The sequence below is a fragment of the Cohnella silvisoli genome, assembly GCF_021190915.1.
Lineage (GTDB): Bacteria > Bacillota > Bacilli > Paenibacillales > Paenibacillaceae > Cohnella > Cohnella silvisoli.
Genome location: NZ_JAIOAP010000004.1, coordinates 288358 through 346028 on the forward strand (window position 1 = coordinate 288358; position 57671 = coordinate 346028).

A 57671-nucleotide genomic window follows, 5' to 3' on the forward strand; every position below is an offset into this window, starting at 1 on the left:
AATTTCTATCCGCACACCCATCTGATTCTGACGGACTCCGGGGGTCTTCAAGAGGAAGCGCCTTCCTATGGCGTTCCGGTACTGGTCCTGCGCGATACGACGGAACGGCCGGAAGGAATCGATGCGGGAACGCTCGAGTTGGTCGGCACGGATGAGGATGTTGTCTACGACCGTACCCGAGCTCTGCTTACAGATAAGGATCTTTATGCGAAAATGAGCCAATCGGCTAATCCATACGGGGACGGACAAGCCTCCAAGAGAATCGTCGGCGCGATCCTACATTATTTTGGCAAATCAGATCGACCTGAACCGTTTCGGCATTAAGCCGAACGGTTTTTTAACATAGCGGAAAGTATAAAATCTCAAGGTGGCAACGCCGCCTGGGTAGTTTATTGGCCTTGGCGAAGACGCGATGCTGCGGTTCAAGTGGTGAAGGCAGTTTTTTGACCTTGGCGAAGGCGCGACGCTGCGGCTCAGGGTGATGAGGGCAGTTTTTTGGCCTTGGCGAAGGCGCGACGCTGCGGCTCAGGGTGATGAGGGCAGTTTTTTGGCCTTGGTGAAGACGCGACGCTGCGGTTCAAGGTGGTGAAGGCAGTTTTTTTGGTCTTTGCAACATACTGCAGTGGCGGAAGGGCCGATAACGGAGTAAAAGGATAGCGCATTCCTTCCCGAAAACGGCAGAGACGGGATTCATGGAATCGGTTCCCTTCCCGCACTTTATTTTGCCAATTTTCGCAAATTCCATCCAGAGCGATCGGGAATGTTGGAAGAGTATGTCTGCTTGTCTTGAAAAAACGTACAGCATACAGCGGAACTGTATGGTTTAAACAGCCGGGAACTCCTGATTTGACGGGATTTGCGCGATTGTTGTTCACATAAAGTTTGAATTTCGATCAATTGACAAACGTTGTCGCCGAACGATACAATAAAACGTGAACATGGGGAAGAAAGGGCTTACTTAGGCTTTTCCGGACCCTTGCAGCGTCAAAGGAGCGACAAATCCATGGCGGAGTCTCCCCGCAAGCCTAATCTACCGAAAGACGAGAATCCTTGGCGGGCCGCTGGCCTCGTTGCGGGTTTGGGTGTGGAGTTGGCCGTCTGCGTCGGGCTCGGCTGGTGGCTGGGAACCGTGTATGACGACCGGAACGGTACCACTTACGGGTATTTAACCGGCGTGGTGATCGGACTGGTAGCGGGTATTGGATCGGCCGTGGCGCTGATCCGGAAATATACGGGAGCTGAAAGACCGTGATGTACGATTTGCCCGCTTTGATAAGACGCACGACCCGCATTACATTCTTTTTTTTGTCCTTAGGTTGCATAGGCTTGGCAATATGGCCTGATTACAAGCCATATTTCGGCGGATTTATGATCGGTACCATCGGGAGTTTACTGGGCTCTTTTCACTTGGCCTGGAAGACGACCCGTATCGCTGATCTTGCAGTGACCGGCCGTAAGAGCAGATCGGGATTCGGTTATCTATCCCGCGCAGCTATCGGAGTGCTTGCCGCGGTTGTTTCCGTGCAGGTGCTGCATTTCAATCTCGCAGCGACTGCGGCAGGAATATTAGCTTCACCGTTGGTGACACTGTTATTGGGATTATTCACCATTCGCCGTCTGAAAGATGGACAGTCCAATGACGAAAGGGGTGAAAAATGACAACATGGAACATTTAGCACCGCTTATTGAGATCGGCGGAATCGAGTTCGACTTGGCCGCGATTATGATGGTCGTCATTTCAAGTCTTGTCGTGTTCATCATTGCCCGGCTTGCCGTTCGCAACCTGTCGGTGGAAAACCCCGGCAAGCTGCAGAACTTCATTGAATGGGTCGTTGAATTCGTCCAAGGGATTATCGGACAGACGATGGACTACAAGAAGGGCAGACCTTATCTCGCGCTCGGATTGACGCTTATTCTGTACATTTTCGTTTCCAACATGTTAGGCCTTCCGTTCAGTATCATTACGGAAGCACATGGCTCTCATATCCCGACCGTGTTCGGTCAGGAGCTAATCGTGAAGGGCGAGCATGAGCACTTGGCGTGGGCCTGGTGGAAATCGCCTACAGCCGACGCGGCCATGACGATGGCGCTGGCGTTGATCGTCATCGTACTGTCCCATATTCAGGGCTTGCGGCATAACACCAAGCATTATCTCAAGCACTACACCCACAATCCGAATCTGGTCTTCTTGCCGATTCATCTAATCGAGATTGTGTCCAAGCCTTTAACGCTCGGCTTGCGGCTTTTCGGTAACATCTTTGCCGGCGAAGTTATGATAGGCGTCATCCTCGGCATGGGCTGGGTAGGTATTCCGGCGATGCTCGTGTGGCAAGGTTTCAGTATTTTCGTAGGTGCGATTCAATCGTTTGTATTCACGATGCTGACTATGGTTTACATTTCACAGTCCATCGTTCATGAAGAAGATCACTAATAAACAAAACCCAATTATTTGAGGAGGATTTACACAATGGATTTGAATACTTACGGATATGTAGCAGCAGGTATCGTATTTGGTCTTGGAGCGCTTGGCGCAGGTATTGGTAACGGTTTGATTTTCAGCAAAACGGTAGAAGGAATTTCCCGTCAACCGGAACTTCGCGGTACCCTTACGGCTACTGCATTCATCGGGGTTGGTCTCGTTGAGGCTATGCCGATCATCTCCCTCGTTCTTGCCTTTATGTGGGCTAAGTAATCAATTTAATCGAAACGTAAGGCGCGGAGTCGGAATTCCCTCCACGCCTTCCTTTTGCAGTTAATGCACGTAGCTTCAATTGAGCCGTGTGAAAGGAGTGAAGTTCGGTGTCAATCGTTTGGTCCAACTTTTTTGTCCAATTAGTATCCTTTGCCATTCTGTTCTGGCTCTTGTCGCGCTTTGCGTTCAAACCGTTGTTCAGCGTTATGGAGAAGCGCCGCCAGCTCGTTCAAGAGCAGATGGAGAGCGCCCAGAATAACCGCACGGACGCAGAACGCTTGATTGAAGAGCAGAAGCAGGCGCTGCAACAAGCGCGCAAAGAAGCTTACGATATTATCGAGCAAGCGAAAACGACGGGCTCCAAGCAAGCGGATGAAATCGTTCTGGCTGCTCGCAACGAATCGAACCGCATCAAAGAAGACGCGATACGCGATATCGAAACTGAGAAGAACAAAGCGGTTGCAGCATTGAAAGCCCAGGTTAGCGGATTGTCCGTACTGATCGCTTCCAAAATCATTGAGAAACAAGTTGACGAGCAATCGCAGAAGCAGCTTGTCGATCAATATTTGCAAGACGTAGGGAACAAGTCATGAGCCGCGGTACGGTAGTGGCCAAGCGTTACGCCAAGGCGCTGTTCCAACTGGCACAGCAACAAGGGCGCATAGCGGAAACGGAAACCCAACTCAAATTAATCGTTGACGTCGTAGAAAGCAACGCCGATGTTCGCGCGTTCCTCACGGCGCCTAACATTACTCTCGACACCAAGAAACAAACGCTTACCCAAGCCTTCGGAGCGGAGGCTTCCCCAATCGTCCTCAATCTAGTCGGCTTGCTGATTGAACGCGGGCGCGAAGGGGAATTGGCCGCTGTACTGGCTGCCTACCTTCAGGTAGCGGGCGACGTTCTGAGTCGCGCCGACGCGCACGTCATTTCTTTCCAACCGATGACCGACGGCGAGCAATCCAAGCTGGCGGAGAAGTTCGGAGCTTTACTTGGCAAGACCATTCGGGTGACAAACTCTGTAAACCCGGAATTGCTCGGAGGACTTACCGTCCGCATCGGCGATACGCTGTATGACGGAAGCCTTCGCGGCAAACTTGACCGTTTGGATAAAGCGCTGCAATCGGCAGCGATTTAATTTTACAATACCATTTGTTAGCAATGGAGACAGGGGTGAACGAATTGAGCATTAGGCCCGAAGAAATCAGCACGCTGATTAAGCAACAGATCGAGCAGTATCAATCCGATATTCAAGTCGTTGACGTAGGTACCGTCATCCAGGTCGGAGACGGAATCGCGCGCGTTCACGGCTTGGAGAAATGTATGGCCGGCGAATTGCTCGAGTTTTCCAACGGAGTAGTGGGCATGGCCCTCAACCTGGAAGAAGACAATGTCGGTGTCGTCATCATGGGTCCTTTTACAGGTATCCGCGAAGGAGACCAAGTTAAGAAAACCGGCCGTATTATGGAAGTTCCGGTTGGTGAGGAAATGCTCGGCCGCGTAGTAAACGCGCTGGGACAACCGGTTGACGGCAACGGTCCGATCAACACGACGAAATTCCGTCCGGTTGAATCTCCGGCTCCAGGCGTTATGGCACGGAAATCCGTACATGAGCCTATGCAAACCGGTATCAAAGCTATCGATGCCATGATTCCAATCGGACGCGGCCAACGGGAGCTCATCATCGGTGACCGTCAGACCGGTAAAACGCAGATTGCTATCGATACGATCGTTAACCAAAAAGGTAACGGCGTTATCTGTATCTACGTCGCTATCGGACAGAAACAATCGACCGTTCGCGGCGTTGTTGAAAGCCTTCGTAAACAAGGTGCTTTGGATTACACGATTGTCGTATCCGCAAGCGCATCCGAGCCTGCTCCGCTCTTATATCTTGCACCGTACACGGGTTGCTCGATGGGCGAGTACTTCATGTACAACGGTAAGCACGTTCTGATCATCTATGATGACTTGACCAAGCAAGCTGCCGCATACCGCGAGCTTTCCTTGCTGCTCCGTCGTCCTCCGGGCCGCGAAGCGTATCCGGGCGACGTTTTCTATCTCCACTCCCGTCTGTTAGAGCGCGCTGCTAAGCTGAATGACGAACTGGGCGGCGGTTCTTTGACCGCGCTGCCGTTCATCGAGACGCAAGCGGGCGACGTCTCAGCGTATATTCCGACCAACGTTATTTCCATTACCGATGGTCAAATTTTTCTAGAAGCCGATCTATTCTACTCCGGTCAACGTCCGGCGGTTAACGTCGGTATCTCCGTATCCCGGGTAGGTAGCTCCGCGCAAATCAAAGCGATGAAGAAGGTCGCGGGTACTCTTAAAACCGACCTTGCCCAATATCGCGAGCTGGCGGCTTTCGCGCAATTCGGCTCCGACCTTGATAAGGTTACGAAGTCCCGTCTTGATCGCGGTATCCGTACCCTTGAAATTCTTAAGCAAGGCGTTAACCAGCCGTTGTCGGTTGAGCGCCAAGTCGTTTCCCTTTACATCGTGACCAGAGGTCATGTAGATACGATTCCTGTGCAGGACGTTCGCCGCTTCGAAGGGGAATTCTTGTCCTATGTGGACGCGAACCGTCCGGAAATTTTCAGCTCTATCCGCGACACGAAAGACTTGACTCCGGAAACGGACAAAGCTTTGGTTGATGCGATCGCAGCGTTCAAGAAGGGCTTTGCCGTAACGGCATAAGCTAATCTTCATGGCTCGGATTGTAACATAAAGCTTGAGCCGGGTTTGCCGAAGGCAGGCCCTGGCAATAAGGTGGTGACAACGATTGGCTAAAGGCATGCGCGAAATTAAGCGCTCGATTAAGAGTAAGCAGAATATGAAGCAAATCACGAAAGCGATGGAAATGGTTGCAGCCGCGAAGCTTAGAAAAGCTCAGGAGGCTGCGGTCGCATCTCGCCCTTATGCGGACAAGATGAAGGAAGTCGTATCCAGCATCGCTTCCGGTGCCGGCGGCAGCAAGCATCCGATGCTGCAAAGCCGTCCGATTAAGAGAACGGCATACCTGGTCATTACTTCGGACCGTGGACTTGCCGGCGGGTACAATGCCAACATCCTTCGTAAGGTCTTGCTTACGATTAAAGAAAACCATCATTCTCCGGATGAGTATGCCGTATTCGTCATTGGGCGGAAAGGCCGCGACTTCTTCAAGCGTCGGAATATCGCGCTAGTTGATGAAATTACCGGGATATCCGATACGCCGAAGTTCTCGGATATTAAAGAAATCGCGGCAAAGGCCGTTCAAGGCTATGAAGCTGGAACTTTCGATGAGCTTTATCTAGCGTATAACGAGTTCTATAACGCGATTACCCAGGTACCAAAGCTTAAACGGCTGCTTCCGCTTGATCAGATGCAAGCGGGCGGAGACAAAGCGGACTACGAATACGAGCCTTCCGCGGAAGAGGTGCTTAACGTTCTCCTGCCGAAGTATGCGGAGACACTCGTATTCAGCGCGGTGCTCGAAGGCAAAGCCAGCGAGTTCGGAGCAAGAATGACGGCAATGGGCAGCGCAACGAAGAACGCGACGAAAATGATCTCGCAACTGACGCTCACTTACAACCGCGCGCGGCAAGCGGCAATCACCCAAGAAATCGCGGAAATCGTCGGCGGAGCGAATGCACAGCAATAAAATTTGTGACGGTTGATCTCAAGCCCCGACGGGGAGAGAGTTTAATTGCACTTCAGGAGGTAAAACCATGAGCAAAGGGCGCGTTGTTCAGGTATTGGGACCGGTTGTCGATATCGAATTCGACCACGGCCATCTGCCTGACATACTCAATGCGATCAAAATTGAAGCAAAAGCGGATAGCGCTGGCGCTCGCGAAATTAGCCTTACGGTTGAAGTCGCGCAGCATCTTGGCGACAACCTGGTCCGCGCGGTAGCGATGTCCTCCACTGACGGTCTCGTCAGAGGCACGGAAGCGGTTGACCTTGGCATACCGATTACGATTCCGGTCGGACCTGCAACGTTAGGCCGCGTATTTAACGTGCTGGGCGATTCGATTGACGGCAAAGGCGTAGTAGACCGTACGCATGTGAACCCGATTCACCGTGCGGCTCCTCCGTTCGAAGAACTCACGACCCAGACGGAAATGCTGGAGACGGGCATTAAAGTCGTCGACCTTCTCGCGCCTTATACCAAAGGCGGTAAAATCGGTCTGTTCGGCGGTGCCGGCGTAGGTAAAACGGTTCTCATGCAAGAGCTCATTCACAACATCGCTTCCGAGCATGGCGGGATTTCCGTATTCGCCGGCGTTGGCGAGCGTACTCGCGAAGGAAACGACTTGTATCACGAGATGACGGAATCCGGCGTAATCGCGAAGCTGGCCATGGTGTTCGGCCAGATGAACGAACCTCCGGGAGCGCGTATGCGCGTTGCGTTAACAGGTCTGACAATGGCGGAATATTTCCGCGATGAAGAAGGCCGCGACGTGCTTCTGTTCGTCGACAACATCTTCCGGTTCACGCAAGCGGGCTCCGAGGTTTCCGCATTGCTAGGCCGTATGCCTTCCGCGGTTGGTTACCAACCTACGCTGGCAACCGAGATGGGTCAGCTTCAAGAGCGTATCACTTCTACGAAAAAAGGTTCCGTAACGTCGATTCAAGCGATCTACGTACCTGCCGATGACTATACCGATCCAGCTCCGGCTACGGCGTTCGCGCATCTTGACGCGACGACGAACTTGGACCGTAACATCGCTGCGATGGGGATTTTCCCAGCCGTAGATCCGCTGGCATCCTCTTCTCGGATTCTAGCTCCGGAAATCGTAGGCGAAGAGCATTACCACGTCGCGCAAGGCGTAAAAAAATTGCTTCAGCGCTACAAAGAGCTTCAAGATATTATCGCGATTCTCGGTATGGATGAGCTGTCGGAGGAAGACAAGCAGGTCGTTCTTCGTGCACGTCGCGTGCAATTATTCCTGTCTCAGCCGCTTCACGTTGCCGAGGCGTTCAACGGGATTCCGGGCGTTTACGCTCCAATCAAAGATACGATTCGCAGCTTTAAGGAGATCCTCGAAGGGAAACATGACGATCTTCCGGAACCGGCATTCCACAATGTCGGATCGATTGAGGATGCCGTCGAGAAAGCGAAGAAACTCGCTGCTGCGGTTTAATCAACCGCCGGTTTGGAGGAAACGATATGAGTACCTTTCGGTTAGAGATCGTCACTCCGGAGCGCAAGGTTTACGAGAAAGACGTGAACATGGTCGTCGTCAAAGGCGTTGCCGGTGAGCTAGGTATACTTCCTCACCATATTCCTTTGGTAACTCCATTGAAGGTTGCTCCGGTTAAAGCCAAGATCGACAATAAGGAAGAATTTATTGCCGTTCACGGCGGTTTCATGGAAGTGCGCAAAGACAAGGTGGTTATTCTGGCGGAAGCCGCTGAGCTGGGAGCGGACATCGATGTGTCCCGGGCCCGCTTGGCGAAAGAACGCGCGGAACGCCGTCTTGCTCAGAAGCAAGCCGATATCAACCACCAACGCGCTGAAATGGCGTTGCAACGCGCGATCAGCCGCTTGGAGTCTGTCGGCGACAACAAAGAATAAATAAGTATACCAACAACCTTTCGCGGAATCCTAGGATGCTGCGAGGGGTTGTTTCTTTATATGCGTCTTTAGCATGAATTAGGGGTAACTTATAAGGGAGATACAATAGCGATTGCTGGAGGGATTCCTATGACTAAGTTGCATGACTCATTAAATGTCCAGTTATCGAATTGGTCGGTACTGTACATTAAGCTCCATCATTTTCATTGGTACGTGAAGGGACCCCACTTTCCGGTGCTTCATGCCAAATTCGAGGAATTGTACGAGCTTGCCGCGTTAAAACTGGACGAATTGGCGGAACGGATATTGGCGATCGAGGGTAAACCGGTGTCTACGATGAAAGAATTTTTGTCCTCGGCTACGATTAAGGAAGCGAACAAGGCGAAGACGGAAAATGATATGTTATCCGCTACGATCGCCGATCTTCAGGAGTTAGTTAAAGGTTTGGAAGATGCCGCCACGATAGCGGAGGATGAAGCTGGCGACGATGCGACGGCTGACATTCTCACCTCCCAAGTGGAGGATCTCCAGAAACAAATTTGGATGCTGAAATCCACGCTAGGCTAATAATCGAGTTAAAATTAACCGAATGAAACCGCCGCCTTGGGAAATACGCGGCGGTTTTTTCTGTGGACACTTATAAGCAATTCTGATGAGTTTCCAATGAAAACGCTATTTTCATGGACTTGAATGGGCACGTTTGTTATAATTATGGGGTAAATTTACCTGTTTGCGGAGGCGTTGGAGTGGAGAAATACATCAATTCATACGTCATTGTTACCGTCTTCCTCATCTTGGGTATCGCGTTTCCGATTTTCGTATTATGGCTCGGCTCCTTGCTTCGTCCGAACAAACCGACGCTGCAGAAAGAGACGACTTACGAAAGCGGCAATGAACCTGTAGGAGACAGCCAGATCCGCTTTAACGTTCGGTATTATTTGTACGCGCTTATGTTCGTCGTTTTCGATGTGGAAACCGTGTTTCTTTACCCTTGGGCCGTAGCTTATAAGCAACTCGGTCTCTTTGCGTTGGTCGAGATGGTCATTTTTGCCGGATTACTGCTCATTGGGCTAGTTTATGCTTGGAAGAAGAAGGTGCTGAGATGGAATTCGATTTAGCGAACGTGTCGCCGGAAGACCGGAAAGAAATGGAACGCAACGTATTCTTTGGCACCATCGATCAACTGAAAGGCTGGGCCCGCAGCAACTCCTTATGGCCTCTGACCTTCGGTTTGGCGTGCTGCGCGATCGAGATGATGGCGGCGGGAGGCGCGCACTATGATTTAGACCGTTTCGGCGTCATTTTCAGAACTTCTCCTCGTCAAGCGGACGTCATGATCGTATCCGGTACGGTAACCAAGAAAATGGGACCGCTGCTTAAGCGATTGTACGACCAAATGCCGGAACCGAAATGGGTTATAGCGATGGGATCGTGCGCGACTGCCGGGGGTCCTTACGTGAAATCTTATTCCGTTATTAAAGGCGTCGATCAGATCGTTCCCGTCGACGTGTATATCCCGGGATGTCCGCCCAATCCTGCGGCGCTTATCTACGGAATTAACAAGCTTCAAGAGAAAATTCGTTATGAGGCGAAGACCGGGAAGCAGGTGACGGGCAGATGAGCGAGGAGAATAAACGGGAGCCGGACGAGGCTTCGGCTCCGTCGGAACCTGTAGCGGAAGCCCCATCGGAAGCTCCATCGGAAGCTCCATCGGAACCTGCATCGGAACCTGCAGCGGAACCTGCAGCGGAGTCAACCGCGCCGACGCCGGCTCCGGCTCCGGAAGAAGCTGCCGCTCCGCCGGCTCCTCGCAGGGTTGAAACCGACGAAGAGAAGGCCGCCCGCCGTAAAGCATCTCTAGAAGCGCGCGAAGCAGCGAAAGCTGCCGCTGCGCAAGCCGCGGCCCAGGCCGCGCAAGCGGGTAATGAAGGCCGCGCCGCAGCAAAAGCGCCAGGCGGCGAAGGGGAAGGCGGAGAGGAAGAGCAACCGCCGAAACCGCCGTCGCACAATCAGCCTCGACTCGATCGCGTAGTCGCCCTTCTGCGCGAACTGATAGCGGAAGATGCGGTAGAGGAAGCTTATATTAACGAGCCCAATGACCATCTTCCGACGCTTGTCATAAAGAATGAGCATTGGCTGAAAACCGCGCAATTGTTCCGCAGCCATGCCGAGCTAAGTTGCAGTTATTTACGCAATATATCCGGCGTAGATTATGAGACGCATATGGAAGTCGTCTATTATCCGCTGAACATGGAGAACCACCACTGCTATTGCGTTAAAGTACGCACGGATCGGGAGCAACCGTCGGTTTCGTCCGTTACCCCGATATGGGAGACGGCCAACTGGAACGAACGCGAAATCTATGATTTGCTCGGAATCGATTTTCCTGGGCATCCCGATCTTCGGCGCATTATGATGCCCGACGATTGGGTCGGCCATCCGCTCCGCAAAGACTACGTTCCGCTTGACCCGGAGGTGTAAGCACGCGTGATTCGTACCGAAGAATTGCTGCTCAACGTTGGCCCACAGCATCCCAGCACGCACGGAGTGTTTCGGATCGTCGTCAAATTGGACGGAGAAGTCATTACGGAAGCGACTCCCGTCATGGGTTATTTGCATCGGGGAACCGAGAAGCTCGCCGAAAACTTGAATTTTACGCAAATCATTCCTTATACCGATCGCATGGACTACGTGTCAGCGATGACGAACAATTACGTGCTCTGTCACGCGGTCGAGAAAATGATGGAACTGGAAATTCCGGAACGAGCGGAGTTTATGCGTCTTATCGTGATGGAAATGCAGAGAGTTGCCAGCCATCTCGTCTGGTGGGGCACTTATTTGCTCGACATCGGCGCAATGAGTCCTTTTCTGTATGCCTTTAGCGATCGAGAGCGCATTCTCTCGCTATTTAACGAGCTTTGCGGGGCCCGGCTAACGTACAATTACATGAGGGTCGGCGGAGTCAAGTGGGATGCGCCGGAAGGCTGGATCGCCAAGGTGAAAGTCTTGGTCAAGGATATGTACAACCGTCTCGACGAATATCATAACCTTGTCAGCGGCAATGAAATATTCCTATCCCGAATTAAGGGGATCGGTCAATACGACGCGAAGACGGCCATCGATTATGGCTTGTCCGGAGCGAATCTCCGCAGTACCGGCGTGAAGTGGGATCTGCGCAAAGATGAGCCTTACAGCTTATACGACCGTTTCCAATTCGACGTTCCGGTCGGTAAGAATGGCGATTGCTTCGATCGTTACGAGTGCCGCATGGAAGAGATCGTTCAGAGCTTGCGAATTCTCGAGCAAGCGTTGGAACAATTTCCGGGCGAAGGCGATACGATGGGCAAAGTTCCCCGCGTCATCCGTCCGCCAGCCGGAGAAATCTATGTGCGCATCGAATCGCCGCGCGGCGAAATCGGCTGCCACATCGTTTCCAAAGGCAAAGCGGAGCCATTCCGCTTGAAGTTCCGGCGTCCTTCGTTCGTGAACCTGCAAATTTTGCCCAAGTTGCTCGTCGGGGAAAGCATGACGAACTTGGTTACGATTCTTGGCGGCATCGATATCGTGCTCGGGGAGGTTGACTGCTGATGCAGCACTTCTGGGATCAACCCTTAAGCTGGGGAACCGCAGGTATTTTCGCGGCTGCGGCGATCGGCGTGCTCGCTTTCGTTATCTTTTTCGTAACGTACGCCATTTATTTTGAACGCAAATTCATCGGATGGATGCAGTATCGGCAAGGGCCGAACAGAACAGGCCCCTTAGGGCTGCTGCAATCGGTAGCGGACGTCGCCAAGCTTCTCTTCAAAGAAGACACGATTCCGAAAAAAGCCGACAGAGGGCTATTCATCCTCGCGCCGGTGCTCGCGTTCGTGCCCTCTTTTGCCGTACTGGCTTTCATTCCTTACAGCTTGAATTTGCAATTTGCCGACCTGAATGTCGGTTTTCTGTATTACATCGCGTTATCCGGCATTACGACGATCGCTATTGTGGTTGCCGGCTGGGCATCGAATAATAAGTACTCCCTGCTCGGAGGCATGCGTTCCGCGGCGCAAATGATCAGTTATGAGGTCCCTCTAGTGATGTCCGTCGTTGGCGTAGTCATGATGTCCGGCAGCTTGAACCTGCGGGATATCGTTATCGCTCAGGAAGGTTATTTCTGGCATTGGAACTTCCTGCCCCAGATACTCGGGTTCGGAATATTCCTCATCGCGGCAGTATCCGAGCTTAACCGCACGCCGTTTGACTTGCCGGAAGCGGAATCGGAGCTTGTCGCGGGCTACCATGTGGAATACAGCGGATTTCGGTTCGCGTTCTTCATGCTGACGGAATATATTTACGTCTATGCAATTGCCAGCCTAACAACCATACTGTTTCTAGGGGGATGGAATCCGCCGATTCCGCAGCTCGATTTCATTCCGGGCGTTCTATGGTTTTTCCTGAAGTTCGCGGTTATCGTGTTCTGCTTGTTCTGGATTCGCGCTACTTTCCCGAGGCTCCGCGTCGATCAGTTGATGGGATTGGCCTGGAAAGTATTGCTGCCGCTGGCGATTCTCAATATTTTCTTGACGGCACTAGGCATAGAATTGATCGGATAGGGGGGGCTGACGCCATGAAAGGAATGCTCAAAGGGCTCGGCGTAACATTGAAAACGATGGGTTCCAAAAAAGTGACGATGGCATATCCCGATATTCCAATCGAGATGCCTGACCGGTTTCGCGGAATTCAGTATTTTGAACCGGACAAATGCATCGTATGCAACCAATGCGCGCGAATTTGCCCAACGGATTGCATTACGCTTACGGGTAAAGCCAACCCGGATCCGGAGAAAAAAGGCAAAGTCATCGACACTTTCGATATTAATTTCGAAATTTGTATCCTGTGCGACTTATGCACGGAGGTATGTCCTACGGAAGCCATTGTCATGACGAATAATTTCGAGCTTGCCGCCTACAGCCGAGATGATTTGTATAAGGACAAGGAATGGCTTTACGAGAACAACTCGAACATTCGTGAAGACAACAACAACATCGGCTCTCCGAAAGGAGGCGCCAAATAGACGGTGCTTAACTTCAATATTGATTTTACGGGTGAGTTCGTTGCTTTCTTTGTACTCGCGGTTTGCGCGATCGTAGGCGCGGTCATGGCCATTAATTTCACGAAGGTCGTTCATACCGCGCTATCGATAGCCTTTACGTTTATTGCGCTCGCAGGATTATATGTTCTTCTAGAAGCCGAATTCATCGCATTCGTGCAAGTGCTCTTGTATGTCGGCGCGATTACGATTCTGATGATCTTCGGAATTATGATGACCAAACATGACGGCGAAGGACTCGAACCGCCGCGTCCGCTGCTTGAGACGCTGGCTGCCATCGGCTGCCTTTGCCTGTTCGGCATTTTGTTCTACGGCATTCGCAATGCGAATTTCCCGGCTGAGGCGGCACCGTTCAAGGAAGACAACACGAGGGAAATCGGAATGCAGCTTTTTACGCAGTACGCCATCCCCTTTGAACTTGTTTCGGTTCTCTTGACCGTTGCATTCATCGGCGCGATAGCCCTCGCGAAGAGAGAGGAGGATCCGCAATGAGCATGCTGTCCTCCTATTTAACGCTTGCGGCCGTCCTTTTCTGCATCGGGCTATACGGAGTGTTAACGAAACGCAACGCGATTATCGTGCTGCTGTCGATCGAACTGATGCTCAATGCGGTTAACCTCAACTTGATCGCCTTTTCCAAATACGGGGTCAACCCGTCGCTTGCGGGCCAAATCTTCTCCTTGTTCACCATTACGGTCGCGGCTGCCGAAGCTGCGGTCGGCATTGCGGTATTGATCGTGCTGTATCGCGGCCGCGCAACGGTGAACGTGGACGAATTCGACGAGTTGAGGAGGTAACTTCCATGAGCACCTTCTTTGCAGAACACGCCTGGCTCGTCCCGGTGTTTCCGCTCGCTGCGTTTGCAATTCTGACAGCGATGGGTAGAGGCTTAAAGAAAACCGGAGCTTGGATCGGAACGATCGCCACATTCGTTTCCTTCGTAATGTCGCTCTGTATCGCCATTGAACGTGTTTCCGGCAGCGCCCCCGACTACAGTCGTCAAATCGACTGGCTGCAAATCGGGAACTTGAGGCTGGGAGCGGGATTCGAGGTTACGAATCTTACCGCGCTTATGCTTGTGATCGTAACATTGGTTGGTTTCCTGGTTAACTTGTATTCGCAAGGATACATGAAGGACGATGAAAGAATTTCCACCTTCTTTGCATACGTCGCGCTGTTTACAAGCTCCATGCTCGGGCTAGTGTTGTCCGATAACTTGCTTACCTTCTATATTTTCTGGGAGCTCGTAGGGGTATGCTCCTTCCTGTTGGTCGGATTCTGGTTTCAGAAACCGGAAGCCAAAGCGGCCGCCAAGAAGGCGTTTATCGTAACCCGAATCGGGGATTTAGGGCTATTGATCGCTCTTCTTCTGCTGTTCTGGTACATGCCGGGACACGCGCTCGACTTTACGACTATTCATAATGTATTCGACACGCAAGGTGGGGCTATTTCCACGGGAATCACAACCCTTATCGCGTTGTTGATATTCCTTGGAGCGGTCGGTAAATCCGGTCAATTCCCGCTGCATGTGTGGCTTCCGGACGCGATGGAAGGTCCGACGCCGATCAGCGCTTTGATCCATGCGGCAACGATGGTCGCAGCCGGCGTATTCCTTGTCGCGCGGACATTCGATATTTTCGAAGCATCCCAAGCCGCGATGAATACGGTCGCGATCATAGGAGCGTTCACCGCGATTTTCGCCGCTTCTATCGGATTGGCACAAAATGATATCAAGCGGATATTAGCTTACTCGACCGTCAGCCAACTGGGCTACATGATGCTGGCTCTCGGAGTCGACAACATGCCTGCGGCCATGTTTCACCTGTTCACCCATGCGTTCTTCAAAGCTTTATTATTCCTCGGAGCCGGAAGCGTCATTCATAGCGTGCATACGCAGGACATTCGCGAAATGGGCGGCTTGGGACGCAAAATGAAGATTACCGCATGGACTTTCGGAATTGGAGCGCTAGCATTGTCCGGTATTCCGCCGTTCTCGGGCTTCTGGTCCAAGGACGCGATCCTGACTGCCGCGCTTGATAAGCAACCTATACTATTCGTAGTCGGCGTGGTCGCAGCATTCTTCACTGCCCTGTATATGGCTAGATTGTTTTTCTTGGTGTTCGTGGGCAAGCCTCGCGAAGGTCAACATGCGAAGGAATCCTCTTCGGTCATGACCATTCCGTTAATCGTACTGGCGGTTCTGGCTACCGTTGCGGGATTCGTGGAAACTCCATTTAATGGATGGTTCGGACAATGGCTGACGGGCGACGAAGGGCAGCACCATGTGAGCGGTCTGGTTATGGTCGTATCCGCAGCCGTCGGCTTGCTCGGCTTATATATCGGATGGCTCATGTACGTGAAGGGTACGATTCGCCGCGACGTCGTAACCTCTCGTATGCCGGGACTCGTCCATTTGCTTGAACGTAAATATTATATCGATGAGTTGTATGGGATTTTGTTCGTCAAACCGCTTCAGGGTATCGGTAAAGCGTTGGAGGTTTTCGACGATTACGTCGTCGATGGCATCGTTAGATTGACGGGTTACTCCGTCTCGGCGCTTGGTCGGTTAAATTCGAGGCTGCAGAGCGGTCAAGTACAGGCTTATGCGCTTACGGCCTTGATCGGAATCGTTATTCTGCTTCTCGCGATCGCCGGAAGGAGGTTCTGGTAATGCTGGATAACCTGCCGGTATTGTCGCTTATCGCATTTACCCCGCTGATCGGAGCGCTAATCGTACTGCTGCTTCCAAGCGCGCGCAGCCAGTGGCTGCGGATCGCGGCTATCATCTTTACTTTGATCCCGCTCGTTTTAACCGTATGGTTGTTCGTTTGCTATCAACCATCGATTGGCGGAGGCGTATTTACCGAACATTCAACGTGGTTATCGATCCCTCTGAACAAGGAAGGATTCAAAGAAGGAATCCTCTCGATTAAGCTGGGTTTCGATTATCACATGGCGGTTGATGGCATATCGATGCCGCTGCTGCTCTTAACGAGCATCATCTCGACGATGGCGGTACTTGCTTCCGTACATATTCGTAAAAGGTGGAAAACGTATTACGCGTTATTCCTTCTGCTGCTAACCGGAATTTACGGCGTTTTTCTGGCGCGCGACTTGATTTTGTTTTTCATCTTCTTCGAAGTAACGCTTATTCCGATGTTTTTCCTAATAGGGATATGGGGGTATTTCGGGCGGGAAAAAGCCGCTACCCGGTTCCTCATCTACAACGGACTCGGATCGGCTGCTATGCTGCTCTCGTTCCTAATTTTAATTGCAACGCTAGGGTTCTCTTCGGTGGATGGAGCCAACGGGTCTAGCTTGCTGTTCAGCGGCAATTACGATGTGCTGCTAAGCAACTTGACGAATCCGAATGTGCTCGCCAACATGGATACGGAACAAGCCAGATATTTCGGGATTTACCTCTCGGACAATATGAAGTGGGCTGCCTTTATTCTTCTGCTTGTCGCCTTCGGAATCAAGGTGCCTATATTCCCGTTCCACACTTGGATGCTCAAGGTGCATACGGAGGCTCCGCCGCCTATCGTCATGATTCACTCCGGAATATTGCTTAAGATGGGTGTCTACGGTCTTATTCGTTTCGCCGTATTCCTCTTTCCCGAGCAAATACAATCGTGGTCGACAGTATTAGCGGTGCTTGGGGTCATCAACATTTTGTATGGCGGCATACTTGCCTGCGTGCAACGGGAATTCAAGCTCGTGCTAGCCTACTCGAGCATTAGTCATATGGGTATTGTGCTGCTTGGGATCGCGTCGCTTGAGGAAGTTGGTTTGCAAGGAGCGATCTATCAATCCGTCTCGCACGGTTTAATCTCCGCGCTGCTGTTCCTCATCGTAGGGAGCTTGTACGAACGCACGAATACAACGCGACTGGATGAACTGGGCGGGTTGGCTAAGACAGTACCGTTCATGTCGGGCATTCTCCTGATCGGGGGACTTGCTTCTCTGGGACTGCCGGGCTTATCGGGTTTCATTGGGGAATTCTTGTCGTTCCTTGGATTGTTCGGATCGATGAAATGGATAACCGCAATCGGAGCGTTAGGTATTCTGCTTGCCGCCGTCTACGTGCTGAGAAGCATTCTTAATATTACGTTCGGATCAATGCCGGAATCATTCGCGGGGATGAAAGACGCTCGTTTCATAGAAGCGTTGCCGATGATTATTCTCACTGCGCTCATCGTTCTGCTTGGCGTATACCCTTCCATAATGACGGACCTCATGCAGCATGGCTTCACTGGTTTGCTCGAACAACTTCAAACGAGGATGGGGGGATAACATGCCTGCTTTGCAGACTTTAACGTGGAGCGATACGTGGTACCTTGCCCCTGAGATCGTGTTGTCGATTGCCGCCATCTTGCTTGCTGTAGTGGATCTATTTCTACCTAAGCGCATTAATCGAGATGTTATTGGCTGGTTAACGCTAGTCGGCTTAATCGCTGCCGCCGTATTCGTTGTGCTGCAATTGCTGTCGCTAGGCAGCGGGGCTCCAACGGATAGTTCGCCTGGTGCTTACAACTTGTTAGCCGGAAGCTATCGTATCGATGACTTCGGCAATTTGTTGAAATTGGTATTTCTCGGCGCCTCGGCCTTTATCGTGTTTTCCTCGCTCGGTACGGTGCGAGATGAAGATGTACCGATCAAAGGTGAGTTGTATTATTTGATTCTTCCTGCCGTACTAGGAGCTATGGTTATGTCTTCCTCCGGAGACCTGATCACGTTGTTCATCGGATTGGAATTGTTAAGCATCACTTCCTACGTCTTGGTTGCCACGCGCAAAAGAAGCCGAATCTCCAGCGAAGCCGCGTTTAAGTACGTCGTTACAGGCGGAGTTGCCTCGGCGTTCATCCTGTACGGCATGTCGTTCCTGTATGGAGTGACGGGCGGGACGAATTTGTTGGCCCTGCTTAAGGAGATTACTCCGGCGCTGGAAAATTACGAAGCGCTGCTGTACATCAGCTTCTTCCTGATGATAGCCGGGTTCGCCGTTAAACTGGCATTGGCGCCTTTCCACGCCTGGGCTGCTGACGTTTATCAAGGCGCGCCAACGCCTGTGACGGCTTTCTTGGCAGTCGTAGCCAAAGGCGCGGCATTCGCGATGCTATATCGGATTTTCATGAACACGGCCTTTTTCACGATGGGGACGGAAGGTACGATGAAGAAGGACATCTTCTTAGGTTTAACCGTCCTTGCAGCCGCCGCGATGATCGTGGGAACGGTAGGTGCGTTACGTCAACGAAACGTCAAAAGGCTGCTAGCTCTATCCGGAGTAGCAAATGCGGGTATTCTGCTTACGCCGCTCGCGCTCTCGTTGACCGAGTTTCATGCTTCTTTGTTTTCCGAGTTTCTCTATTTCTTGATTGCTTACGCGTTCATGAACATCGGGGCATTCTCGGTGCTGACGATCGTATCTAGAGATTCCGGTAATGAGTCGCTAACCGGGTTTGCGGGTTTGTACCATAGGGCTCCATGGACGGCGGCGGCAATGACTATTTTACTCTGTTCATTGGCGGGCCTTCCGGTAACCGGCGGATTTTTCGGAAAGCTGTTTATTCTGTTCGGAACGGTGCAAACTCATACTTATTGGCTAAGCGCTATTCTTCTCGTGACGACTGTTGTCTCTTACGCGGTATACTTCGCGTTTATCCGTCAAATGTATATGCGAAGCGGTGCGTTAGATTCAGGATTGCGCATGTCGGCACCGGCTGCGATTACGATATGGATTTGTACGCTTGCAACGCTCGCGCTCGGGTTCCTGCCTATGCCGATCTTGGATTGGATCGATCAGATTTTCTCCATTCCGACGGATTTATTGTTACGGGGATAAAGAGATTAGAACAGAACATGCAGGGGCCGTTCTCAAGTCATCTTTCTTGGGGACGGTCCCTTCTGATGCTTAGAGAAAGAGGAGACCTTAGAATCGTTGTTTTTCGTCAAATTGCGACCAAAGACCCGATTTCATTGAAGGAAGAAGGGAATCGCTGTCGAAAATCGAAAAGTTTACTACATAGGCTCTACGAATTGTTTAAGGTTGTGGTATGCGTGTTTACAAAGCATTACCTAGTAACGATATCGACGATTGTTTTTGCAACGGCTTTGCTTGCTCCTGCTCGATTGGCGCAAGCAGCAGAATCTTCTCCCGCTGCCCAATTTGCCCCTGCCAACAGTCCTGCCCCGGCTTTCCTGAAGACGTTAGGCATACCGGAGGCTTGGAGTTTGCTCAGCAATGATGTCACGTCGACAATTGCTATCGTGGATACGGGGGTTGATCTCAATAACCCTGAGATTAAGCCGTACTTGCTTGAGGGAAAGAACTTGGTCAACGACCGTAAATCGCCTCAGGACGATAATGGGCATGGAACTGCGGTAGCTGGAATTATAGCTGCCGTTGCGAAAGCGGGGGAATCCTCGTCAGGAACGGGCCGGTGGAAAGGACGGTTTCTCCCGATTAAGGCACTGGATCAATACGGCTCCGGTGATGAAGAGAAACTGACGCAAGGCATCCGGTATGCCATAGAGCAAGGTGCGGACATTATTGTCCTTTCTCTTGGATTAAGACGCGATGCGCCAAACTTAAGGGATGCCGTTGCCTTCGCGGAAAGCAAAGGCGTTCTGCTCATTGCCGCGAGCGGCAACGACGCAGCCGTTTTCGGTCCGAGAGCGGCTGTTCAGTACCCGGCTGCTTATCCAACCGTAATTGCGGTTGCGGGTTCCGAGGGAGGCAAACCGGTTTCTCAATCGACACCGGGACCTGAGATTGACCTGAGCGCAGCATGGCGGGTTCAAACCTTGGCATTGGGCGGCGGGGTGGTCGAGATGGAAGGCACGTCGATGGGAGCTCCGCAAGTGGCTGCCGTTGCGGCGATGCTCAAGGCCGAACATCCGGATTGGAAGCCGATTCGTCTGCGCGAAGCTTTGAGGAGGACCGCTATATCCACCGGGACGGACGTTTGGAACGTGAATGCGGGATACGGTTTAGTTTCTGCGAATAAGGCAATTCAAGCGGATTCGACTGTAGATTGGAGGGAACCTAACGATACAAGGGCGAAAGCGGCCGAATTTCCGTTAGGCAAAGAGGTATCGGGTACTTGGGGGAGCTTGGGCGATAATGACTGGTTTACTTTCGAAGTCCCGTACGACGGTATTTATAGCCTGAGCGGCGATGAGGCACGGTTTACTTTATACAGTAAGGATGGACTCGTAGAACCCCGTTCAGTGTCGACTGCACGAGTCGGATTTCTCAAGCAATGGCCCGTCAAAAAAGGGCGTTATTGGTTGCAGTCCCTCAGTTCGGGAGCCACAGCTTCGGATCCCGACGGGTATCGATTCGTTTCTCAATTCATGATGAGTCCGGATGCAAGGGAGCCTAACGACAGCGCCGCATCCGCGTTTACGCTTCCTGCTCGCACTCAACAATGGATTGGAAGCTTTCATCGGCTTGGCGATTTGGATTGGGTGGTCGTGACATTGCCTAAACCTGGACTTCTGCGTTTAACGGTTTCAACCGATACTTCTCGGATCGATCCCGAGATTTTGGTGCAGCCGGCAGGCGGATCCGTGATTATCGTGGATGAACGGGGTGACGGGGGCACCGAGCAGTGGGTTCTCAAGTACGCAAAAGCGGGCAAATATTACTTTCGCATCGCAAATGCGGTTTCGGCAAAGCCGGAAGCGGTAATCGGGACGTATGCCGCCACTCTGGAATATATTACCGAGAAAGAAGATCCGTATGAGCCGAATGATGGTCCGCTAACGTCCACACCGCTTTCACCCGATAAAGTTTACAACGGGTTAATAAATACGAACAAAGATGAAGATTGGTATCGGTTTACCCTCACGAAGACACGCAAAGTTAAATTGTCTGTTGGATACATTCCCGATTCAATGAGATTAAATGTTGAATTGAGGAACAAAAAGCTGCAAACCCTAAAGAAATGGAGTAACGGTGAAGGGCGGAAAACGCTGCTAGGGGAAAAAATATTGTTGCCCGGCACTTATTATGTCGCCATAACCGCAGACCGGTATAACCGGAATCAGACTTATGGGTTGAGAATGCTGTTAACAGACAGTTAAAACGGGGTACGTTGTATTCGAAGGGCATAGTTGCTTCAAGCGGGAGGATGTCCGGGATGGGGGACGACACGGGGGTATTCGAATTAGCCGGCTGGAATGGATTATTTTCCATTTTCGTCACCTTGGGTTGCGTGGGTATTGCTTGGTTCGTTTTGCAGGAAATTAATTTCGACAGAATCGTACGCCATCCTCGAAGTCCGCGCGCCAGAGTGCTGCAATTGTTAATCGCGATTGGATTAGGACATTTAACGGCACGATTCGTACTCGATTATTGGACGTGGGTAGGCACGCTTAAGTGGCTGCTCAGCACGGGATAATCTAAATTCGCATAACGATGAGTTGGAATGATAACAATGGGTAATAGTGTACAATGAGTAGAAATTTATCGAATATTTGATGAACGATGTCGAAATAAAACGTCTAATCGCCAGAAAATGCCGCTTGTGCCAATCATGGCCGGATGGTATGATGAAATTTGGGTTTTTCGGGGTTGGGTAGAAAATGACAGCTTCGGAATGAATCTATAACGCGCGGAGGGAACCACCCATGAGCAAAATCATCGTCCGCGGCGGACGTACCCTATCGGGAACAGTCCGCGTGCACGGCGCCAAAAATTCCGTCCTTCCGATCCTGGCAGCTGCCTTACTGGCAGAAGATGGATCCAGCGTCATTCATGACGTTCCCGCCCTGGACGATGTAAAGAACATCCTGCAAGTGCTCGCGGCTTTGGGGGTTTACGCGCAGCAAAGTGACGGTAGTGTCCGGTTACAAGCTGATTCGCTGACTTCTTGCGAAGCGCCTTATGAGTTGGTAAGAAAGATGCGAGCTTCGTTCTTGGTTATGGGACCATTGCTGGCCCGTTTGGGTAAAGTGAGAATTTCTCTTCCCGGCGGCTGCGCGATTGGAACGCGTCCCATCGACCAGCATTTGAAAGGGTTTGAAGCAATGGGAGCGGAGATCGGATTCGGTCAAGGCACCATTGAAGCCAGCGTAGAAGGTAAATTACGCGGTGCGAGAATTTATTTGGACATTGCCAGCGTCGGTGCCACAGAGAACATTATGATGGCTGCCACGACAGCGATTGGAACGACTGTAATCGAAAATGCGGCCAAAGAACCGGAAATCGTAGATCTCGCTAACTTCCTCAACGCAATGGGGGCCAGAGTCCGCGGCGCGGGTACCGGAGTGATCCGCATCGAAGGCGTAGAGCGGCTGCGGGGCGTAGAGCATCACGTAATCCCCGACCGGGTCGAAGCAGGTACTTATATGATTGCCGCCGCCATCTCGGGCGGAGACGTGTATGTAGAAGGGGCTATCCGCGATCATCTCGGCCCGATCGTTGCCAAGCTGGAGGAAATGGGCGTTGTCGTCGATTGCGACGAGAACGGCATTCGGGTAATTGCCAAACATCCGCTTCGCGCGGTCGATGTCAAGACATTGCCTTACCCAGGGTTTCCAACCGACATGCAAGCGCAGATGATGACGCTTCTGCTCGTTGCGGACGGAACGAGTATCGTTACGGAAACGGTGTTCGAGAATCGGTTCATGCATGTCGATGAATTGATTAAGATGGGTGCCGAGATTAAAGTAGACGGGCGTACGGCCATTGTAACCGGCGGTACGAAGCTGTCTGGAGCAAGCGTATGCGCGACCGACCTAAGAGCGGGAGCCGCCCTGATTTGCGCCGCTCTGGCCGCGGATGGAAACACGGAGGTAAGCGGAATTCATCACATTGAACGCGGCTACATGAACATTGTGAGCAAGTTGGCCGCGCTTGGTGCAGACGTTTACCGTGCGCCTTCGCCGGAAGATGTGTTGGAGGAATCGGAGCAAGCGTCCTTGCAGCCAGCCAAACTTCTGCAGCAGATGGAGCAACGTGCAGCGGCGACATCGGAAGTCGTTATTCGTAAAATTCAACCGACGCTTGCTTAAGTCTTGACGGACCAGTCCTACGCGGTAACTTACATTGATGAATGCAACTTGTTCTTATACTTAGATAATAGTAACGAAACTCAAGTCCCTCTGCCTTCTAGGCGGGGGGATTTTCCTCGTTCGGTTCTACGGAGATTATACCAAACGTGTGTTCTTATTTAAAGTACTATTTTGCAACGGTTCTACCTTCTCTGACTCTCGCATATTTTGAAAGCATCGGTCGGCCGAGGTTATTCGTAGAAGAATGACGATGCTTCCGAAATCGGTATAGGCAGAGGTGGGCCATGAAGCCGCGACGGAGAAAACTGAATCTTTGGATGGCATTCGCTAATGGGGTAATTGCCGCAGCCATTGCGTGGCTTATTGTGCATGGCGGCGGATTAATGGGGAACTCGGCGAAGAACATAGAATACGAGAATCAAGAAGAGGCTATTCAAACGCCGGAGGGCGATTCTACTGCGGACACGAACCAGGCTTCCTCTAACGCAAATCGGGCTGCTGGGGCAAATGCGGACAATGGAGACCAACCCGGCGCACCGGCCGAGAAATACAATCAACCCGTAATCCGAGTTTATTTAACGGACTTTCGCGTCATTGAGAAGGTTCCCTTGGAAACTTACGTAAGAGGAGTCGTAGCTGCCGAGATGCCGCTAGATTTCGAGCCGGCGGCTCTAGAGGCGCAAGCTATGGCCGCGCGAACTTATATTATACGAAGGCTATGGCTTGAAGATCGTACCGGCAATCCAGTTGATAACGTCGACGTGACGGATACGCAAACCCATCAAGTCTATCGCTCTCTATCGGAAATGAAGCGGCTGCTATCGGAAAATGAACAGGGCTGGAGAAAAGTAGACAAGGCGGTTAGCAAGACGGCGGGCGAGATTATCGTTTACCGGGATCAGCCGATCGAAGCTCTATTTTTCTCCACCAGCAATGGTTATACGGAAAATTCGGAAGAGGTGTTCCCCGCTAAGCTTCCCTACTTGCGCTCCGTGGCCAGCCCATGGGACAAAGAGGCTTCTCCTAGAGCGCGCGAAACGGTAGAGATGGCGCTGACGGATTTCTATGCCAAATTAGGCTTGAAAACTATTCCGGTAAATATAAAACTTCAAGAACAAGCGAATATCCGCATATTGGAATGGACGGACGGTCGCAGAGTTAAGCAAATGCTAGCGGGCGGCAAAAAATTAACCGGAGAGGAAGTACGGCACAGGCTGGGACTTCGTTCCGCTTCGTTCGATTTGAAAATAAGCAATAACCGCGTAATCCTTACGACTTACGGCAGCGGGCATGGCGTCGGAATGAGTCAATGGGGTGCGGAGGGCATGGCGAAGGCAGGGAAAACGGCGAACCAAATCGTGGAATACTATTATTCGGGAACCCGCACGGAGAAAGTTTCAAAGCTTGTGAATAGCACCGGAAAACGTCTTTAAGTAGGTTGCTACTATAAAAATTGTAATCTTTCAACGTAAACAGGTATAAAACCCCTTCACCTGGTAACAATGGCTTACTGAGGTGATGATAATAATGAATGATGGAAGCAACAAAACGCCACGTAAGATCGAAGAGTCTCACAAGTCGGTTGCGGGATCGTCTCCCGCTGTCAGGCCTACCGGATGGAAAAAGTTCCTTTCCAAGCGCTGGGTATTCCCTGCAGCTTACATGGCCGCGGCAGCAATTATCGTAACGATTCTCTGGCTGAATTCGGGGACGGGTTCGAAAGACCCGCAGCATGACGCCGTTCCCGGTCTGACAGGAGTCGAAAGCGATGGGACCGCAAGCGGAAAAACAGACACTCAAGCCGTCCAAGCAGCAGCTAATGGAGAAACTCTCCGTTGGCCGGTCGACAAGATCGAGGAAATGACCACGATCATGCCGTTCTATGATGCAACGGCATCCGCGGCAGAACGCGAAGCGGCTACGGTCGAGTACAACAACACGTTCTCTCCGCACATGGCTACCGATTTAGCCCGCAAAGACGCCGCGGCGTTCGACGTCTTAGCTGCGCTTAGCGGTAAGGTGACGGTTGCGAGCCAGACTCCGGCCAATAATTACGAGGTGCAAATCGAGCACCCGAACGGATTGGTTACCGTCTATCAAAGCTTAACCGACTTGAAAGTTCAAGTCGGCGACGAGGTCGAGCAGGGCGATACGATCGCGACTGCCGGACAAAGCGAGTCCGAACCCGCAGAAGGCGTGCACGTGCATTTCGAGGTCCGTAATAACGGACTTTCGGTCAATCCGAGCACGTTGATCAAAACCGCTAAGTAAACGATTCAATAGATATAGGGCGAACCATTTGCAGACGATGCGAATAGGTCGCCCTATTTCTATTTTTTGTTAATGTTATCTCGACAATGTCAGCTTTAATATGTCATAATTTTCAATAGACATAGAGATGCTTATCTACTTCCGACGGAAAGGTAGAGTACCATGAGGATTGTTGGGATAATGGAGCTGGAGCGCGGTGACGTGCTCGCCAAATCGGTTCATGGAAACAATGGCATAGTCATGCTAGAGGCTGGCACCGTTCTTACCGAACATTATATAAATAGACTTAAAGCTCTTAATATCAAAGTCGTGCATTTGATGATTCCGACAATCGGTCCTTCGACTGAAGAAGCAAAGCGCAACCTCTTATTCTCTTCCTCGAGCTTATCCTTTCATAGGCCGGACATCAATCAGATGAAGAACGATGAGAGGGCTCGCGAGGAAGCCGTCAAGCTAGTCTCGGAATACGTCGAGAAGGGCTTGATGTCGGATCGCATCGCATTGCCTTTTCCGGAAGGCAACTTTCGGCAACAGTTCCGGGACATATTGCTGGAGATCAGCTCCCAGCCCGCGCTCGCGGAAGAGCTGGGAGTCATGATGCTGACGGATCGCGTATTGTTCGAGCATGCGCTTAACGTTACTTTATGCTCCAGCATTATCGGTACCGCGCAGAAATACGATAGCGCCAAGCTGTATGAATTATCGGTCGGGGCATTGTTCAGCGATATCGGCATGACCCGGCTGCCGATGGACTTCACCAAGGTGAACCGAGAGTTGAGCGAAGCGGAGCTCGCTCTTATGCGACAACATACTAGCGAAGGCTATCGCGTGTTAAAGACGATGAAGGAAGTTCCGCCGACGTCCGCCCAATGCGCCCTGCTGCATCATGAACGTTATCGCGGCTCGGGTTATCCGCTCGGCATGAAGAACGATAGCATACCGGAATACGCGCAGATCGTCGGCTTGGCCGACGTCTACAATGCTTTGGGTTCTCCGCGGCACCACCGAAACGCTTATGATCCCGGAGAAGCGATCGAATATTTATTCGCTGCCGGAAATTATGAGTTCGAATGGGAACTAATCAAATCTTTTCTTAATCACGTAATCATTTATCCGGTTTCAACGATGGTGAAGCTGAGCAGCGGGCAGGTTGCGGTGGTAATGGAGACGGCAGGTCGTCCCATTCAGCGTCCGCTCGTGCAAGTTTTTTGCGAAGCGGGCGGCAAAGTCGCGAAAACTCCTTACATGCTCGATTTGCAGCAGCATCCGAACGTCGTAATCGTTGGAAAAGCCGACAAATAACGAAATAAACATGTCCGAAAGACGGCAGGGGAACCCCTTTCCGTCTTTTTTGTTAGGGCTAAAGATGCACACCGGAGTAAGCTAGACCTATAAATTACGTCATAAAAGGGACTTTCCTAGCTTGTCAGGCTTGGCAACCTAGAATAAGTGACCGCGCCCCTCATATACTGTACCAATCTATTTCAGCAGGGAGGCGGGAGCGTGCACGATTACATCAAGGAACGCACGATCAAGATTGGCCGAAGCATTGTGGAGACGCGCAATACCGTGCGTACGATAGCCAAAGAATTCGGCGTCTCCAAAAGCACGGTGCATAAAGACCTGACTGAGCGGCTGCCGGAAATCAATCCGGATTTGGCGGACCAGGTAAAGCACATCCTTGAGTATCATAAGTCAATCCGACACCTAAGGGGAGGAGAAGCGACCAAAATCAAATACAAGAAGACGACGATCAAAAAACGGGAAGTTATGACAGTGGGTAAAGCATAATTTTGCTAATGTTGTCGAGAAAAAAGAAGGATATTACGCAGGAGCAGCGAATATTAACCTATTACGGTACCTGACACTCCATATTTGGCGAGGGATAATAGACGCATGTTTAGCAAAGACATTGGAATCGATCTGGGTACGGCTAACGTATCCATTCACGTAAAGGGCAAGGGAGTGGTGCTCGACGAACCCTCAGTTGTCGCCATTGAAAGCGACACCCGCAGAGTGCTTGCGGTAGGGGAGGAAGCCCACCGGATGGTTGGGCGTACTCCGGGCAATATTATCGCGATTCGTCCGCTTAGGGACGGCGTTATTGCCGACTTTGAAGTTACGGATATGATGCTTAAGGCATTCATCCAGCGCGTCGGGGGTCGGAACTGGTACAGTCGTCCGCGCATCCTGATATGCGCTCCTACTAACATAACGTCCGTGGAACAGAAAGCAATCCGCGAAGCAGCTGAAAGAAGCGGAGCCAAAGAGGTATTCCTTGAGGAAGAAGCGAAAGCGGCTGCGATCGGGGCGGGCATGGATATATTCCAACCGAGCGGCAATATGGTAGTCGATATAGGCGGAGGTACGACGGATGTTGCCGTCCTTTCCATGGGCGACGTCGTAACCGCCTCTTCTCTTAAAGTCGCGGGGGACAAGTTCGATGCCGCGATCATGCGATACATAAAGAACAAATATAAGCTGCTGATCGGTGAACGCACGAGCGAAGACATTAAGATTAAGATCGGTACCGTTTATCTAGGCGGCCGCAGGGAAGAGATGGATATCCGCGGCAGGGATATGGTTACCGGACTTCCCCTTACGGTTACAATTCATTCGGATGAAGTGCGCGAAGCCTTGTGGGAGCCCGTCATGTCCATCGTAGCGTCAGCCAAGACGGTATTGGAACGCACGCCTCCGGAGTTGTCCGCGGACATCATTGACCGCGGCGTTATTCTCACCGGAGGCGGAGCGCTGCTTGACGGACTGGATGCTTTGCTCGCCGATGAGATCAAAGTGCCGGTGCTCATCGCGGAAGATCCGATGCACTGCGTCGTTAAGGGAACGGGAATCATGCTAGACCATTTGGACAAAATGACCCGCAAGCTCGGTTAAATCGTGCGTACGAGGAGGAAGCTCCATGTTAAGAGGTTTATATACAGCCGCGTCCGGGATGCTGGCCCAACAACGGCGCCACGATACGATTACGAATAATATCGCTAACATTAACACTCCGGGTTTCAAAGGCAGCAATGCGGTCGTCCGTTCTTTTCCCGACATGCTGATCTCGGCAATGGGCGGGGACAATCCATCGCAAGGCAGCCTTGGCAAGCTAAGCACCGGCGTGTTCGCGGAAGAAAACCTGATGCAAATGGGCCAAGGGGATTTACAGCAAACCTATCGCCCTCAAGATCTGGCGCTTATGTCCGATATACTAGTGAATGGCACGACGTTTGACGCGTCGGGCAAGTCCGTAGACGCGAATGGCAATGTGAGCTATAAGCCTCAAGCTTTCTTCTCCGTATTGTCCGCTCAAGGCGAAGAACAGTATACGAGAAACGGGAGCTTCAAGACGGCTCCTGACGGCACCCTTCTTACCTCGGATGGACTTACGGTTGTGGGTGCGAATGGCCAGCCTGTCGTAGTGACCGTCCCATGGGAGCAAGTCGGGGTAACCGCGGAAGGCAGACTCGTGGATTCGACTACCGGGGTGGCGCTGCAAGGCGCGCCTCAACTTCGAATCATGCGCGTAGATAATCCCAATCTCCTCATTCGCGAAGGTGACGGCCGTTTCCGTTATGCCGGCGACCCGGCGGGTATCCGTCAGATCGTCGCAGGCGAAAGAGTCGAAGTTCGCCAAGGATATTTGGAGCGTTCCAACGTGGATTCCGCCCAATCGGCGATCGATATCATGGGAGCTCTTCGAGCCTATGAAGCGAATCAGAAGGTCATTCAGACTTATGACCGCAGCTTGGATAAAGCCGTTAACGATGTTGGCAGGGTATAACAGACACGATAAGGAGGAACTCCTAAGTGAACAGCTCCATGATCATTGCGTCCGCATCCATGGGCGCCCTTCAGCAGAAGCTGGATATGCTTGCCGACAATATCTCCAACTCCAACACCGTCGGTTACAAACGCAAGACCGCGGTGTTTGAAGATATTATGACAAGCCTTAACCCTCATATAGACGATTTTAAGCAACCGGGACGGCGGACACCGCTTGGTTTCACTGAAGGCTGGGGCGCGAGAATAGCGGCCATGCAGACCGATTTGTCTCAAGGCGTTCTTCAGCAGACCGGGAATATGACGGACGTCGCGATCGAAGGCAACGGTCTTTTCGAAGTTCGGACGGATGGAGACATTAACGGTGCGCGCGCTTTTACGAGGCATGGTCCGTTTCAGCTGATGCCCGATGCCAATGGGGATCGGGTACTCGTTACGAACTCCGGACAATACATCGTAGGAGATACGGGTAACGGGGAAGATTTCATCCGCGTTCCGGAAGGCTACAACCTCGGCATCGCGGCCGATGGCACATTAACGGCCGTAGGCAATGAAGGGACAACCCCGATTAATCTGGGTAAGCTTAAATTAGTGCAGGTAACTAATCCTGAATTGTTGCAGGCGGTTGCCGACAATCTTTACGGAATACCTGCGAATGTGAATCCGAATGATGCAGTACGCAATATTGCCGCGCTTCCCAACGGAGAAACCGGTATATCCGTGCGCCAAGGCTTCGTGGAGCAATCCAACGTAAACATGGCGGATGAGATGACTGATTTGATGATCGTACAACGTGCGTATCAACTTAGCGCAAGGGCACTTTCCTCAAGCGAACAGATGATGGGAATGGCCAACAACCTGCGTGGTTGATTCACGGGTCGGATAACGGCGTAACGACCGTTCATCCTGTTGTGCGCCTAAGGAGACGAAATCTTCATGACAGCAACTTCCCGTCCTACCGACAATAGCAATAGATCCTCAGGAAGGGTAATTGCCCGAGTGATATGGACGAGCATTAAAATATTGATTATTCCTGTATTATGCATTGCGGCATTAATCGTTGGATTGGCGGTCGGATATGTCATTCTGGGGGACAAACCCATGTCCGACGTATTCGATTCCGGCACATGGAAGCATATGTACGATCTCGTGTTCGCGGAAGGCGGCTGAAGCCTGGCCTGCGCCTTGCAACCGGGACAAGCAACTCCCCGGCTTCTTTCCGGGGAGTTTTCATTTGTAGGGGTGAGCGTTATAATGATGGGGAACTTTAGAGAAAATGGGGGAAAACCGGGAATGAATGTACCCAATATGTTGACCGCATCCCGATTTGTGTTAATCCCCTTGTTTTTATTATTATATTTGAACGGCCAATCCATTGCGGCTCTCTGCACTTTGCTGGTTGCCGGGCTAACCGATTTTCTGGACGGCTACATTGCGCGCCGGAGCGGGCAAGTGACGGTGACGGGCAGCATGCTTGATCCGCTGGCAGACAAACTGATGATGCTTACCGTTGTTTTGGCGCTTCTAATCAAGAACGTGATCCCCTGGGCGGCATTTGCGGTTATGGCGTTCAGAGAGCTGGTCATGATTATCGGCTCGGCGGTGTATCACTTCCGCGGATTAAAAACCGTACAGGCTAATCTATTCGGCAAAGCGACCACGATACTCTACTATGCGGCCATCATGATGATGTTTCTCGAGCTGCCTGGAGGAGTGTTCGTCCTTTGGTGCGGAATTGCGTTATCTTTCGTGACTTCGGTTATATACTTCGTGACATTCAAAAACTTGAACCGAACGCCGTCGTAGTCTCTTCGCACAAAAGAGCCCGCCGCCGGCTGGTCGAACGGCGGGCGGCGGCAAGCTCTCTTATATCAACCTTGGCGACTGCAGTTCGCTTCAGGGATGAATGTATTATTTGTCTGCCGGAAGCGGCTTATGCGCCCAAAATAGGAGGAAACATAACATGTTGGACATTGTACAAATACAAGAATTAATTCCTCACCGCCCTCCTTTTCTGTTGATCGACCGGATTCTGGAGCTTGAACCCGGCAAACGGGCGGTCGGGCTCAAGAACGTTACGATGAACGAGCCTTTTTTCGTTGGCCATTTTCCGGGTTATCCGGTTATGCCGGGCGTGTTGATCGTAGAAGCGCTTGCGCAGGTTGGGACAGTCGCCATGCTGGCGCTCGAGGAGAACAAAGGGAAGCTAGGCTTCTTCGCGGGAATAGACGAATTCAGATTCCGCGGTCAAGTTAAGCCGGGGGATACGCTGATTCTGGAGCTGGAAGTTACGCGCTTGAAGGGTCCGATCGGCAAAGGCCGCGGAACGGCCCGCGTGGGAGATACCGTTGTCGCCGAGGGAGAGCTTATGTTTGCCTTGTCCGATCCCAATAAGGGGTAAAAGGCTGAAACGGTCAAAATGACTTAGTGGAGAAGGAGAGAATAATGATGCCAACAAATCCGCAACAACTATACGAAGCTTGGTTAAACGATCCGAACATAGATGAACAGACAAAAGAAGAACTTCGCGGTATTAGCGGCGAGGCCGGGGAAATCGAAGATCGGTTCTATCGGGACCTTGAATTCGGGACGGGCGGATTACGCGGAGTCATGGGCGCGGGAACGAACCGGATGAATCGTTACGTCATCGGCAAGGCAACCCAAGGGTTCGCGAACTTCTTGCTTGGCGAATCTGCTTCTCCATCGGTCGTTATCGCGCATGATTCTCGTAGCAACTCGGATGTCTATTCGTTGGAGGCCGCATGCGTCCTCGCGGCGAACGGAATCCGCACCTATTTGTTCCGTTCCCTTCGTCCGACGCCTCAATTGTCATTCGCGGTTCGCGATTTGAAAGCGACCGGAGGCATTGTCGTGACGGCAAGCCATAACCCGCCGGAGTATAACGGCTACAAAGTATATGGCGCAGACGGCGGACAGCTTGTTCCGCACCAAGCGGAGCAGGTAATCAACCATATCCGCGACATCGGTTCTTTCGATAAAGTGAAGCGGCTGACGCAAGACGAAGCGGAGAAGCAAGGTCTTCTATGCTGGCTGGGCGACGGCGACGATCAACGCTTCGTGGATACGGTAGTCGCTCAGACGGTGCAGCCTGACGTCATCAAGGGCGGGGCCGGAGAAGCGCTGGGCGTTGTTTTCACGCCTCTTCATGGCGCCGGCAACATTCCCATCCAACGGGTACTCGCGCAAGCGGGCTTCTCCAAAGTGAGCGTCGTATGGGAGCAAGAGCAGCCTAACGGGATGTTCCCGACGGTCAAATCTCCGAACCCGGAGGAGCAAGAAGCGTTTACCCTTGCGATCAAGCTTGCTAACGAAGTCGGAGCAGACATCATCGTAGGTACGGATCCGGATTGCGATCGGATGGGCGCGGTCGTGAAGAACGACAAGGGTGAATTCGTCGTACTGACGGGAAACCAATCCGGAGCCCTTATGGTCCATTATTTGCTATCGAATTTGAAGGCGCAGGGCAAACTACCCGCTAACGGCGCTGTCATTAAGACAATCGTAACGAGCGAGATGGGGGCGGACATCGCCTCGTCCTACGGCTGCGAAGTATTCAGCACGCTTACGGGCTTCAAATATATTGGAGAGAAAATGTCGCAATTCGAAGCGACGGGCTCCCATACGTTCCTATTCGGCTATGAGGAGAGCTACGGGTACTTGACCGGGACGTACGCGAGGGACAAGGATGCCGTCGTAGCTTCTCTCTTGATCTGCGAAGCGGCCGCTTATTATAAGTCGCAAGGAAAGACATTATATGAAGTATTGCTAGGGCTTTATGCCGAATACGGCACTTATCTGGAGAAATTGGAGTCCCGCACGCTTAAAGGCAAGGATGGCGTAGAGCAGATTGGCGCGATCATGAACGATTGGCGGTCGAACCCGCCAACGGAAATTGCCGGCATATCCGTTACCCAAGCGCTCGATTATGCGAAAGGCTTAGACGGACTGCCTTCGGAAAATGTTCTAAAGTTCCTGCTCGCTGACGGCTCATGGTTCTGCTTGCGGCCTTCGGGGACGGAGCCGAAGATCAAGGTTTATTTTGCGGTACGCGGTACGGGGTTAGATGGGGCATCGGCTTCCCTAAAGCGGCTAGTTGACGTCGTAATGGCTCGTGTGGATTCGCTAGCTTAGTTGAAATGAAGGAGTGACCGTTGTGCCTCAATGGCTGAACACTTGGAATTCGAGATTGGCGAAATGGCTTTGGTGGATCGTACTGGTTGGCGTCGTTGCAGCTTTGCCGGTCATGTATGCGAGGGTGCAAACCGAATCTTCATCGGATAAAGTAGCTATCGTCATGGACTATCGTGATTTGTTGCAGATTGGTAATACGCAGGCGAACCCGCAGGCTTTCGTGCAGGAGCAATTAAAGCTTCTGAAGGATGCGGGAGTAAATGGGATGGCCGTTTTCGAAAGCACGTTAGAAGAGCTTTCCTGGGCGACGGAAGTGAATGTTTACAATGCATCTCAAGCAGCTTTGCTGGAGGGGCGAGTTTCTCCTACGGAGGATAACGGCACTTATGTGATATTCAACAATCCGGAGCATGAGCAAGTGCTTCGTCCGATCATCGAATGGGCGTTTAAGCACCATGGCGCGGACGTTACGAATTGGTCTGTCAAAGACCATTCGGGGCTGCGTATTAACATGGGGTATGACGATGCTTATTTGCGTCCCATGCAGCCTAACCCTATCGCGATGAAAATGCTGAAGGACGCCGGATTCCAGATCGTTCCACGGTTGTCGGACCGGTTCGATCCGTTCGATGCGGCCGAGATGGACAAGTGGCTGCAATCGTTTCAGGATCTTGGAGTTTCCCGCATCGTGTTCGATGGGGATGCTGTAACAGGCTTTGGCAAAGGAATGAAATTCGGAGGTGTGCAACGGTTCGCTAATGAGCTAAAGGCGCACAATATCGGTGTCGCGATTTTCGAAAACTTGAAAGTACCGCAGAAAGGGATGGCCAATCTAGCCAACCTGCTTAAATATAATGCGATCAGGGCTCACTCCGTCGGAGAAGCGGAGATGACGACAATCAAGAATCCGGTGCTGGAAGACAGGCTCGTGCTGGCGGTTAAGGATCGCAGCATACGTTTGCTGTACTTGAACGCGATAGCGGTCAGAGATGCGGTGAAAGGAAAAGTCTCGCATCCGTTGGGCAATATTATCGATGTCCTGCATGGGGATGAAGAATCTAAAGGCGTCGTTCATCAGCTGAAGGATTTTGGCTATGAGCTGGGCGTGCCTAATGCGTTCGATGTGCACAAAGCGCCTCAGGAAACAATATTGCGCGGTTTGGCCGCTCTCGGAGCCATCGCCCTGTGCGCGTTAACTCTCGGACTGTTCCTTCCTTCGTTGCTGCTTCCTGTACTTGTTATAGGTTCCATTGGCGGAGCGGGATTGTATGTGTTGAATTCCACGCTGATGGTACAAGCTTTGGCGCTGTTCGCCGCGATAGCCGCACCGACGGCTTCAGTCGTGTTGCTTATTAAACGGCTGCGCGTACTGAGAGAGTCGGCAGGGAATGAGCCGATTTCGGGCTCCCGACGTTTGGGCGGCGCCGTGCTGCTGCTTGTTCGGACGACGATTCTTTCCATGGCGGCTATTCCGTTCATCGTAGCGCTGCTTAATCACATTTCGTATAGTTTGGTTCTGCAGCAATTCCGCGGCGTAAGCCTGCTGCATCTCGTTCCAATTGGTTTGGTCGCTTTATATGTATTCTTATACGGCTCGGGAGATACGGTTCTCGGGAATACGAAAAGAATTCTGTCCATGCCGCTAACGGTTCTCTGGATCGTCGGTATCGGAATTCTCGGCGCGGCGGGCATGTACTATCTGACCAGAACGGGTAATGCCGGACAAGTATCGGGTCTGGAAATGCAGTTCCGTTCGATATTGGAAAATACTTTCGGAGTACGACCGCGTACCAAGGAGTTTCTGTTAGGCCACCCGTTGTTCTTTGTTGGCATTTTCTTGGCGCTTCGTTACCGTTGGGCAATGGTTCTGCTTATTGCTGGAACGATTGGGCAACTGTCTATTGTCGATACATTCGCGCACATTCACACGCCTCTACTGCTGTCGCTCATCCGCATTTTCCTCGGTCTTGGCATCGGCGTATTAATCGGCCTTGCCATCATCGCGGTATGGCAGATCGGCGAGAAAGTCTGGGACAGATGGGTGAGGGGCGCTAGGTCGGCGGTTTAGGTGGGGTGAGTTGGGTGAGGTAGCTTTCGCGATATCCCTTTGACTCAGGACGGGTATACGAGTAAATGTTTGTAACCCTCTTAGGATGTGCCATTATCCCCTTCGCTAAGATTTGTTGGTGGCGCGGGGGATAATGTTGCTTAGTCATGTTATTTGTACCTAGGTAGGGAGTTCCGTTGGTTAGCAGGTAGGAATGAAGGTGATCCGACAAAATGAAGTAACGTTATTTTCAACTTTCAGCGCAGTTTATGGGTGATACGAGTAAATGGTAAGCTTATGATGAGCTTATTTGCGATAGATAGGAGCTGTGTCAAATCGTAGATCGTGCTAAGGGTCGAGCAGGGGAAGGACGCAAAACGTATCGTTTGGTTCTTTCGGGATATTACGGTTTTCGCAACAGCGGGGACGAGGCGGTACTTAAGAGCATTTTGGCAGCGTTGGAAGAAGCTGCAGCGCATGCGGGGATAAAGGTTGAGCCTATCGTGCTTTCAGGTGATCCTGAATGGACGCAGAGACAGTATGGCGTGGAAGCCGTCCATCGGACGAAGCTCGGAGAAGTGAGAAAAGCGCTGAAAAGCAGCGACGGGCTCATCAGCGGAGGCGGGAGCTTGTTGCAGGACGCAACGGGGCTCGGCTCCATCCCGTATTATTTAGGAATTATGGCGTTGGCACGCTGGTGCGGAAAGCCGACATTCGTATACGCGCAAGGTATCGGTCCGGTGAATCGGCGGGTTTTTCAGCCTTTTATAGCGAGGGCGTTCAAGCGCGCTGCTTATGTATCCGTGCGCGACGAAGAATCGGCGACGTTGCTGCGCCGTTATGGCGTACCGCCGGCCAGCATTGAAGTGGTGCCGGATCCGGTCATGGGCTTGCCGGCGGGGAGCGGCGAGGGTACGGGGGCCGAGCAGGATAGCGGCCTGCCGGGGGCGGTGGATGCCGTGACCGCGGCATCCGGGCAGGACACGCTACCCGTGGTAGGCGTGTCCGTCAGGTTCTGGCGCAGCGACCGCGCGGACCTGGACCGCGCGGCTGCCGCGCTTGAAGCGCTGGCCGGACGCCATGCCGTCCGGCTGCGCTTCTTGCCGTTCCATCGCGGGGCGGACGAGGATGCGTCCCGCTACGTGATGGAACGGCTAGCGGGCTCCGGGGTCCCAGCGGAGCTGGCCCCGGCGCACGATGACCCGCAGCTGATGCTGCGGGAGGTTGGCCGATGCGCTCTGCTCATCGGCATGCGCTTGCATTCGCTCATCTATGCGGCGAATCAAGAGATCCCGCTTCTCGGGCTATCGTACGATCCCAAGATCGACCAGTTCTTGCAGCGTCTCGGTCAACGCGCCGTCGGCACGACAGACTCGCTCGATCCGGATCTTCTGGCGCATCAGGCAACCGAAATCTTGCGCAATCCCGAGCAATGGCACCAATCCTGCGGAGCCGCGATCCAACGTCTCAAACAAGAGGCAACTCGCCCCGCGCAACAAATCATCGAGTACATACGTATTTAGTGTAGGCAATTGCCGTTTTGGAGCAATTCATTAAAATTACGTGAAATTTATTTCATTTTCGTAACACCAATAACTGATTTCTGAGAGAATGGGATATCGGCGAAAACACATTAGCTGGAGAGTGACCCAAAAGTGAACCCCAATCCGAAGCCGTATCCAACGGTTTCCCTGTACGGCGTACCATTTTCCAAGATGAATATGCAGGAAACGGTCGGCTACCTTGCCGAGGCTATCGCTTCGCATCGCCCGCACCGGGTGGTGACGGGGAATCCGATTATGCTCATGGTTGGTCTCGAAAATCCGTCCTTCCATCGAACGTTATCGACCGCCGAACTCGTCGTTCCCGATGGCGCAGGCGTCGTCTGGGCGGCTCGCCACCTCAAACAGCCGGTCAAAGAACGCGTAGCCGGCTTCGATCTTATGCATGAGCTGCTGCAAGAGGGCGAACGGCGGAACTGGAGCGTATACCTGCTGGGAGCGTCGGCTGAGATCATTCAAACCGCGTACGCTAATTTGCAAAAACAATATCCAGCAATGCGTTTCGTCGGGTACAGGGATGGTTATTTTACGGATAGGGAAGATGGTGAGGTAGTTGCGGCGATTAGGGCGGCTAATCCCGACTTGCTGTTCGTTGCCCGTTCCACGATGAATCAGGAGCCTTGGATTGAGAAATATCAGAATGTGCTCGGAGTTCCGGTCGTGATGGGGGTCGGAGGCAGCTTTGACGTCGTTTCCGGCAAACTTAAGCGCGCACCGGCGCTTTTTCGCAAGATGGGTTTGGAGTGGTTTTACAGGTTAATTCAGGAACCATCCCGCTACAAGAGAATGTTGGTATTGCCTCAATTTGCCCTCAAAGTGATTAAAGACGGAGAAAAAGTCCTGAAACAAAGCAATCCATTATGAAAACGGTCATGAAAATAATGAAAATCGTGCAAAATGGCGGAAAACGACAGAATGTTCACCTTGTTGAATTCCTAGCGACGGGAGTATAATTCATTCCGGTACACAAAAAGGGGAGTTGTAGATGGTGTCTGGTTGGATGCTTGGAGTGGGATTGATTTCATTCATCGCGGCAATGGCGCTTGCGCTTGTTCTAACACCGCTCGTGAAGAAACTGGCGATCCGCATCGGTGCGATCGACGTGCCGAATCACCGAAAAGTTCATACGCGAATTATGCCTCGACTGGGCGGAGTGGCTATCTATGCTGCGTTCACGGTAGGATTGTTACTTATATTGCCTTGGCTGCCCGATGGCACACTCAGCCAGTACGACCGCAACTTGATTAGCGCACTCCTCGTAGGGGGAACGTTGATCGTCTTGCTCGGAGCGCTCGATGACAAGTTCGACTTGTCCGCCAAGCTAAAATTGCTCGTGCAGATCGGCGCGGCGTGTATCGTCGTTTTCGGCTATGACGTTAAAATTAATTTGCTGAACATTCCTTTCGGTTCTTCTATGCAGCCGCTCGGCGAATGGCTCAGCATCCCGCTTACGATCCTCTGGATCGTCGGCGTCACGAACGCGATTAACTTAATTGACGGATTGGACGGGCTGGCAGCCGGCGTTTCCGGTATCGCAGTCGCTACCATTCTCGTCATGGGCATTCTAATGGGGAATGAAACGGTTATTCTTCTTTCTGCGGTACTGCTCGGCGCAATCGGTGGATTTTTGTTCTTCAACTTCCATCCTGCCAAAATATTCATGGGAGACTCGGGCTCGCTCTTCCTCGGTTTCGCTCTGGCGACGCTGTCCATGCTCGGGTTCAAACAAATTACGATCGTGTCCTTCGTAACGCCGTTACTCATTATCGGTGTTCCGTTGTCGGATACATTCTTCGCAATCGTACGCCGTTGGGTTCAGAAGAAACCAATCTTCGCTCCTGACAAAGGCCATCTGCATCACTGCCTTCAACAGCTCGGTTTCAGCCATCGCAAAACAGTACTTATCATCTACGCGATAGCAGCCTTCTTCGGGACATGCGCAGTCGTACAGTCCGCTATATCGAATTCAGGCCTAGGCAACTGGATCACGTTCATCGTCATCTGCGCGCTCGTCTTCCTATTGCAGATCGGTGCCGAACTCATCGGAATCGTTGACCAGTCCCGCCGCCCTGTACTCGATTTCTTGGCCAGACTGCGAATGAAGCCTCAAACGGATAGTCGGGGTAAGTAAACAGCACTCATACATGACCAAAGACTCAATTGTGCTTCCTTATGCAAATAAGGTTGTGCGATCGAGTCTTTTTTTCGTCGTTTCGTCTAAACATTTCCTCCCGGATGCCGATAACAAAGGTACAGAACTTTTGCAGGGCTAATAGCGTCTAATGGTACATGTTGTCGAAAAAGGCGTTGATTGCCAATAGGGAGGACCGCTAGTCAGAGAAATTGTTTCTTGCACAATTGATTAAGTTATTCATGAGGAGGATTTGTCAGTGAGGAATCAGAAGATTTTGTCCATTTTACTAGTCTTCGCTCTCGTCATAACCATGTTGCCGCTCCAACGGGCAAGTGTACAGGCAGCGAGTGCTCATAATTTTAATTTCATTAACGAACAATATACCGTTGGTTCGGCCCGGATTACAACGAACGATAGGGTAACTTTAACGGGAACGATCAATAACGTGAATGCAGCTAGCGTTAAATATAGCGTATACAACATTAATCCCTCTAACCAAGCGGTTATCACGTCTAATGAAAACCAAACGGGGAACATTACTTTTAACGGCACAACCATTACGATTTTCAACATTCAATTGTTTCCCGGAATGAACAAGATTACTTTCTCGGGTACACAAGGCGTATCGCTCGTAGAAGAATCGGTGTACGTCGAATATCGCAATAGTCCGATGCTGTACGATTTGACGGCTGGATTGAATGGTTCTGTGTTTACCATTAATGAAACGCAAACGACAGTGGTTCACTCTACCGCTTCTATGGGCAAAGCGAATACGGATATCAGCATTAGCGGTAAAGCGCCTAATGCCACTAAAGTTTCCGTTATTATTGGCAACAAGAGCAATACATACTCCATATCTAGTTCATCGGATTACAGTTTCGTCGCCTCGCCGGTCAACCTGAAAAAAGGGATGAACCTTGTTACTATTCGCGTATTTAATGATACGCAGTACGTAGAGACGACTCGAGAAATTGCTTTTTACAATGGAGAGGTCACCTTCTATGATTTAACTCTTGTCTCGCAGAAGGATCTTAATGCCGACGCTGATTTCGCCGACCCTGGTGAAACCCTTTCGACCCTTTTATCCGGTAGCACCAACTTCTCCATACCGACAGGTGCTGCCGTAAAAGTAACGGGTAAAGCTATCGTGCCTATTGTTTACAATAGTACAACCTTTGATTTCAACCCGAATCCGGGGTGGACATGGACCCCTGCAAGCGCAGGCCCCCCACCTGTGCCAGCAGGATACTCAGCAACTCCCGCCGCACTCTTTGGAGCTGCTGGACAGAAAATTCAAGTTAACGAGGATGGGGCGGGATATGCTAACGCCACAACCGTAACCAACCCTTCGCTAATTGCGCCGCAACCAACCGACCAGTTTATTACTGTGGACTTGTCGGAGCCTCTTGGAACTTCAGGCAGTGGAGCTGGTGCCCTGACATTCGATACATCACATACTCTTCGTTTTATGGGTTGGAACCAATCCAAACTGCCCACTCCGGGCACTGATGAATCCAGTACGTTCTTTTATAAACTTAGGGACAGTACCTTGTCATACATTCAAGATATTAATTATATACCGGGATACACTCCGGCTACCAACTTATCAACCGCAGAAAGTTCGGACATGGAAAATGCTACTTTGTTTTCCTTGCCGACAGGTGTGGAACTGTTAATCGGGAATTACGATCCTACTTGGGTAGGGGCTACGCCATCAGATTTGTTGGAACTCATCAACGTAAATACGCCGGCAGGGAACAAGACGAATGCCGATAATACTGGCGATGCGGCGACACCTAAAGATTATAGTTATAAGGTTTTACCGAATTCTTACGTGAAAATCATAAACGTTAACGGGGTGGATACTCCTTTCTTGAGAGTATTCGTTACTCTAAATAAGCTTCCTAGCGCAGGAAGCATGAAGCTAAGATTTCAAATGAAGTCAGCTGGAACTCATACTGCAGTCTCTACTGATCCATATAATGACATTCCAATTACACTTTTATATGGACCGTTCGTTAAATATACGGGTGTATTTGACGGAATGCAGATTGAATATGATACGACTATGCTGTCGACTGCCGGAATCAACTCATTGATTGTGACGACTTTCCAGAAATTTGCGGGCGAATTGTTTAACGTGCCGAATATAAGCGAGATCCTATATGCACCAACGACTTCGCCTGTAGCAGCTCAAACGGCATTTTTGTATATCAACAATACAGAGATGAAGCTCATTAAGGATACGGTTAGTAATAAATTTGTATTAGATACGGCAGATGGTGCAGATGCAGATACGATACCGGATAGCTATCAAGCTGCCTTCAATGCTTTGAACAAAACCGGGGACAACTTCATTAAGTTTGTTTACAGGACTTCGAAAAACAATTATGAGAGCACCATTAAAGTTACAATCGTCCCGACAAATTTACCAGTTATTCCAGCTCCGAGTACGGATGGTGTATATCCTTACTCCTCTAACTTGGTAATTCCGTTGGCGAACGACCCGAATTTTCCAAAGAAAGGTCCACTCTATACGACTAAGGAAGCAGAAATGAACGTTTATGGAACCTTCGATTTCATTAACTTAGGATCCAACGAGGTAGATGTAGAAGCGAAATTGAGCAATGCAGGGTTAGGAAGCGAAGCCGATAATTATATGTTGGTTATTTCCTCTCCGGATTTTGCTTCGGATCTTGTTTGGAATATGGGAACAAACCTTTTCACTTCCAATACGGGAGATATCATTAATGGTAATGGCGGAGAAACTAATCCGCCATCACAACTGAGGGTAATCTATAACTACGATACGCAATCATTTTCATTTATTTTAACGGACCAGAAGCTTCCGTTCGACGGCAGCTCCAAGGTGTACAGTATTGCAGTATACAACGGTGGATTGAATGGCCCGCGGGCTACTTATCGGTTGGAAGTCGATCCGACTTCGATACCATATACCATCATTACGCCAAGGTCAGAGAAACGGACGGTTAATCAAAGTTTCGTCGAAGTGATCCTTACTTCGCCTGGAGCAGACTCGGTAACTATCAACAAAGTTCCAGCAACCAAGGTTACTTATTTGGATTATGGTGTTTTGGTGGGGGGATTGCCAACAGAAGTGCCTGCTTTCAAGGCAATCGTCAAAGGGTTGAAGCCGAATAAAGAGAATAAAATTGATGTGGAAATCAAGAACGCCAATGAGAGCATTAAAGATTCATTCCCTATCACATTTGCACCGGAGAATATCCCAGGTGCTCAAGATATGTTGACTATGAAAAGCTCCCTAAAGGTGTTTAGTGGTCAATTAAACTTAACCTTTCCAGGCGGAACGAATTTAATCCGTCGCGATTATAATGTTGCGGACAACTTGAAAGGTCAAGTTTACAAAGATAATAATGTCATGTTCGCGATTGCCAATCCTACGGATGGAGTCGTCGATCGCCACGATTTCGAGACGATTCCTGGCGGATATGATATGCAATTGAAGTTGGGGCAAATTCTGTTCACGTCAAACTTTCCGCAAAGATTTATTAAAGCTAGTCCCGTTTTCTGGGTTGATGCAGGACAAGCGGATGACCCGACTACTGCCGGATATGATCCGGTTACCGCAGGAATCGACCCTTACCCTCTTGCCATCATCAAAGGGGATTCATCCAAGCTATACAATAACAGAAGCTCAAATCGTGAACTAATCCCATCTAAACAGGGAACATTGACTTTGTCCTATGATCCAAATATGCGCGAATCTGTAGGTACTCTTATTACGGTGTTCCGATTCGACCCATTCATCCAGCAGTGGGAGAATATTGGTGGAACGGTTGATAGTAAGAAGAATACGATCAAAGTACCTTTCAGCCGGTTCGGCTACTATGTCGTAGGCAAAGTCGGTTCTAGTTTTAATGACGTAACAAGTCATCCCTATGCACGTGATGCAATGGAGGCAATTTACGCGAAAGGCATTATGAATGCTTTAGATCCTAGCGGTGCTTTCGGAGCAGACCAGTACGTGACTCGAGGAGAATTCTCGAGAATGCTCGTTCGAGCTCTTGAACTGCCACTCAACTTTGATGGTCCGAACCACTTCGTTGATGTGCCGAATACAGGCAACGCCATTAATATGGATGCTTTGTGGGACTACCGTTATATTGAAACTGCTGCTCGCGCCGGATTCGTCCGCGGTACATTGCCAAAGGTGTTTCAACCGGATACCGCAATCGTGCGTCAAGATGCCACAGTAATGTTGGCGAAAGCATTGAACATAAAGACGGACACGGATTCCGCTAAAGTCCGTAAAGCTCTGCAGAAGTCTTTCAAAGACGAAGCAGATATTGAGTTCTATGCGAAGCCATCGGTTGCGGCGATACTTAAGAAGGGCTTTATTGGAGGCTCTCTTATTGATGTCAACGATCCTACCCGTGGATCTGTTTTCGAACCGAAAGCACGTTTACTTCGCAGTGACGCAGCGATCATCATTGCCAAGGTAATGGTGGATCTAAAGAAACTTCCGAAACTGTATACGAATTAAGGGCAGAGGAGGGGACTTCCCCTCCTTTTACTTGTTCTATCTTGGTTCTATAGGAAATGTTTTACCAATGACGAACCCTTTCGTCCAAGCTATACTAGAGTAGCGATAAGTCCTTACATAATAACAAAGGTTCAGTCGTGAACGAATAGGTTAAAAAAAGTTAGAGAAATTTGATTTAATCCGCAACTTTTCTCCGCGATATGCGTTTAACATGATGAGCAATTCAAGAGGGACTCAAGCACTACTCTTCAAGAACACTCTATGAAAATCTTCTTTACGCTGCACTAGCGCCTCATGTATAATGGGGAAAGTGGCATATTTTACCCTGCAGTAATTATGTCTGCATTCGATTCTATTCTTCCGTTTACAAGTTTCTGCGACATGTATCTACTAAAAAGACATGCCGACAGACATCAATTATAGACAATGCTCTACTCAAGGAAGGGGGTGAAACACCGATGAGAGATTCGAGCTATAATTCTTACACACAAACAAAACAGATACATTCTCGAGGAGGAGAAAAAAAGGTTATGAAAAAAAGTTTATCCCTTTTACTAGCTTTCGCATTAGTATTCGGCTTGTTTGCCTCCATGGCATCCGCCGCTGATGCACCAGCAGCACCAACAACTGCTGATAAGTACAAGATTTTGGTTGATGCAGGAGTTCTGAAAGGTACTGACAATGGAGATCCTCAATTGAGCTCCAAACTGAACCGCGCTCAGTTCGCTACAATCGCTGCTGCTATCGCAGGTTTGAAAGCTGAAACTACTGGTTCTACATTCAAAGACGTTAAAGCAGGCCAATGGTGGTACGGTGCAATCGTAGCTGCTGCTAAAGCAGGCTTGGTTAACGGTACTGGCAACAACCTGTTCTCGCCGAAAGCTGACGTAACGGTTGAGTCCGTAATTAAAGTTGCTGCACTGCTTGCTGGTTTGAAACCAGTTGCTGATGCAAAAGTTGAAGGATCGTCCGATTGGGCTGGCCCTTACATCAAAGCTGCTATCGACGCAGGTTTGATCGCTGCTCGCACTGATTACAAATCCGCTGCAACTCGCGGCCAAACGATTGATATCGCATTCGCTGCATATCAGTACCTTCAAGTTCCAACGATCGTTTCTTCTAAAGTTGTTGACTCCAAGAACGTAGAAGTAACTTTCTCCGACAAAGAAGTTGTTAAAGTCGCTTTGACAACTGCTCTTGAAGCTAACAAAGAAACCGAAATCACGGTTACTTACAAAACTAAAGAGTACAAAACGAAAGTAACTTGGAAAGTTGAAGAGGCTAAAGTTGCTTCCGTAACGCAAACAAACTTCGCTGAAGTTGAAGTTGCTTACACGGCACCAATCGACAAGGATTCCTTGAAAATCGGAAATGCTAAAAACGGTACAACTCCACTTGTTGCAGGTGATACCATCACCCTGTTAGAAGATGGCAAAACCGTTCGTATCTATGATGCTTCAGGATGGGTACCTGCGGCTACTGGCCAACAAACTAAATTGAAAGTATCCTTGACTGGCGTTAAATCTGCTGCTGGTAAAGATGCTGAAGAAGTGAAAGATAAAGAACTTACTTTCACTGACCTTGCGTTCCCTACCCTTGTTTCTGCTAAAGCAATCGGAAACAAAAAAGTTGTTTTGACTTTCAGCGAGCCTGTACAAGGTAATGTTGATTCAAAAATCTTCTCAAACTACACAATTGATGGTGCATTGGTTGTAGGTTCAGGCCAACCTGTTGTTAATGGCCGTACAATCGAATTGACCCTTGCTAGCGGTCTTACTGCTGCTTCCCATAAAGTATCGGTTGTTGTAGGTAAAGTTAAAGACTATGCTAACTTCACAATTGGTACAAACGAAGCTTCTTTTGATGTAGTAGCTGATACTACTGCACCTACTTTCACAATCACTGCTGTACAACCAGAAAAAGTAACTTTGAAATTCAGTGAAGAAATTAGTGCTGCTGATATTTACTGGATGGCTGGTTTAGTCAAGAATGCTGCAGTATGGTCTAAAGATGCAACTGACAAAACAATTGTATATGCATCGTTCGATAACACTGCTGGCCATGCGTATATCCCACTTTTCGGTACAAAGCTGGTTGTTGAGAATGCAGAAGACTACTCTGGCAACAAAGCTGCTAAAGTAGAATCTGATGTTAATCCAACTGCAGACGTTACAAGACCTTCTGTTAAATCTGTAACTGCATCGAAAGAAAATGAAATTATCGTTGAATTCGATGAGGCCGTTAACACTACTGGAACATACACTTTGACTGACAAAGATGGCACGGCAGTTACTGTATCTGCTGCGTACGTTCTTGATTCCTCAAACAACGCAGTTAAAACTAAAATTAAATTGACTGGTAACGTAGTTCCAAGCAAAAATCCTTACAAACTTGTCGTAACAGGTGTGCCGGATCTTTCTTCTTTGGCTAACTTGAGCCTGAGTGCTCAATTCGTAGTTAATGTTGTTGATACTGCACCTCCTGTAGTTACTTCAGCTAGCACTGCTGGTGACAACTTCTCCATCACATTTGATGAGGCTGTAACAGCTGCTTCTGCTCAAGATCTGAACAGCTACGGTTATTTCGAAGCTGGCGTAGGTTATGTTAGCCTTCCTTCCGGATCTTCTGTAACATTGTTGAACGATGGTAAGTCTGTAAAAGTTACGGTGCCTGCTGGTTGGGCGTATAACTCCAGTACTAACAACCGTACAATCGCAAATATCGCTGGTGTTGCTAATGGCGTAATTGTGAAAAATATTAAAGATGCAGCGGGTAACACTTTGCTTTCCACTTTGGTATCTGTTCCTGGTGGTCAGGAGGTAGCTGCTGCTGTAACTAACATCAAAGCAACTTCCAAGAACACTCTTGAGTTGACTTTGGATAACAATGTTCTTCCGGCAATTGTATACGCTGGTGACTTTGTAGTAACTGGAGACGGTGCAACTTTGACAGTCACTGGTGCTACTCTTGATGCAGCAAACAAAAAAATCATTCTTACGATTGCTCAGGATCTCTTGTCCGATGCGCAATATGATCAACAAGCTAACGGTACTCCAGGTGCTGTAACAGTTGCAGTCGCATCTCCAGTAAGTGCGACTAAGACTGCACTTGGAACTCCAATTCCTGTAATTGGTGGTTTAGTAACGACAGTAAAAGATGGAATTAAAGCTTCTGTTTCATCAGTAACTGTTGCTACTAATGTTGTTTCGGTAAACTTCTCCGAACTTATTAACTACGGTATTGCAATCGATAATGCTGCACTTACAACTGCACTAGTAGTAAAAGATAACAAGGGCGTTCGTATGATTCCTAATACAGACTATACTGCTGTTAAAGGTACGAACAAAATTGATATCACAATTCTTAAAACAGGATATAACAATGTAGTATCTGTTGCCCTTGATGGTATTTACCTTCAAGACAATGCAACTCCACGTAACGATATTAACTCTGTTGATTCAAACACAGGTGCGGTATCTGTAAGAGAAGGAGTAGCACCTCTCGCATTAACATTTGTACAGAATGCTAACAGCTTTAAGTTTGTGTCTGCTACAGAAATTACGATTGTATTCAATGAGACATTGGATGCATCCAAGTTTGTAGCGGCTAGCACTAATGGTTTTGTAGCATCAGTTGCAGGAACTGTAACTAATGCACAGCTTCAAGCTGATGGAGTTACTGTTAAACTTACAGGAACTTCATTCGGAGCGACTACAGAAATTGCTTATGTGCCTGGTAATTTGGCAGATGCTGTTGGTAATGCTTTAGCAGCTATCGCAGCTACTCCAGTAAACTAATGCTCTGAAAATAAAGGGATCCGATAGCCGGATCCCTTTATTTATTTTAAAGAATGACAAGAAACTGTATCTTAATTTATTTGTGCAGGCGAAACTTTATCCTCCCTATAAACGTTTAATTAGTACAACGATTTAACTTAGGAGGGTTTTGCTTGAAAAAGAAAACTTTGGTCTTATTATTAGCATGTTCCTTAAGTATAACAAGCTTGAGCTATAGTCAAAACATCCCCGCTGTATCAGCTGCAGTACAAACTCAAACTCCATTTAATAAGATTCTTAAAACAATTAATTTATCTAGTGTGAGTTATATGACTTTAAAAGACCCCATTTTATATTCGCAGGACGGTACCAAATTATTTGTATTTAAAGTATCTGTTTACAATGGTGGTAACACTGAATTAGATATGTTGGATTATTGGGTGAGAATACAAACGAAGGCTGGAGTGAAATATCCCGTTAAATCTCTAAATGATGATAAAAAAAACAATAGAGTAGCTCCAAAAACTACAAAGGAATATAATTACTACGCAGAAGTGTCCGATGAATTGTCACTCTCAAGTCTAATTCTATCGGTAAAGAAATTTGATATTAACTCTCCTGGTTTAGAGAAGACAATAGGTTCGGCAACCATACAATCTAATTTCACATCAGCAGTACCGGTAGGTAGATATAAACAAATTAGCCTAGGGAATACGCCCTTAATATTATCGATTCCACGTGCTTCATTAATGGTTGGTAAATCTCAAGCAGCTATTAATCTTGATCTTAATATCATAAATAAGGGATCGAGTACATTTACGGATCCTAAATTCAAAGTGTATTTAAAGACTCCGCAGGGAACTATCTATCCATTACAAGTCGATCCAGCTGACAGTAACTACAAAATATATGGAAATCAAACAAAGAAATTGTTTGTATATGGAACCATTCCAGCATCTCTTAAGGATAAAGCTATAGAAGTACTGATTGGAACTGAAGATGAAACAACAAAAAAAACAATTATGTATAATGCTTTTCAGATTCCAATTGTAAAAAATAATATTGGGAAATCTCAGATTACTATACAAGGAGAACCCGTTTCAGTAACACTTGTTAAAAAAACAATGACCAATAATAGTATAAATTCTACGGCTATATTATCAGTTGCTTTTGAAAATATGGGTAAGAAATCAATAAAACTTCCTGTGCTAACAGGAGATTTAATGACGAATACTGGAGAAGTATATGGTATGACGGGTGCGCCAGAGACAGAAATTGTGCTAAAACCAAGAACCAAAAAGACGATTACGTTATCAGGCAGAACGGAGACTAATAATGTTGAAAAGCTAGATGTTATCATCAGACCAGCAATAAAAGAAGGAACTGATGTGAATCCTGACTCAGCAATATTACTATATACCATTGATAAAACAGAGAGTGGGGTTGGTTCAGGAAATGAGACTCCTAACGGACAACTTTCATTTACTACTGGACAAGGAAATTATGAAGGTAAGCTTGAATCAATACGCAAAATACCATGGAAAGACTATGATGTCATAACATCTACGATTAAAGTTTCTAATAATACTGATTCTCCAATGCCATTACCTAATTTATCAGCATATTATTCACTAGACGGAGTTAAAATTGAGGGTGAATCCGTTCAAGTTATACCTCGCACAACACTTCTAACAATACCTTCTAAGCAAAGTGTAGAATATGTTGTATTGGCAAAGGTATCCTATAATAACGAATTCAAAAATATAAATGTGGTGCTGACTGAAAAAAATAATGATACTATTTATGACTTAGTTTCATTTACGGCCGACAGTCAACAGAATGTCGTTCCTGAACTGGAGAACGGTCAAAATTATAAAATTACAACTGATGGAAACACATCCGAGTACGATGTAAAAAGAACTGGGCTATATGTTGGTGATAATAGCGGAATATTGATGACAGAACTAGAAGCAAAGAATGATTCACAACGTCATGCATTACTTCCAGGTCTAGCAGGATACTATTTGACAAAAGATGGTATGATGTACCCTGTTATTGTGATGAATCTAACCGACAAAATTAGTCCTAGCGGTAAGGGATTAATTACACTTTACAGTATGGTGCCTAAAAATCTATCAACCGATAACTTATCACTTGTTATGGGGGCAGCGGTAAAAGCAGCAGGAGGCAATAATACTGCAATTGAAGGGGCTTTTGTACAAGCTGTATCTATTAAAAATTTACAAATAAATACTACTCCGCAGGATTCTACATCAAATATAGCAATAGGTGCGTATAATTTGTCATTGAGTTCCATGCTCGCTCAATTCTCTTATAGTGGCATGACATTTGATTTCAACTACAATCTATCAGCAAATGATGCTTATGAAGGAACAAAAGAAGAAAGATCAATTCAAATGGAGTTTGTAGATGGTAATTTTGGATCGTCGATTGTAAAAGAATTACCGTTACTGAGTGGTGAAAATGCGCTCAAGCTGGGACAAAATGAAATTACTCTTGATATACCAGACGATAAGATGAGTTTAAAAATTAAAAATTATCCTAAAGTAACATTTAATGTTTATGAAATAATTAAGTATAAAGAAGGAGAAAAGACAATCACAGCGAAAAGAATAGTAGCAACAAGGCAGTTAGAATGGTTCAAGGAAGTAAACTAAACTAGCATCAAGAAAGGAAACTAATGTTTGATGAAACGTAAATCCTTAGCAACAATAGTTATATTGCTGATAATTGTATTTGTTGCAGGATCGGTTTTTGGTTCTAGTACTTTATCGGCTGATGGTAACAGTACTCCTGGCTCTCAAGAGGATCCACTTGTGACAAAAGCTTATGTTGACTCAACTGTAGCCGAACTCGTAAAAAAAGAGTTGGAAAAGCTTGGTCCTATTGGTGGCGGATCATCAACTAAGATTGAAGTTGTGACAGTGCCTTTCGGCTCTAAGGTTATTGTCGAAGACGGCGGAGAGTTGATCGTACGCTCTGGGAAGGCTGTGGCGTATAGCGCAGATGCTAATGGGCTGTCAGACATGACTGACGGCCTGGATATCGCACCAGGCAAGCCCGTAGGGAACAATCACTTAATTCTGTTTCCGAGAGGCGGTCGCGGCGTTCAAGCTGATCCTAAACAGTCCAAAGGACTTATCGTGCTCATTCGTGGTGCGTATCAACTGCAATAGCCAGCCTTTATTAATATAGCTTATACAATTCAGCTGCCTGCGGAAACGCTAGGCAGCTGTTTTTGGATTAAAGAATAAGCAGGACAAAAACTAAGAGCATCTTTTTGATAATAGGAATATAGATATACGATGCCAATGTGTCCTGGGGGTGTACGATTTGAAAGTGTTGGTTACAGGTGGAGCCGGGTTTATAGGCAGCAATTTTATACATTATATGAAGCGAGAGTATCCTGCTTATCAGCTATTTAATGTGGACTTGCTGACTTATGCGGGTAATCAAGATAATTTGTCCGGTGTTCAAACGTCGGAGCAGTACCATTTTGTTCAAGCTGATATCGCCGACCCAACTGCGATGGAGACGCTATTTCGAGATGAGTTTGACGCCATTGTTAACTTTGCCGCTGAATCGCATGTAGATCGGAGTATTATTGACCCGAGTATTTTCGTTCGGACGAATGTAATGGGAACGCAGACTTTACTTGAACTAGCGCGAAAGTACAACGTGAAAAAGTTCCTGCAAGTATCGACCGATGAGGTGTATGGAACTTTAGAAGCGGAAGGATTTTTTGTAGAGAACACAGCACTTGCACCTAATAGTCCTTATTCCGCGAGCAAAGCAGGAGCTGACTTGCTCGTCCGCGCTTATCATGAGACATTCGGATTGCATGTTAATATCACTCGGTGCTCCAACAACTACGGACCTTATCAGTTCCCGGAAAAACTAATCCCTCTTATGATATGCAACGCACTGGATAATAAACCGTTGCCGGTCTTTGGGGATGGATTAAATGTGCGAGATTGGCTATATGTAGAGGATCACTGCAGCGCGATAGATCTTGTGTTACATGAAGGGCGCAGTGGGGAAGTGTATAATGTTGGTGGAAATAATGAGCGTAGTAATTTACAAGTCGTGCACACCATTTTAGCGGAGCTTGGCAAGTCTGAGTCATTAATTACCTACGTCGAGGATCGTTTAGGACACGATAGACGTTATGCAATAGATGCGACAAAGATTCGCGAAGAATTAGGCTGGAAGCCGAAGTATTATTATGAAACCGGAATTAGAAAGACTATCCAGTGGTATCTTGAACAAGGGGAATGGATGAATCGAATAAGTTCTGGGGCTTACCGAAAATGAATAAAAATAGAATATACGTTCGCATATTTCTTGTGGTAAAATAAAACCAAGTTATTAATGGGTCAGGGGTGTATTAGATGGAGCTTATTCTGAAGCAGATTCTGAATAAACTGGACACCATGCAATTGGACATCACGGAGATCAAGACGGATGTAGCTGAACTGAAGACCGATGTTGCTGTGCTTAAGACTGATGTTGCTGTGCTCAAGACTGATGTTGCCGTACTAAAGACTGATGTTGCTGAGCTCAAGACTGATGTAGCTGTACTCAAGACTGATGTTGCTGAGTTGAAGGAAACGGTCAATCGCATTGAATTCAATCAGAATCAAGGTGTTCTGAGCATATTGAAACGAATTGATTACAACACCGGACAGAAGGATTATGAAATGATGGCAGTTAATAAGCGATTGTTCCATGTTGAAGTGGAAATTGTTAAATTGATTGATCAAAAGACAGGTTGATAACTGCTACATTTTCCCCCAAGTCCCATAATGTAATACGCCTTGTTCGAGGTGGTCCGGCACATACTAAGGCCATCACATTCAAGGAGGTCATAATCATGGCAAGAAGAAGCAACAGACTAATCGTGCCTGAGTGCGCTAATGCGTTGAACCAGATGAAATATGAGATCGCGGCAGAACTCGGAGTGCCGATCGGCGGATTTAGCGGCGGTGGATTGGATACGGAGTTTGCTGGCGAACTTGGAAGTATAGGATCGGCTAGTTCCGGGCAACAATATTTGGGTGATATAACATCCCGGGAAGCTGGAGCACTAGGCGGGGGAATTACCAAGCGATTGGTTCAACAAGCACAACAAACGATCATTTAAGCTTGACGGCTGAATAAGCTTCAAGACTTCCAATAGATAGGCTGACACACATTGACACCCCTCGACAATTCCGGTATTATTATTAATCGAAGGTTTCTCTTTAACAGCCTTTTCCAATTGGAAAAGGTTGATTTTATTATGTGGAGGTTGGAGACATTGTCGATAAAAGGACGGCATCTCTTCACGTCCGAATCGGTCACCGAAGGCCATCCGGATAAAATATGTGATCAAATCTCGGACGCGGTATTAGACGCGTTCTTGGAAGCGGACCCGTACGCGCGCGTTGCTTGCGAAGTGTCCGTTGCTACAGGACTTGTACTTGTCATCGGTGAAATTAGCAGCAAAGCGGATTATGTCGATATTTCTGCAATTGCACGTCGTACGATTAAGGAAATCGGTTATACTCGCGCTAAATACGGTTTCGATTCCAGCACTTGCGCTGTACTAACTTCCTTGAACGAACAGTCCGCGGACATCGCGCAAGGCGTTAATGCGGCTCTTGAGAGCCGTGACGGTAAAGATATTCAACAAGAGAACGAAGATATCGGTGCTGGCGACCAAGGACTTATGTTCGGTTTTGCATCGAATGAAACGCCGGAGTTCATGCCTCTCCCCATTGCGTTAGCCCATAGGTTAGCGCGTCGCTTGTCAGAAGTGCGTAAGAACGGTAAGCTTGGCTATTTGCGTCCGGATGGCAAAACTCAAGTTACGGTACAATACGAAGATGGTAAACCGGTTCGCGTAGATGCGATCGTCGTTTCGACGCAGCATTCGGAAGATATCACGCTGGAGCAAATCCAGAGCGATATTCGAGAGCATGTTATTTACCCAGAGGTTCCTAAGGAATGGCTGGATGCCGACACGAAATTCTTCATTAACCCGACAGGCCGTTTCGTTATTGGTGGACCTCAAGGGGATGCAGGATTAACCGGTCGTAAAATCATCGTTGATACTTATGGCGGTTATGCTCGTCATGGCGGCGGAGCTTTCTCCGGCAAGGATCCAACGAAGGTTGACCGTTCGGCGGCTTACGCAGCTCGATACGTAGCGAAGAACATCGTAGCTGCTGGCTTGGCCGACAAATGCGAAATTCAACTTGCTTATGCGATCGGCGTAGCAAGCCCGGTATCGATCAACGTGGATACTTATGGAACAGGCAAAGTGAGCGAAGAGAAGCTGGTTGATCTTATCGTCGGCAACTTCGACCTTCGTCCGGCTGGCATCATTAAGATGCTGGATCTGCGCCGTCCAATCTATCGTCAGACAGCCGCTTACGGTCACTTCGGCCGCACGGATGTCGATCTCCCATGGGAGCGTCTGGATAGAGTAGAAGCTTTGAAATCAGGCGCTTTGGCATAATCATAAAGTTGATTAGAGGCTTCCGCAAAAGCGGAGGTCTTTTTTTCTAGTCGGAGATGGGAAATAAGTCCTTTGCCCCTAATTTTATGAAGCCATAAAGCCGAAATAAAAGGTACAAGTCTGTTTAAATTTTGGAGGATATTGCCCATGCCACGTATTCGTAATATATCTATAGCCCTGTTAGTGGCCTTAATGATCCAAATTTTCGGTGGTTATATTGGTTTGGGAGAAAAAGTTGCGGAGGCGGCGGGTGAACCGACGCTTAGTATATTACCGACAACGGGTGCGGATATTACTCCTAATAGTGAGATTATTTTGACTTTTAATGAGCCCGTTAGAAGAGGTACTGGAACTATTAAGATCATGAGGGACGAACTTGACCCTGTTCCTGATACTGAAGCCTTAGCCTATAATATTAGCGGCGATATGAATAATATTCAATGGGCAGCGAACAATAAAGTAGTGATCAAACTTGCTGCAAGTCTAACTACCGGTAATTATTATATTCTTATTCCTGCTGGAGCTTTTTTTGGTGTTACTAGTGATAAGGCTTTTCCCGGGTACTTGGACAAAACGGGCTATCAGTTTCAGATTGTCACGTTAACGGCAAAACCGGATTTTCCATACAATGCAACTGCCGTGAATGTGGATGCTGACAATTCAATTACGCTCATTTTGAATTTTGATAGACATATGAATCCAGGCAAAGGTTATATCCGAATTAAACGAAGCTCAGATAATACGGAATATGCATCTATTAATGTCGAATCTCCAGTAGCAGTTACAATAGAGAACACCACTACACCTGTAATAAACTCCAAAGTTTCTATTCCAATCCCTAAACTTGAGAATAGTACTAACTATTATGTAGTCATTGACCCAGGTGCCTTCGTTGATCTGGCGAATAACAAATATGATGGAATGTTTAATCCTACAGCCTGGTCCTTTAAAACGGAAGATAAATTCGACGATGTCGCACCTACTGCAACGTCCTTTTCACCTGCCATTGGCGGGACAATAGGACAACTGGCAACAGGGGCGTTATCAATTACCTTTAACGAGAAGATCTATATAGGTAGTGGCACGATAGGGATTAAGAAAGCATCTGATAATTCATTGTTCTGCTCTATTCCTGTTAGCTCGTCCCCTGCTGTTACTAAGGACACAACAGAGACAATCATTACGATTAAGCCATCGGATTATGCATGCCCGAGCTTTGTGAATGGAACGCTCTACAAAGTAGAAATAGGTGCAACTTCTTTCCGCGATGCAACGGGTAACTACTACGTTGGGACCAATGCATGGACATTCACAGCAAGCGTAGACAATGCGGCTCCTGTACCTGTTACGTACGTTCCGGCGGTGTCGGCAACGGTCATTCCGATTAATACGACTACTTTCAGTATCACTTTTAACGAAGATGTAAATCTATCGATTGGACTTAATACGGTTATTTTTCCGCAAAATAATCCAACATCTTCAACCCAATTGATCCTGTCTCAAGATTCAAACAAGAAGAAGGTCATATTTACTAAAGCTAGCGGTCCTGATTTATTGCCGAATACGAAGTATGCCATTACGATTCCAAGCGGAGTCATTAAAGATTTGGTCAACAACCCATTCGCCGGCATCCTAAATTCTAATCAGTGGACATTCGATACGGCAGGAGTGGCCAATGTACCCACTTTGTCGAAAGCGGAGATGGAAGGCTCAACGATCGTTCTTACTTACAGTGAGCAATTGGATACAACTAAAATTCCATATGCTGAAAATTTCTATGTAACGGTTAATAATGTCCCTCAATCGGTATCCGGAGTATCCGTGGCTTCCAATCAGGTGCGCGTTGTTATGCAAACAGGTGTTATCGTCGGGCAGATAGTGAAAATCTCCTATTTCCCCGACAATTATTCATCGGCCAGAAGAATTCAGAGCCTGCAAGCGAAGGAAGCGGCGGGCCTCAGCAATCGCGATGTGACGAATACAGCGGATACGACTTTACCGCGCCCATTAAGCGGTACGGCGAGCGGAACCATCGTCTCTCTGAATTTCAACAAACCTTTGGCTGCTCTAGGGAGTTCAGCCAAAGATCAATTTTACGTGGTTTGGGGCGGACAGGTAACTAGCGTAACTTCGATTTCTCTTAGCGGATCTACCTTACTGCTTACCCTACCTTCAGTGACAAGCACTACAACGGCCATTTCCGTGTCTTATTCTCCAGGCAGTTATCCGCTGCGAGATTTGGCTGGAAATCCGGTCAGTTCGTTTAGTAATTTTCAAATATTGAATCCATACGATGTTACCGCGCCATCGTTAACCTCAGCGACTGCCATTGCTAATAAAATAACGTTAACTTACAATGAAGCGCTCAGATCGACAGTTAATCCTGTGTTATCTAGCTTTTCAGTGTTAGTAAACGGACAAGCAGCAGTCATTTACTCGGTAGCCATAAACAATAACAGCGTTGAGTTAGTGTTAGCCCAAACCCTAACGAATAATTCAATCGTAATTGTATCTTATATTCCTAGTACTAACCCCGTTGCGGACTTGGTGGGGAATCCAGCTCCTGCATTCAATGGATATCAGATCGTGGGTGCGGGTAATAACATCGCTAAAGTTTCAACAGCCATCTTCAATGGAACAACACTTACTCTGAATTACACAGCAAGCCTGAATAGCTCCACCACTCCTCTAGTCGGGCAATATATATTGAAAGCTGATGGCGCGAATATGAATATCGCTAACGTATCGGTAAGTGGGACGCAAGTGAACTTAATGGTCACTAGTCAGATTTCATCCTCACAACGGATTACGATCAGTTATTTTAACGTGGGTTCGCCTCTTAAAGATGCAACGGGACAAGTAGTTGAACCTTTCACGGACCTAGCGGTAACGAATCAATCTACAACTAGTGGTGGAAATCTACCGGATTACTTAGAAGCCAATGGGACAAATGGAATCCGGATGAATACGAAAGCAACAACGAAATCCGTATTTCAAACGGCCTCCGGTCGTACCGTAAACAAGTATACGGTTGATGGAGATAAATTAACGGCAGCGTTTAATGCAATAAAGACGGGGAGCGGAAATCAAGCTCCGCAAATCACCTTCCAAGTCCCGTCGGCGGAAGCAGGAGCCTTTGTTAGCTTGCCAATCAGAGGTTTGATGGATTCGGCCACCAAGATATATAACGGGGTTTTCACGATTGAGTATGACGGATCGACCTATGAATTTCCATTGAAAGCGATCAACTATACCCAGTTGGTGCAGTCAATCGGTAATAATATTATATCTGCGCAGCTTATGCTTAAGATTGAGAGATCTTCGGACAGTGCTCTAGTCACTGCAGTAAATAGTCAAGGAGGACAGCTTGTCGGTTCTCCGATTGATTTCTCGGCAGTGATTTCATCTAATGGAACGGACAAAGCAATTACGGATTACGATACGTACGTAAGTCGGTCAATAACCGTGAATTCTTCGGGCAGCACAGGGGATTTAGCAGTTGTCAGGTTAGATGCTGAATCTGGAGAC

Annotated in this window: 50 protein-coding genes (2 of these 50 only partly in view); all 50 read left to right on the forward strand. The window is 48.9% G+C overall.

From position 1 onward, the window contains the following. Positions 1 to 324: the 3' end of a non-hydrolyzing UDP-N-acetylglucosamine 2-epimerase gene (gene wecB, locus K7P76_RS10490; RefSeq protein WP_232185377.1), read on the forward strand. The gene continues 798 nt to the left of window position 1, outside the view; only the last 324 of its 1122 coding nucleotides appear in the window; the start codon falls outside the window, past its left edge; it ends in the stop codon at positions 322 to 324. A gap of 679 nt (positions 325 to 1003) precedes the next feature. Next, positions 1004 to 1252, forward strand: a complete 249-nt coding sequence (locus tag K7P76_RS10495) for an AtpZ/AtpI family protein (protein ID WP_232185248.1) — start codon at positions 1004 to 1006, stop codon at positions 1250 to 1252. Further along, on the forward strand, positions 1252 to 1659 hold the full coding sequence (locus tag K7P76_RS10500) for an ATP synthase subunit I (RefSeq protein ID WP_255678439.1): 408 nt from the start codon (positions 1252 to 1254) through the stop codon (positions 1657 to 1659). Before K7P76_RS10495 ends, K7P76_RS10500 begins: the two co-directional genes overlap by 1 nt. A gap of 4 nt (positions 1660 to 1663) precedes the next feature. Next, on the forward strand, positions 1664 to 2431 hold the full coding sequence (atpB, locus tag K7P76_RS10505; protein WP_232185250.1) for a F0F1 ATP synthase subunit A: 768 nt from the start codon (positions 1664 to 1666) through the stop codon (positions 2429 to 2431). 36 nt (positions 2432 to 2467) lie between these two features. Beyond that, positions 2468 to 2692 (forward strand): F0F1 ATP synthase subunit C, encoded by a 225-nt coding sequence (gene atpE, locus K7P76_RS10510; RefSeq protein ID WP_232185251.1) that lies wholly within the window; start codon positions 2468 to 2470, stop codon positions 2690 to 2692. A gap of 107 nt (positions 2693 to 2799) precedes the next feature. Continuing rightward, the gene (gene atpF, locus K7P76_RS10515; RefSeq protein WP_232185252.1) at positions 2800 to 3285 is read left to right on the forward strand and encodes a F0F1 ATP synthase subunit B; all 486 of its coding nucleotides are present in this window, start codon (positions 2800 to 2802) and stop codon (positions 3283 to 3285) included. Then, positions 3282 to 3830, forward strand: coding sequence for a F0F1 ATP synthase subunit delta (locus K7P76_RS10520; RefSeq protein ID WP_232185253.1), 549 nt, complete (start codon positions 3282 to 3284; stop codon positions 3828 to 3830). The genes atpF and K7P76_RS10520 overlap by 4 nt, the downstream gene beginning before the upstream one ends. A gap of 44 nt (positions 3831 to 3874) precedes the next feature. Next, positions 3875 to 5389: a F0F1 ATP synthase subunit alpha gene (gene atpA, locus K7P76_RS10525; protein ID WP_232185378.1), complete on the forward strand. Its 1515-nt coding sequence runs from the start codon at positions 3875 to 3877 to the stop codon at positions 5387 to 5389. A gap of 85 nt (positions 5390 to 5474) precedes the next feature. Then, positions 5475 to 6335 (forward strand): ATP synthase F1 subunit gamma, encoded by an 861-nt coding sequence (gene atpG / locus K7P76_RS10530; RefSeq protein ID WP_304518395.1) that lies wholly within the window; start codon positions 5475 to 5477, stop codon positions 6333 to 6335. A 67-nt stretch (positions 6336 to 6402) separates the two neighbouring features. Then, on the forward strand, positions 6403 to 7821 hold the full coding sequence (gene atpD, locus K7P76_RS10535) for a F0F1 ATP synthase subunit beta (RefSeq protein ID WP_232185254.1): 1419 nt from the start codon (positions 6403 to 6405) through the stop codon (positions 7819 to 7821). 26 nt (positions 7822 to 7847) lie between these two features. Next, the gene (locus tag K7P76_RS10540) at positions 7848 to 8255 is read left to right on the forward strand and encodes a F0F1 ATP synthase subunit epsilon (RefSeq protein WP_232185255.1); all 408 of its coding nucleotides are present in this window, start codon (positions 7848 to 7850) and stop codon (positions 8253 to 8255) included. A 129-nt stretch (positions 8256 to 8384) separates the two neighbouring features. Beyond that, the gene (locus K7P76_RS10545; RefSeq protein WP_232185256.1) at positions 8385 to 8822 is read left to right on the forward strand and encodes a Dps family protein; all 438 of its coding nucleotides are present in this window, start codon (positions 8385 to 8387) and stop codon (positions 8820 to 8822) included. Between the two features lie 179 nt (positions 8823 to 9001). Continuing rightward, the gene (locus tag K7P76_RS10550; RefSeq protein WP_232185257.1) at positions 9002 to 9373 is read left to right on the forward strand and encodes an NADH-quinone oxidoreductase subunit A; all 372 of its coding nucleotides are present in this window, start codon (positions 9002 to 9004) and stop codon (positions 9371 to 9373) included. After that, entirely contained in the window at positions 9358 to 9876 is a 519-nt protein-coding gene (locus K7P76_RS10555; protein ID WP_232185258.1) for a NuoB/complex I 20 kDa subunit family protein, read from the forward strand. The genes K7P76_RS10550 and K7P76_RS10555 overlap by 16 nt, the downstream gene beginning before the upstream one ends. Continuing rightward, the gene (locus K7P76_RS10560; RefSeq protein ID WP_232185259.1) at positions 9873 to 10736 is read left to right on the forward strand and encodes an NADH-quinone oxidoreductase subunit C; all 864 of its coding nucleotides are present in this window, start codon (positions 9873 to 9875) and stop codon (positions 10734 to 10736) included. The genes K7P76_RS10555 and K7P76_RS10560 overlap by 4 nt, the downstream gene beginning before the upstream one ends. Positions 10737 to 10742: 6 nt before the next feature. Continuing rightward, positions 10743 to 11843, forward strand: coding sequence for an NADH-quinone oxidoreductase subunit D (locus tag K7P76_RS10565; protein WP_232185260.1), 1101 nt, complete (start codon positions 10743 to 10745; stop codon positions 11841 to 11843). Beyond that, entirely contained in the window at positions 11843 to 12850 is a 1008-nt protein-coding gene (gene nuoH / locus K7P76_RS10570) for an NADH-quinone oxidoreductase subunit NuoH (protein ID WP_232185261.1), read from the forward strand. Before K7P76_RS10565 ends, nuoH begins: the two co-directional genes overlap by 1 nt. A 14-nt stretch (positions 12851 to 12864) precedes the next feature. Then, the gene (nuoI, locus tag K7P76_RS10575) at positions 12865 to 13311 is read left to right on the forward strand and encodes an NADH-quinone oxidoreductase subunit NuoI (RefSeq protein WP_232185262.1); all 447 of its coding nucleotides are present in this window, start codon (positions 12865 to 12867) and stop codon (positions 13309 to 13311) included. 3 nt (positions 13312 to 13314) lie between these two features. After that, positions 13315 to 13839 carry an NADH-quinone oxidoreductase subunit J gene (locus K7P76_RS10580; RefSeq protein ID WP_232185263.1) on the forward strand — a complete coding sequence of 175 codons (525 nt, stop codon included), beginning with the start codon at positions 13315 to 13317 and terminating at the stop codon, positions 13837 to 13839. 2 nt (positions 13840 to 13841) lie between these two features. Next, positions 13842 to 14144: an NADH-quinone oxidoreductase subunit NuoK gene (gene nuoK, locus K7P76_RS10585; RefSeq protein ID WP_373692373.1), complete on the forward strand. Its 303-nt coding sequence runs from the start codon at positions 13842 to 13844 to the stop codon at positions 14142 to 14144. 5 nt (positions 14145 to 14149) lie between these two features. Further along, positions 14150 to 16018 (forward strand): NADH-quinone oxidoreductase subunit L, encoded by a 1869-nt coding sequence (nuoL, locus tag K7P76_RS10590; protein WP_232185265.1) that lies wholly within the window; start codon positions 14150 to 14152, stop codon positions 16016 to 16018. Beyond that, positions 16018 to 17640, forward strand: coding sequence for a complex I subunit 4 family protein (locus K7P76_RS10595; RefSeq protein ID WP_232185266.1), 1623 nt, complete (start codon positions 16018 to 16020; stop codon positions 17638 to 17640). Before nuoL ends, K7P76_RS10595 begins: the two co-directional genes overlap by 1 nt. A gap of 1 nt (position 17641) precedes the next feature. Further along, positions 17642 to 19189 (forward strand): NADH-quinone oxidoreductase subunit N, encoded by a 1548-nt coding sequence (locus K7P76_RS10600; protein WP_232185267.1) that lies wholly within the window; start codon positions 17642 to 17644, stop codon positions 19187 to 19189. A 215-nt stretch (positions 19190 to 19404) separates the two neighbouring features. After that, complete coding sequence (locus K7P76_RS10605) at positions 19405 to 21435, forward strand: S8 family serine peptidase (protein WP_232185268.1); 2031 nt, start codon at positions 19405 to 19407, stop codon at positions 21433 to 21435. A 56-nt stretch (positions 21436 to 21491) separates the two neighbouring features. Next, a complete protein-coding gene (locus tag K7P76_RS10610) occupies positions 21492 to 21752 on the forward strand; it encodes a DUF1146 domain-containing protein (RefSeq protein ID WP_232185269.1) in 261 nt (86 codons plus the stop codon). Between the two features lie 229 nt (positions 21753 to 21981). Next, positions 21982 to 23367, forward strand: a complete 1386-nt coding sequence (gene murA, locus K7P76_RS10615; protein ID WP_232185270.1) for a UDP-N-acetylglucosamine 1-carboxyvinyltransferase — start codon at positions 21982 to 21984, stop codon at positions 23365 to 23367. 284 nt (positions 23368 to 23651) lie between these two features. Beyond that, positions 23652 to 24800, forward strand: a complete 1149-nt coding sequence (spoIID, locus tag K7P76_RS10620; RefSeq protein ID WP_232185271.1) for a stage II sporulation protein D — start codon at positions 23652 to 23654, stop codon at positions 24798 to 24800. 94 nt (positions 24801 to 24894) lie between these two features. Continuing rightward, entirely contained in the window at positions 24895 to 25638 is a 744-nt protein-coding gene (locus K7P76_RS10625) for a M23 family metallopeptidase (RefSeq protein ID WP_232185272.1), read from the forward strand. 180 nt (positions 25639 to 25818) lie between these two features. Then, positions 25819 to 26940 carry an HD-GYP domain-containing protein gene (locus tag K7P76_RS10630; RefSeq protein WP_232185273.1) on the forward strand — a complete coding sequence of 374 codons (1122 nt, stop codon included), beginning with the start codon at positions 25819 to 25821 and terminating at the stop codon, positions 26938 to 26940. A 201-nt stretch (positions 26941 to 27141) separates the two neighbouring features. Next, on the forward strand, positions 27142 to 27429 hold the full coding sequence (spoIIID, locus tag K7P76_RS10635; RefSeq protein ID WP_115993949.1) for a sporulation transcriptional regulator SpoIIID: 288 nt from the start codon (positions 27142 to 27144) through the stop codon (positions 27427 to 27429). A gap of 105 nt (positions 27430 to 27534) precedes the next feature. Then, a complete protein-coding gene (mreB, locus tag K7P76_RS10640; RefSeq protein ID WP_304518396.1) occupies positions 27535 to 28533 on the forward strand; it encodes a rod shape-determining protein MreB in 999 nt (332 codons plus the stop codon). Between the two features lie 25 nt (positions 28534 to 28558). Continuing rightward, entirely contained in the window at positions 28559 to 29425 is an 867-nt protein-coding gene (locus tag K7P76_RS10645) for a flagellar hook-basal body protein (RefSeq protein WP_232185275.1), read from the forward strand. 26 nt (positions 29426 to 29451) lie between these two features. After that, positions 29452 to 30294 carry a flagellar hook-basal body protein gene (locus K7P76_RS10650; RefSeq protein ID WP_232185276.1) on the forward strand — a complete coding sequence of 281 codons (843 nt, stop codon included), beginning with the start codon at positions 29452 to 29454 and terminating at the stop codon, positions 30292 to 30294. Between the two features lie 66 nt (positions 30295 to 30360). Next, positions 30361 to 30594 (forward strand): DNA-directed RNA polymerase subunit beta, encoded by a 234-nt coding sequence (locus tag K7P76_RS10655; RefSeq protein WP_232185277.1) that lies wholly within the window; start codon positions 30361 to 30363, stop codon positions 30592 to 30594. Positions 30595 to 30717: 123 nt separating this feature from the next. Beyond that, on the forward strand, positions 30718 to 31230 hold the full coding sequence (locus K7P76_RS10660; protein WP_232185278.1) for a CDP-alcohol phosphatidyltransferase family protein: 513 nt from the start codon (positions 30718 to 30720) through the stop codon (positions 31228 to 31230). Positions 31231 to 31387: 157 nt separating this feature from the next. Further along, positions 31388 to 31825, forward strand: coding sequence for a 3-hydroxyacyl-ACP dehydratase FabZ (fabZ, locus tag K7P76_RS10665; RefSeq protein ID WP_232185279.1), 438 nt, complete (start codon positions 31388 to 31390; stop codon positions 31823 to 31825). A gap of 44 nt (positions 31826 to 31869) precedes the next feature. Then, positions 31870 to 33576: a phospho-sugar mutase gene (locus K7P76_RS10670; RefSeq protein ID WP_373692371.1), complete on the forward strand. Its 1707-nt coding sequence runs from the start codon at positions 31870 to 31872 to the stop codon at positions 33574 to 33576. 22 nt (positions 33577 to 33598) lie between these two features. Continuing rightward, positions 33599 to 35644, forward strand: a complete 2046-nt coding sequence (locus K7P76_RS10675) for a DUF5693 family protein (protein WP_232185280.1) — start codon at positions 33599 to 33601, stop codon at positions 35642 to 35644. Between the two features lie 365 nt (positions 35645 to 36009). After that, positions 36010 to 37146 carry a polysaccharide pyruvyl transferase CsaB gene (gene csaB, locus K7P76_RS10680; RefSeq protein ID WP_232185281.1) on the forward strand — a complete coding sequence of 379 codons (1137 nt, stop codon included), beginning with the start codon at positions 36010 to 36012 and terminating at the stop codon, positions 37144 to 37146. Positions 37147 to 37278: 132 nt separating this feature from the next. Then, positions 37279 to 38049, forward strand: a complete 771-nt coding sequence (locus K7P76_RS10685) for a WecB/TagA/CpsF family glycosyltransferase (RefSeq protein WP_490166406.1) — start codon at positions 37279 to 37281, stop codon at positions 38047 to 38049. 136 nt (positions 38050 to 38185) lie between these two features. Continuing rightward, positions 38186 to 39316 carry a glycosyltransferase family 4 protein gene (locus K7P76_RS10690; protein WP_444880217.1) on the forward strand — a complete coding sequence of 377 codons (1131 nt, stop codon included), beginning with the start codon at positions 38186 to 38188 and terminating at the stop codon, positions 39314 to 39316. 259 nt (positions 39317 to 39575) lie between these two features. Next, positions 39576 to 43844 (forward strand): S-layer homology domain-containing protein, encoded by a 4269-nt coding sequence (locus K7P76_RS33430; RefSeq protein WP_232185283.1) that lies wholly within the window; start codon positions 39576 to 39578, stop codon positions 43842 to 43844. A gap of 530 nt (positions 43845 to 44374) precedes the next feature. Beyond that, entirely contained in the window at positions 44375 to 47641 is a 3267-nt protein-coding gene (locus K7P76_RS10700; RefSeq protein ID WP_232185284.1) for an S-layer homology domain-containing protein, read from the forward strand. Between the two features lie 152 nt (positions 47642 to 47793). Continuing rightward, a complete protein-coding gene (locus tag K7P76_RS10705; RefSeq protein WP_232185285.1) occupies positions 47794 to 50298 on the forward strand; it encodes a hypothetical protein in 2505 nt (834 codons plus the stop codon). A gap of 30 nt (positions 50299 to 50328) precedes the next feature. Then, entirely contained in the window at positions 50329 to 50817 is a 489-nt protein-coding gene (locus K7P76_RS10710) for a hypothetical protein (RefSeq protein ID WP_232185286.1), read from the forward strand. 157 nt (positions 50818 to 50974) lie between these two features. Continuing rightward, positions 50975 to 51955 (forward strand): dTDP-glucose 4,6-dehydratase, encoded by a 981-nt coding sequence (gene rfbB / locus K7P76_RS10715; RefSeq protein ID WP_232185287.1) that lies wholly within the window; start codon positions 50975 to 50977, stop codon positions 51953 to 51955. A 77-nt stretch (positions 51956 to 52032) separates the two neighbouring features. Next, positions 52033 to 52416, forward strand: a complete 384-nt coding sequence (locus K7P76_RS10720; RefSeq protein WP_232185288.1) for a kinetochore Spc7 family protein — start codon at positions 52033 to 52035, stop codon at positions 52414 to 52416. A 98-nt stretch (positions 52417 to 52514) separates the two neighbouring features. Next, on the forward strand, positions 52515 to 52784 hold the full coding sequence (locus K7P76_RS10725; RefSeq protein WP_232185289.1) for an alpha/beta-type small acid-soluble spore protein: 270 nt from the start codon (positions 52515 to 52517) through the stop codon (positions 52782 to 52784). Positions 52785 to 52940: 156 nt separating this feature from the next. Then, complete coding sequence (gene metK / locus K7P76_RS10730; RefSeq protein WP_232185290.1) at positions 52941 to 54143, forward strand: methionine adenosyltransferase; 1203 nt, start codon at positions 52941 to 52943, stop codon at positions 54141 to 54143. A 147-nt stretch (positions 54144 to 54290) separates the two neighbouring features. Then, on the forward strand, positions 54291 to 57671 hold the 5' portion of the coding sequence (locus K7P76_RS10735; RefSeq protein WP_232185291.1) for an Ig-like domain-containing protein. It continues 660 nt past the right edge of the window; only the first 3381 of its 4041 coding nucleotides appear in the window; it begins with the start codon at positions 54291 to 54293; its stop codon lies beyond the right edge, outside the window.

Bases quoted from the DNA above. Each gene is read 5' to 3' on its own strand.
- K7P76_RS10630 (WP_232185273.1), top strand. From the start codon at position 25,819: ATGGAGCTGGAGCGCGGTGACGTGCTCGCCAAATCGGTTCATGGAAAC.
- K7P76_RS10655 (WP_232185277.1), top strand. From the start codon at position 30,361: ATGACAGCAACTTCCCGTCCTACCGACAATAGCAATAGATCCTCAGGA.
- K7P76_RS10545 (WP_232185256.1), top strand. From the start codon at position 8,385: ATGACTAAGTTGCATGACTCATTAAATGTCCAGTTATCGAATTGGTCG.
- mreB (WP_304518396.1), top strand. From the start codon at position 27,535: ATGTTTAGCAAAGACATTGGAATCGATCTGGGTACGGCTAACGTATCC.
- nuoH (WP_232185261.1), top strand. From the start codon at position 11,843: ATGCAGCACTTCTGGGATCAACCCTTAAGCTGGGGAACCGCAGGTATT.
- nuoK (WP_373692373.1), top strand. From the start codon at position 13,842: ATGCTGTCCTCCTATTTAACGCTTGCGGCCGTCCTTTTCTGCATCGGG.
- K7P76_RS10610 (WP_232185269.1), top strand. From the start codon at position 21,492: ATGGGGGACGACACGGGGGTATTCGAATTAGCCGGCTGGAATGGATTA.
- murA (WP_232185270.1), top strand. From the start codon at position 21,982: ATGAGCAAAATCATCGTCCGCGGCGGACGTACCCTATCGGGAACAGTC.
- K7P76_RS10520 (WP_232185253.1), top strand. From the start codon at position 3,282: ATGAGCCGCGGTACGGTAGTGGCCAAGCGTTACGCCAAGGCGCTGTTC.
- K7P76_RS10720 (WP_232185288.1), top strand. From the start codon at position 52,033: ATGGAGCTTATTCTGAAGCAGATTCTGAATAAACTGGACACCATGCAA.
- atpB (WP_232185250.1), top strand. From the start codon at position 1,664: ATGGAACATTTAGCACCGCTTATTGAGATCGGCGGAATCGAGTTCGAC.
- K7P76_RS10560 (WP_232185259.1), top strand. From the start codon at position 9,873: ATGAGCGAGGAGAATAAACGGGAGCCGGACGAGGCTTCGGCTCCGTCG.
- K7P76_RS10660 (WP_232185278.1), top strand. From the start codon at position 30,718: ATGAATGTACCCAATATGTTGACCGCATCCCGATTTGTGTTAATCCCC.
- K7P76_RS10495 (WP_232185248.1), top strand. From the start codon at position 1,004: ATGGCGGAGTCTCCCCGCAAGCCTAATCTACCGAAAGACGAGAATCCT.
- nuoL (WP_232185265.1), top strand. From the start codon at position 14,150: ATGAGCACCTTCTTTGCAGAACACGCCTGGCTCGTCCCGGTGTTTCCG.
- nuoI (WP_232185262.1), top strand. From the start codon at position 12,865: ATGAAAGGAATGCTCAAAGGGCTCGGCGTAACATTGAAAACGATGGGT.
- atpD (WP_232185254.1), top strand. From the start codon at position 6,403: ATGAGCAAAGGGCGCGTTGTTCAGGTATTGGGACCGGTTGTCGATATC.
- spoIID (WP_232185271.1), top strand. From the start codon at position 23,652: ATGAAGCCGCGACGGAGAAAACTGAATCTTTGGATGGCATTCGCTAAT.
- K7P76_RS10670 (WP_373692371.1), top strand. From the start codon at position 31,870: ATGATGCCAACAAATCCGCAACAACTATACGAAGCTTGGTTAAACGAT.
- fabZ (WP_232185279.1), top strand. From the start codon at position 31,388: ATGTTGGACATTGTACAAATACAAGAATTAATTCCTCACCGCCCTCCT.
- K7P76_RS10690 (WP_444880217.1), top strand. From the start codon at position 38,186: ATGCTTGGAGTGGGATTGATTTCATTCATCGCGGCAATGGCGCTTGCG.
- K7P76_RS10555 (WP_232185258.1), top strand. From the start codon at position 9,358: ATGGAATTCGATTTAGCGAACGTGTCGCCGGAAGACCGGAAAGAAATG.
- K7P76_RS10595 (WP_232185266.1), top strand. From the start codon at position 16,018: ATGCTGGATAACCTGCCGGTATTGTCGCTTATCGCATTTACCCCGCTG.
- K7P76_RS10625 (WP_232185272.1), top strand. From the start codon at position 24,895: ATGAATGATGGAAGCAACAAAACGCCACGTAAGATCGAAGAGTCTCAC.
- K7P76_RS10710 (WP_232185286.1), top strand. From the start codon at position 50,329: ATGAAACGTAAATCCTTAGCAACAATAGTTATATTGCTGATAATTGTA.
- K7P76_RS10500 (WP_255678439.1), top strand. From the start codon at position 1,252: ATGTACGATTTGCCCGCTTTGATAAGACGCACGACCCGCATTACATTC.
- K7P76_RS10725 (WP_232185289.1), top strand. From the start codon at position 52,515: ATGGCAAGAAGAAGCAACAGACTAATCGTGCCTGAGTGCGCTAATGCG.
- K7P76_RS10645 (WP_232185275.1), top strand. From the start codon at position 28,559: ATGTTAAGAGGTTTATATACAGCCGCGTCCGGGATGCTGGCCCAACAA.
- K7P76_RS10700 (WP_232185284.1), top strand. From the start codon at position 44,375: ATGAAAAAAAGTTTATCCCTTTTACTAGCTTTCGCATTAGTATTCGGC.
- atpE (WP_232185251.1), top strand. From the start codon at position 2,468: ATGGATTTGAATACTTACGGATATGTAGCAGCAGGTATCGTATTTGGT.
- K7P76_RS10540 (WP_232185255.1), top strand. From the start codon at position 7,848: ATGAGTACCTTTCGGTTAGAGATCGTCACTCCGGAGCGCAAGGTTTAC.
- K7P76_RS10600 (WP_232185267.1), top strand. From the start codon at position 17,642: ATGCCTGCTTTGCAGACTTTAACGTGGAGCGATACGTGGTACCTTGCC.